The sequence below is a fragment of the Pseudomonas sp. L-22-4S-12 genome, assembly GCF_009799935.1.
In the GTDB taxonomy this organism is placed as follows: Bacteria; Pseudomonadota; Gammaproteobacteria; order Pseudomonadales; family Pseudomonadaceae; genus Aquipseudomonas.
In genome coordinates, this window is the sequence record NZ_WELL01000012.1 from 43,991 (window position 1) to 101,291 (window position 57,301).

The 57,301-nt window shown below is 65.9% G+C and carries 51 protein-coding genes (1 of these 51 only partly in view); 27 read left to right on the forward strand and 24 right to left on the reverse strand.

Annotation, left to right across the window (positions count from 1 at the left end; genetic code table 11):
* Positions 1-301: 301 nt before the first annotated feature.
* From F3I16_RS20080 to F3I16_RS20090, 3 genes are all read right to left on the reverse strand, one after another.
* Positions 302-1,822, reverse strand: coding sequence for an aldehyde dehydrogenase family protein (locus tag F3I16_RS20080; RefSeq protein ID WP_160495299.1), 1,521 nt, complete (start codon positions 1,820-1,822; stop codon positions 302-304).
* A gap of 492 nt (positions 1,823-2,314) precedes the next feature.
* Positions 2,315-3,865 carry a methyl-accepting chemotaxis protein gene (locus F3I16_RS20085; RefSeq protein WP_160495300.1) on the reverse strand — a complete coding sequence of 517 codons (1,551 nt, stop codon included), beginning with the start codon at positions 3,863-3,865 and terminating at the stop codon, positions 2,315-2,317.
* 467 nt (positions 3,866-4,332) lie between these two features.
* A complete protein-coding gene (locus F3I16_RS20090; RefSeq protein WP_160495301.1) occupies positions 4,333-6,111 on the reverse strand; it encodes a PQQ-dependent methanol/ethanol family dehydrogenase in 1,779 nt (592 codons plus the stop codon).
* 590 nt (positions 6,112-6,701) lie between these two features.
* Between F3I16_RS20090 and F3I16_RS20095 the strand changes: the two genes are divergently transcribed.
* The 3 genes from F3I16_RS20095 (at position 6,702) to F3I16_RS20105 (ending at position 9,646) form a co-directional block, all read left to right on the forward strand.
* A complete protein-coding gene (locus F3I16_RS20095; RefSeq protein ID WP_160495302.1) occupies positions 6,702-7,940 on the forward strand; it encodes an ABC transporter substrate-binding protein in 1,239 nt (412 codons plus the stop codon).
* Positions 7,941-8,312: 372 nt separating this feature from the next.
* Positions 8,313-9,200: a DUF6602 domain-containing protein gene (locus F3I16_RS20100; RefSeq protein ID WP_160495303.1), complete on the forward strand. Its 888-nt coding sequence runs from the start codon at positions 8,313-8,315 to the stop codon at positions 9,198-9,200.
* Between the two features lie 95 nt (positions 9,201-9,295).
* Positions 9,296-9,646 (forward strand): YceK/YidQ family lipoprotein, encoded by a 351-nt coding sequence (locus F3I16_RS20105; RefSeq protein WP_160495304.1) that lies wholly within the window; start codon positions 9,296-9,298, stop codon positions 9,644-9,646.
* A 149-nt stretch (positions 9,647-9,795) separates the two neighbouring features.
* Here F3I16_RS20105 and F3I16_RS20110 read toward each other — a convergent pair whose 3' ends face one another.
* From F3I16_RS20110 to pedF, 5 genes are all read right to left on the reverse strand, one after another.
* A complete protein-coding gene (locus F3I16_RS20110) occupies positions 9,796-10,731 on the reverse strand; it encodes a quinoprotein relay system zinc metallohydrolase 1 (RefSeq protein WP_160495305.1) in 936 nt (311 codons plus the stop codon).
* A gap of 52 nt (positions 10,732-10,783) precedes the next feature.
* Entirely contained in the window at positions 10,784-11,104 is a 321-nt protein-coding gene (locus F3I16_RS20115) for an EthD family reductase (RefSeq protein WP_160495306.1), read from the reverse strand.
* Between the two features lie 45 nt (positions 11,105-11,149).
* Positions 11,150-11,914, reverse strand: a complete 765-nt coding sequence (locus F3I16_RS20120) for a quinoprotein dehydrogenase-associated SoxYZ-like carrier (RefSeq protein WP_160495307.1) — start codon at positions 11,912-11,914, stop codon at positions 11,150-11,152.
* A gap of 213 nt (positions 11,915-12,127) precedes the next feature.
* Entirely contained in the window at positions 12,128-13,009 is an 882-nt protein-coding gene (locus F3I16_RS20125) for an ABC transporter substrate-binding protein (protein WP_160495308.1), read from the reverse strand.
* A 5-nt stretch (positions 13,010-13,014) separates the two neighbouring features.
* On the reverse strand, positions 13,015-13,452 hold the full coding sequence (pedF, locus tag F3I16_RS20130; protein WP_160495309.1) for a cytochrome c-550 PedF: 438 nt from the start codon (positions 13,450-13,452) through the stop codon (positions 13,015-13,017).
* Positions 13,453-13,767: 315 nt separating this feature from the next.
* Here pedF and exaA point away from each other — a divergent pair, with 315 nt between their 5' ends.
* Both exaA and F3I16_RS20140 read left to right on the forward strand, forming a co-directional pair.
* Positions 13,768-15,636: a quinoprotein ethanol dehydrogenase gene (gene exaA, locus F3I16_RS20135; RefSeq protein ID WP_160495310.1), complete on the forward strand. Its 1,869-nt coding sequence runs from the start codon at positions 13,768-13,770 to the stop codon at positions 15,634-15,636.
* A gap of 259 nt (positions 15,637-15,895) precedes the next feature.
* On the forward strand, positions 15,896-16,549 hold the full coding sequence (locus tag F3I16_RS20140; RefSeq protein WP_160495311.1) for a pentapeptide repeat-containing protein: 654 nt from the start codon (positions 15,896-15,898) through the stop codon (positions 16,547-16,549).
* A 539-nt stretch (positions 16,550-17,088) separates the two neighbouring features.
* Here F3I16_RS20140 and F3I16_RS20145 read toward each other — a convergent pair.
* The 4 genes from F3I16_RS20145 to F3I16_RS20160 all read right to left on the reverse strand — a co-directional run bounded on the left by F3I16_RS20145 (position 17,089) and on the right by F3I16_RS20160 (position 20,291).
* A complete protein-coding gene (locus tag F3I16_RS20145) occupies positions 17,089-17,553 on the reverse strand; it encodes a transposase (protein WP_160495312.1) in 465 nt (154 codons plus the stop codon).
* Between the two features lie 377 nt (positions 17,554-17,930).
* Complete coding sequence (locus tag F3I16_RS20150; RefSeq protein ID WP_160495313.1) at positions 17,931-18,581, reverse strand: response regulator transcription factor; 651 nt, start codon at positions 18,579-18,581, stop codon at positions 17,931-17,933.
* On the reverse strand, positions 18,578-19,840 hold the full coding sequence (locus tag F3I16_RS20155) for a histidine kinase (RefSeq protein WP_160495314.1): 1,263 nt from the start codon (positions 19,838-19,840) through the stop codon (positions 18,578-18,580). Before F3I16_RS20155 ends, F3I16_RS20150 begins: the two co-directional genes overlap by 4 nt.
* A 13-nt stretch (positions 19,841-19,853) precedes the next feature.
* Positions 19,854-20,291, reverse strand: a complete 438-nt coding sequence (locus tag F3I16_RS20160) for a copper-binding protein (RefSeq protein ID WP_160495315.1) — start codon at positions 20,289-20,291, stop codon at positions 19,854-19,856.
* A 201-nt stretch (positions 20,292-20,492) separates the two neighbouring features.
* Here F3I16_RS20160 and F3I16_RS20165 point away from each other — a divergent pair, with 201 nt between their 5' ends.
* The 8 genes from F3I16_RS20165 (at position 20,493) to F3I16_RS20200 (ending at position 27,150) form a co-directional block, all read left to right on the forward strand.
* Positions 20,493-21,689 carry an ABC transporter substrate-binding protein gene (locus tag F3I16_RS20165; RefSeq protein WP_160495316.1) on the forward strand — a complete coding sequence of 399 codons (1,197 nt, stop codon included), beginning with the start codon at positions 20,493-20,495 and terminating at the stop codon, positions 21,687-21,689.
* Entirely contained in the window at positions 21,686-21,964 is a 279-nt protein-coding gene (locus F3I16_RS20170) for a hypothetical protein (protein ID WP_160495317.1), read from the forward strand. Before F3I16_RS20165 ends, F3I16_RS20170 begins: the two co-directional genes overlap by 4 nt.
* A gap of 50 nt (positions 21,965-22,014) precedes the next feature.
* Positions 22,015-22,983 carry a YVTN family beta-propeller repeat protein gene (locus F3I16_RS20175; RefSeq protein ID WP_160495318.1) on the forward strand — a complete coding sequence of 323 codons (969 nt, stop codon included), beginning with the start codon at positions 22,015-22,017 and terminating at the stop codon, positions 22,981-22,983.
* Positions 22,980-23,711 (forward strand): ABC transporter ATP-binding protein, encoded by a 732-nt coding sequence (locus F3I16_RS20180; protein WP_160495319.1) that lies wholly within the window; start codon positions 22,980-22,982, stop codon positions 23,709-23,711. Before F3I16_RS20175 ends, F3I16_RS20180 begins: the two co-directional genes overlap by 4 nt.
* Positions 23,712-23,793: 82 nt before the next feature.
* Positions 23,794-24,591 carry an ABC transporter permease gene (locus F3I16_RS20185; protein ID WP_160495348.1) on the forward strand — a complete coding sequence of 266 codons (798 nt, stop codon included), beginning with the start codon at positions 23,794-23,796 and terminating at the stop codon, positions 24,589-24,591.
* A 434-nt stretch (positions 24,592-25,025) separates the two neighbouring features.
* On the forward strand, positions 25,026-25,583 hold the full coding sequence (locus F3I16_RS20190) for a PQQ-dependent catabolism-associated CXXCW motif protein (RefSeq protein WP_160495320.1): 558 nt from the start codon (positions 25,026-25,028) through the stop codon (positions 25,581-25,583).
* Between the two features lie 71 nt (positions 25,584-25,654).
* Positions 25,655-26,317, forward strand: coding sequence for a response regulator transcription factor (locus F3I16_RS20195; RefSeq protein WP_160490681.1), 663 nt, complete (start codon positions 25,655-25,657; stop codon positions 26,315-26,317).
* Positions 26,317-27,150: a DMT family transporter gene (locus F3I16_RS20200; RefSeq protein WP_160495321.1), complete on the forward strand. Its 834-nt coding sequence runs from the start codon at positions 26,317-26,319 to the stop codon at positions 27,148-27,150. Before F3I16_RS20195 ends, F3I16_RS20200 begins: the two co-directional genes overlap by 1 nt.
* A 144-nt stretch (positions 27,151-27,294) precedes the next feature.
* Here F3I16_RS20200 and nahK read toward each other — a convergent pair whose 3' ends face one another.
* The 7 genes from nahK to arsB form a co-directional block, all read right to left on the reverse strand.
* Positions 27,295-29,925 carry a hybrid sensor histidine kinase/response regulator NahK/ErcS' gene (gene nahK / locus F3I16_RS20205; RefSeq protein WP_160495322.1) on the reverse strand — a complete coding sequence of 877 codons (2,631 nt, stop codon included), beginning with the start codon at positions 29,923-29,925 and terminating at the stop codon, positions 27,295-27,297.
* Complete coding sequence (nosP, locus tag F3I16_RS20210) at positions 29,858-31,018, reverse strand: nitric oxide-sensing protein NosP (protein WP_160495323.1); 1,161 nt, start codon at positions 31,016-31,018, stop codon at positions 29,858-29,860. The genes nahK and nosP overlap by 68 nt, the downstream gene beginning before the upstream one ends.
* Positions 31,019-31,240: 222 nt before the next feature.
* Positions 31,241-31,642, reverse strand: coding sequence for a hypothetical protein (locus F3I16_RS20215; RefSeq protein WP_160495324.1), 402 nt, complete (start codon positions 31,640-31,642; stop codon positions 31,241-31,243).
* Between the two features lie 93 nt (positions 31,643-31,735).
* Positions 31,736-32,938, reverse strand: coding sequence for a porin (locus tag F3I16_RS20220; protein WP_160495325.1), 1,203 nt, complete (start codon positions 32,936-32,938; stop codon positions 31,736-31,738).
* 437 nt (positions 32,939-33,375) lie between these two features.
* Positions 33,376-35,790, reverse strand: a complete 2,415-nt coding sequence (pqqF, locus tag F3I16_RS20225; RefSeq protein WP_160495326.1) for a pyrroloquinoline quinone biosynthesis protein PqqF — start codon at positions 35,788-35,790, stop codon at positions 33,376-33,378.
* 178 nt (positions 35,791-35,968) lie between these two features.
* Positions 35,969-37,720, reverse strand: a complete 1,752-nt coding sequence (gene arsA, locus F3I16_RS20230) for an arsenical pump-driving ATPase (protein WP_160495327.1) — start codon at positions 37,718-37,720, stop codon at positions 35,969-35,971.
* Positions 37,721-37,729: 9 nt separating this feature from the next.
* Positions 37,730-38,809: an ACR3 family arsenite efflux transporter gene (arsB, locus tag F3I16_RS20235; protein ID WP_178116698.1), complete on the reverse strand. Its 1,080-nt coding sequence runs from the start codon at positions 38,807-38,809 to the stop codon at positions 37,730-37,732.
* A gap of 109 nt (positions 38,810-38,918) precedes the next feature.
* Between arsB and F3I16_RS20240 the strand changes: the two genes are divergently transcribed.
* The 8 genes from F3I16_RS20240 (at position 38,919) to F3I16_RS20275 (ending at position 49,261) form a co-directional block, all read left to right on the forward strand.
* Positions 38,919-39,701, forward strand: a complete 783-nt coding sequence (locus tag F3I16_RS20240; protein ID WP_160495328.1) for a metalloregulator ArsR/SmtB family transcription factor — start codon at positions 38,919-38,921, stop codon at positions 39,699-39,701.
* An 87-nt stretch (positions 39,702-39,788) separates the two neighbouring features.
* Positions 39,789-40,793, forward strand: a complete 1,005-nt coding sequence (locus F3I16_RS20245; RefSeq protein WP_160495329.1) for an ArsJ-associated glyceraldehyde-3-phosphate dehydrogenase — start codon at positions 39,789-39,791, stop codon at positions 40,791-40,793.
* 172 nt (positions 40,794-40,965) lie between these two features.
* Entirely contained in the window at positions 40,966-42,189 is a 1,224-nt protein-coding gene (gene arsJ / locus F3I16_RS20250; protein ID WP_160495330.1) for an organoarsenical effux MFS transporter ArsJ, read from the forward strand.
* 242 nt (positions 42,190-42,431) lie between these two features.
* On the forward strand, positions 42,432-43,346 hold the full coding sequence (locus tag F3I16_RS20255; protein WP_372239666.1) for a cation diffusion facilitator family transporter: 915 nt from the start codon (positions 42,432-42,434) through the stop codon (positions 43,344-43,346).
* Positions 43,343-46,210: a cation-translocating P-type ATPase gene (locus F3I16_RS20260; protein WP_160495331.1), complete on the forward strand. Its 2,868-nt coding sequence runs from the start codon at positions 43,343-43,345 to the stop codon at positions 46,208-46,210. Before F3I16_RS20255 ends, F3I16_RS20260 begins: the two co-directional genes overlap by 4 nt.
* A gap of 9 nt (positions 46,211-46,219) precedes the next feature.
* Positions 46,220-47,662, forward strand: coding sequence for a permease (locus F3I16_RS20265; protein WP_160495332.1), 1,443 nt, complete (start codon positions 46,220-46,222; stop codon positions 47,660-47,662).
* A gap of 22 nt (positions 47,663-47,684) precedes the next feature.
* A complete protein-coding gene (locus F3I16_RS20270) occupies positions 47,685-47,927 on the forward strand; it encodes a thioredoxin family protein (protein ID WP_160495333.1) in 243 nt (80 codons plus the stop codon).
* Positions 47,927-49,261, forward strand: coding sequence for a hypothetical protein (locus tag F3I16_RS20275; RefSeq protein WP_256670250.1), 1,335 nt, complete (start codon positions 47,927-47,929; stop codon positions 49,259-49,261). The genes F3I16_RS20270 and F3I16_RS20275 overlap by 1 nt, the downstream gene beginning before the upstream one ends.
* Before the next feature lie 59 nt (positions 49,262-49,320).
* Here the strand turns inward: F3I16_RS20275 and F3I16_RS21030 are convergent, their stop codons facing one another.
* Positions 49,321-49,569, reverse strand: coding sequence for a hypothetical protein (locus F3I16_RS21030; RefSeq protein WP_178116697.1), 249 nt, complete (start codon positions 49,567-49,569; stop codon positions 49,321-49,323).
* 87 nt (positions 49,570-49,656) lie between these two features.
* Between F3I16_RS21030 and dusA the strand changes: the two genes are divergently transcribed.
* Positions 49,657-50,667, forward strand: a complete 1,011-nt coding sequence (gene dusA / locus F3I16_RS20280; RefSeq protein WP_160495334.1) for a tRNA dihydrouridine(20/20a) synthase DusA — start codon at positions 49,657-49,659, stop codon at positions 50,665-50,667.
* 76 nt (positions 50,668-50,743) lie between these two features.
* Complete coding sequence (tal, locus tag F3I16_RS20285; protein WP_160495335.1) at positions 50,744-51,667, forward strand: transaldolase; 924 nt, start codon at positions 50,744-50,746, stop codon at positions 51,665-51,667.
* A 62-nt stretch (positions 51,668-51,729) separates the two neighbouring features.
* Here the strand turns inward: tal and rssC are convergent, their stop codons facing one another.
* The gene (rssC, locus tag F3I16_RS20290; RefSeq protein WP_160495336.1) at positions 51,730-52,224 is read right to left on the reverse strand and encodes an anti-sigma factor antagonist RssC; all 495 of its coding nucleotides are present in this window, start codon (positions 52,222-52,224) and stop codon (positions 51,730-51,732) included.
* Positions 52,221-53,405, reverse strand: coding sequence for a two-component system response regulator RssB (gene rssB, locus F3I16_RS20295; protein WP_160495337.1), 1,185 nt, complete (start codon positions 53,403-53,405; stop codon positions 52,221-52,223). The genes rssC and rssB overlap by 4 nt, the downstream gene beginning before the upstream one ends.
* 216 nt (positions 53,406-53,621) lie before the next feature.
* On the opposite strand from rssB, the gene F3I16_RS20300 reads away from it, so the two are divergent.
* A complete protein-coding gene (locus tag F3I16_RS20300) occupies positions 53,622-53,921 on the forward strand; it encodes a PilZ domain-containing protein (RefSeq protein WP_160495338.1) in 300 nt (99 codons plus the stop codon).
* Positions 53,922-53,980: 59 nt separating this feature from the next.
* On the opposite strand, the gene F3I16_RS20305 is transcribed toward F3I16_RS20300, so the two are convergent.
* A complete protein-coding gene (locus F3I16_RS20305) occupies positions 53,981-54,682 on the reverse strand; it encodes a VacJ family lipoprotein (RefSeq protein WP_160495339.1) in 702 nt (233 codons plus the stop codon).
* Positions 54,683-54,791: 109 nt separating this feature from the next.
* Between F3I16_RS20305 and F3I16_RS20310 the strand changes: the two genes are divergently transcribed.
* The 3 genes from F3I16_RS20310 (at position 54,792) to F3I16_RS20320 (ending at position 56,586) form a co-directional block, all read left to right on the forward strand.
* Positions 54,792-55,208: a thioesterase family protein gene (locus tag F3I16_RS20310; RefSeq protein WP_160495340.1), complete on the forward strand. Its 417-nt coding sequence runs from the start codon at positions 54,792-54,794 to the stop codon at positions 55,206-55,208.
* 67 nt (positions 55,209-55,275) lie between these two features.
* Positions 55,276-55,926, forward strand: coding sequence for an HAD family phosphatase (locus F3I16_RS20315; RefSeq protein WP_160495341.1), 651 nt, complete (start codon positions 55,276-55,278; stop codon positions 55,924-55,926).
* 396 nt (positions 55,927-56,322) lie between these two features.
* Positions 56,323-56,586: a DUF4404 family protein gene (locus F3I16_RS20320; protein WP_160081140.1), complete on the forward strand. Its 264-nt coding sequence runs from the start codon at positions 56,323-56,325 to the stop codon at positions 56,584-56,586.
* Between the two features lie 272 nt (positions 56,587-56,858).
* Here F3I16_RS20320 and queF read toward each other — a convergent pair whose 3' ends face one another.
* Positions 56,859-57,301 carry the 3' portion of an NADPH-dependent 7-cyano-7-deazaguanine reductase QueF gene (queF, locus tag F3I16_RS20325; protein ID WP_160495342.1) on the reverse strand. The gene runs 388 nt beyond the window's last position, so only the last 443 of its 831 coding nucleotides appear in the window; its start codon lies off the right edge, out of view; the stop codon is at positions 56,859-56,861.

Below are 57,301 nucleotides of genomic sequence, written 5' to 3' on the forward strand. Positions count from 1 at the left end.
TCCCACAAAGGCAGGTGCTTGGCGCAGGCATAAAAAAACGCGGCCTGGGCCGCGCATCGATAGGGATCTGCCACACCTGGGAGTAGGTAAGCAGCATGGGCAGAACGCACTCGCAAGCGCATCGATAAAAACGGCGGGGGCGTACGCAGCGCCACCCGCCAAGACACACCAGCCGCCGGCGGCGGAGCGTCCGCCGGCAGGTAGAAAGCGTAGGGTGCGCCGCGCGCACCACAAGGCCCGTGCGGGGCACATGGTGCACACGGCGCACCCTACGAAGCCCCGGCAGCCCGGGGCTGATTGCTTAGAAGAAGCCCAGCGGGTTGATGTCGTAGCTGACCAGCAGGTTCTTGGTCTGCTGGTAGTGGTCGAGCATCATCTTGTGGGTTTCGCGGCCGACGCCGGACTTCTTGTAGCCACCGAACGCGGCGTGCGCCGGGTACAGGTGGTAGCAGTTGGTCCACACGCGACCGGCCTTGATGCCGCGGCCCATGCGGTAGGCGCGGTTGATGTCGCGGGTCCACAGGCCGGCACCCAGGCCGAACTCGGTGTCGTTGGCAATCGCCAGGGCCTCGGCTTCGTCCTTGAAGGTGGTGACGCTGACCACCGGGCCGAAGATCTCTTCCTGGAACACGCGCATCTTGTTGTGGCCCTTGAGCAGGGTCGGCTGGATGTAGTAACCGGTGGCCAGGTTGCCTTCCAGGCGCTCGGCGCCGCCGCCGGTGAGGATCTGCGCGCCTTCCTGCTGGGCGATGTCCATGTAGCTCAGGATCTTGTCGAACTGCTGCTGCGAGGCCTGGGCGCCGACCATGGTCTCGGTGTCCAGCGGGTTGCCGCGCTTGATCTGCTTGATCTTCTTCATCACCTCGACCATGAAGGCGTCGTAGATCGACTCCTGCACCAGGGCGCGCGACGGACAGGTGCACACCTCGCCCTGGTTGAAGAAGGCCAGCACCAGGCCTTCGGCGGCCTTCTCGATGAAGGACGGCTCGGCGCGCATGATGTCTTCGAAGAAGATGTTCGGGCTCTTGCCGCCCAGCTCCACGGTGCTCGGGATGATGTTCTCGGCGGCGCACTTGAGGATGTGCGAGCCGACCGGGGTCGAGCCGGTGAAGGCGATCTTGGCGATGCGCTTGCTGGTGGCCAGGGCCTCACCGGCTTCGCGGCCGAAGCCTTGCACCACATTGAGCACGCCCGGCGGCAGCAGGTCGCCGATGACCTCCAGCAGCACGGTGATCGACAGCGGGGTCTGCTCGGCCGGCTTGAGCACGATGCAGTTGCCGGCGGCCAGGGCCGGGGCCAGCTTCCAGGCGCCCATCAGCAGCGGGAAGTTCCACGGGATGATCTGCCCGACCACGCCCAGCGGCTCGTGGAAGTGGTAGGCGGCGGTGTGTTCGTTGATCTCGGCGGTGCTGCCTTCCTGGGCGCGGATGCAGCCGGCGTAGTAGCGGAAGTGGTCGGCGGACAGCGGTACGTCGGCGTTCAGGGTTTCGCGTACGGCCTTGCCGTTGTCCCAGGTTTCGGCGACGGCCAGCAGCTCCAGGTTGGCCTCGATGCGGTCGGCGATCTTCAGCAGGATCAGGGCACGGTCCTGCACCGAGGTCTTGCCCCAGGCGTCGGCGGCGGCATGGGCGGCGTCCAGGGCGCGCTCGATGTCTTCGGCACCGGAACGGGGGAACTCGGCGATCACTTCACCGGTGACCGGCGAGGTGTTGGTGAAATACTCGCCCTTGACCGGCGCCACGAACTCGCCGCCGATGTAATTACCGTAACGCGGCTTGAAGGTAACGATGGAGCCAGCGGAGCCAGGGTTTGCGTAGATCATGATCGAGGCCTCTGTTTTTGTAAGCGCCTGCACCGGGACGTGGTGCAGGACATGGATTGATCATAGACACCCTGCGCAAAGCGTCGGTATGCGCCCATGGCATAGATGGGCTAGTTCCTTGGTAGTAGATGCCGCGCGAGGCTCTGGCATGGGCGCAAGGGGGCCATGCAGCAGAAAAATGGCGTAGGAGCGGCTTTAGCCGCGAAGACAGACGGCGCCGAGCGGCCCCAAGGCGTCGCGGCCAAGGCCCCTCCTACAGCGGCATGTGCCAGCCCGAGCCATGCAGCGGCAGGCAACCTCTTGCGGGAGGGCCTCGACGACACCGCGCCCTCCAAAAGCATCGCGGCTGAAGCCGCTCCCACAAAAGACGGGAGCCCCGCCTGAACGATGAAGCGCCCCGAAACCTCGCCGTAGGAGCGGCTTCAGCCGCGAAACCAGGCAACGCCGAAGCGCCCCAGGAGCATCACGACCAAGCCCCTCCACCAGCAACGGTCAGCGCCGCGCCGCCTCCGGCCGGTAGCCCAGGCGCAGGCCGCCCCAATGCCGGCCGCGGATCTGGATCGGCACCGACAGGTCATGCATCAGCTCGCCAGTGTCGCGGGTGTAGGTCTGCAGCAGCAACGGTTGCTGGTGGCTGCCGCAGCGGCGGCCGGTGCGGTCGTTGAACAGGCGCTTGCTGCGGCAATGCAGGCGGTCGTGCTGCGGGTCGCCGGTGGGCGCCTGGCTGAACGCCTGGTTGTGGGTCGGCACATAGCCTTCCGGGGTGCAGGCGATGGCGAACACCAGGCCCTCGTGCTGGCTCAGCAGCGGCTCCTGGATGCCCGGCAGCACGCTGTCGGCATAGCGGTCGAAGGCCGTGGTGAAGCGCTGCGGGTCGCTGCCCGGCTGCGGCTTGTAGTGGCGGTCGAACAGCGCGCCTTCGCTGATCTGGCCGTTGGCCAGGTCCGCCTCGAAGCGTTCGGCGATGCGCTGGGCGCCCTCGCGCGCCAGGTTGTAGACGCGCTGGTGGTAATCATCCAGGCCGACCTCGGCCAGCCGCTCGCTGATCGCCTCGGCCTGGCCCTCCAGGGCGCTGGCCGCCACGCTCAGGCGCTCGGTCTGCTCGTCGCTGGCGGCCAGGTCCTCGCGCAGTTGCTCGACGGCGTGGAACAGCTCGTCCAGCGCCAGGCGGTTGTCCCGCGCGCCGCTGGCGATGGTCTGCATCTGCCCCTCCACGCCCAGCGCCAGGCTGGCGATGCCGTCCAGCTGCTCGCCGGCCTGCACCACCAGCTGCACGCCGCCATCGAGGTCGGCGGACAGCTGGCGGATCTGCTCGACCGCGGCCGAGGTGTCCTGCTGGATGTCGCGCACCATCAGGCCGACTTCCTCGGTGGCGCTGGCGGTACGCGCGGCCAGGCCGCGCACCTCGTCGGCGACCACGGCAAAGCCACGGCCGTGCTCGCCGGCGCGCGCCGCCTCGATGGCGGCGTTGAGCGCCAGCAGGTTGGTCTGGCTGGCGATGGACTGGATCACCTGGGTGACCCGCTGGATTTCCTCGCTGCGCTGGTTGAGCCGCTCGATCAGCTCGCGGCTGCTGCTGGCGCGCTGGCTCAACTGGTGCATGCAGGTGATCGCCTGCTGCAGGCCGGAACGCCCGCTGTCGCTGTTCTGCCGTACCGTGCTGGAGGCCTCCAGGCCCTGCTGGCTGAGTTCGGCGGTGGCGTTCTCGGTGACGATCATCTGCTCGGCGCTGCTGACGATGCGCGCGGCGGCATCGAGCATCGACTCCAGCTTCTGCGCCAGGCGCTGCACGGCAAAGCTGACCCCGGCGGCGGACAGCGCATTGTGGCTGGTGGCCTGGGACAGGTCGCGGGTCAGCCCGGGCAGGTCGGCCTGTTCGGCGACCGGCTCGGCCACCGGCGCACGGCGCAACAGCGGCAGCCAGAACAGCAGGCAGAGCAGCCCGAGCGCCAGCCACAGCGGCCAGCTGAACCACGCCCCCAGCAGCACCGCAGCGCTCTGCAACAAGGGGATCAACCAGGGGCGAAACGAGCGTGCGTGCATACCTGACCTCGTACTGACTGCAGACTGGAAGGGGGCGCCGCACAGGCTTTGCGACACGCCCCGTCACTAGATGGCGAGACCTGCATTGGTGCACGGCAGCCGGCCGGGCACCATAGAACCTTGGTGGTAGAAGCCCGCCGTGCGGATTGGCCATTGGGAGGAGATGCACGCCATGCGCTCCCCTGTGGGAGCGGCTTCAGCCGCGACAGGTCGGCAGCACCGAGCTGCCTGCAAAAAGCGTCGCGGCCAAGGCCCCTCTTACAAAGCCACCCGCCCCACCCCGCCCCTGTGGGAGCGGATTTATCCGCGATAGCCAGGCCACTCCGAGCCGCCCTCATCGCGAATAAATTCGCTCCCACAGAAAAGTGCCCGGTCCAAAAGCAAAAACCCGGGGCCGACACTGTCGGCTCCGGGTTGTGCTTTACCGCATCACCCTCCCCCTGGCGGGTTCGGGTCAACGGCTGCGCTTACTTCTTGGCCACCAGGTCCTTGGGCAGCTTGAAGGTCCAGATCATGCCGCCCTGGTCGAGGTTCTTGATCCGCTTGGCCACTTCGCCGCCCCACAGCGGCACTGCGCCGCCCCAGCCGGACAGCACGGTGACGTACTGCTCGCCGTCCATTTCCCAGGTCACGGGCGAGGCGATCACGCCGGAGCCGGTGTTGAACTCATAGAGTTTCTTGCCGGTCTTGGCGTCGAAGGCCATCAGGTAGCCTTCCGGGTTGCCGGTGAACACCAGGTTGCCCTTGGTCGCCAGCACCCCGCCCCACAGCGGCGCGTAGTTCTTGTAGCGCCAGACTTCCTTGCCGGTCTTCGGGTCGATGGCGCGCAGCACGCCGATGTAATCCTCGTTCAGCGGCTTGATGGTGAAGCCGGCGCCCAGGTAGGCCGCGCCCTTCTTGTAGGACACGCCCTCGTTCCACATGTCCATGCCCCACTCGTTGGACGGCACGTAGAACAGCCCGGTGTCCTGGCTGTAGGCCATCGGCATCCAGTTCTTGCCGCCGAGGAAGGACGGCGCGACGAATACCGAGCTGCCCTTCTTCGCGTCACCCGGCGCGCCCGGACGGTGGGCCTCGTCGTAGATCGGCCGGCCGGTCTTGTCCAGGCCCTTGGCCCAGGTGATCTTGTCGACGAAGGGGAAGCCGCGGATGAAGTCGCCGTTGGTGCGGTCCAGCACGTAGAAGAAGCCGTTACGGTCGGCGGTGGCCGCTGCCTTCACGGTCTTGCCGCCGGCCTGGTAGTCGAACGACACCAGTTCGTTGACGCCGTCGTAGTCCCAGCCGTCGTGCGGGGTGGTCTGGAAGTGCCACTTGATCGAGCCGTCTTCCGGGTTCAGCGCCAGGCGCGAGGAGGAGAACAGGTTGTCGCCCGGGCGCAGGTGCGAGTTCCACGGCGACGGGTTGCCGGTGCCGAAGAACAGCGAGTCGGTGGTCGGGTCGTAGAAGCCGCCCAGCCACGGCGCCGCGCCGCCGGTCTTCCACAGGTCGCCCGGCCAGGTCTTGCCCGGCGCGCCGCCGGAGATGCCGTTCTCCACCGGCTTGCCGTCCTTGTAGACGAAGCCCATGTGGCCTTCCACGGTCGGCCGGGTCCACAGCAGCTCGCCGTTGGTGGGGTTGTAGGCTTCGATCTTGCCGACCACGCCGAACTCGCCACCGGCCACGCCGGTGATCAGCTTGCCCTTGGCGATCAGCGGCGCCGCGGAGATGGAGTAACCGGCCTTGTAGTCGGCCACGGTCTTCTTCCACACCACCTTGCCGGTGTCCTTGTTCAGGGCCACCAGCTTGGCGTCGAGGGTGCCGAAGATCACCAGGTCGCCGTACAGGGCCACACCGCGGTTGATCACGTCGCAGCACGGCATGATGCCGTCCGGCAGGCGGGCGTCGTACTGCCAGAGCTTCTTGCCGGTGCGCGCATCGGCGGCGAATACTCGCGAGTAGGAGGCGGTGACGTACATCACGCCGTCCTTGATCAGCGGCTGGGCCTGCTGGCCGCGCTGCTTCTCGCCACCGAAGGACAACGCCCAGACCGGCCGCAGTTCCTTGACGTTGTTGCTGTTCAAGGTATCCAGAGTGCTGTAGCGCTGGCCCTGCTGGTTGATGCCGTTGACCACCACCTGGTCGTTACGCTTGCCACTGGCGCTGATGTCTTCATCAGTCACGCCGGCCTGCGCCGTCAGGCTGGCCAGGGTGACCGCGGCAAACAGCGCCGTGCGGACGAAGGGTTGGGTGAGACCGTTGTGCTTCATTGCGGCTACCTCTGCGGGCTTGTTGTTGTGTCCGGGAAAATTTCCCGGTCTGCGGCGAATTCTTGGTTTGCCGCGCCCGCCCAACAATTGACCGCAGTGCCGAATTCCCTAGTTCCTTGGTAGCAATACCCGCCCCGCACACCTGTTGTGGGAGCGGATTTATCCGCGATAGCCAAGCCACTCCGAGCCGCCCCCGTCGCGAATAAATTTGCTCCCACATACACAGCCACAACCATCCCCAAACCGACCCGCCCAGCACCATCCCCGTGGGAGCGGATTCATCCGCGATAGCCAGGCCACTCCGAGCCGCCCCCATCGCGAATAAATTCGCTCCCACACACAGCCACAGCCACCCCCGCACCTACCCGCCCCACCCAGCCTCTGTGGGAGCGGATTCATCCGCGATAGCCAGACCACGCCGAGCCGCCCCCATCGCGAATAATTTCGCTCCCACACACAATCACAACCCCCACGCCATCCCCGGCAGGAGGGGCCCCAACCTAAGTCGCACGCACATGGGCACAAGGGCGCATGGCCGCGCCGCCGCCGGCGCCGTACAACAGCCGCTCCTGCCCACAAGGAGTGCCGCCATGCACCGCCTGCTCACCGGCCTGCTGCTCGCCGGCCTGTTCACCCTGCCCGCCTACGCTGCCGACAGCGTGAAGATCGGCCTCAACTACCCGCGCACCGGCAACTACAAGGACGAAGGCCTGGAACTGCGCCGCGGCGCCCTGCTCGCCGTCGACGCCATCAACCGCGAAGGCGGCGTGCTCGGCCGCCCGCTGGAGCTGCTCAGCGAAAACACCGCCTCGCGCGCCGAACAGGCCCGCGCCAACGTCGACCGCTTCGCCAGCCAGGGCGCGCGCATGGTCTTCGGCGGCGCCACCAGCGAAGAAGCCATCGCCGCCGGCCAGCGTGCCCGCGAGCGCGGCCTGCTGTATTTCGCCACCTTGAGCTACGCCAACGAAGTCACCGGCCAGGCCGGCCACCGCTACCTGTTCCGCGAATCCAACAGCGCCCTGATGAGCGCCCGCGTGCTCGGCGAATACCTGTCCTGGCACATGCCGCGCCGCAGTTACCACTACGTGATCCTCGACGACGCCTGGGGCCGCAGCATGGAAAGCGCCCTGCGTCAGGCCACCGGCAGCACCGACCGCGCCCGCCACGGCCGCACCGCCCTGCCCACCGGCCTGGTGCGCCGCGACCAGTACCGCGACGCCCTGCTCAAGGCCGCCAAGAGCGAGGCCGACGTGCTGGTGCTGGTCCTGCTCGGCGAGAACCTGCAGCGCAGCATGCGCCTGGTGCACAACATGGGCCTGAAGCAGCGCATGCAGGTGATAGTGCCCAACCTGACCAAGAGCGTGGTGCAGCAGGCCGGCCCGCTGGTGATGGAAGATGTGATCGGCACCGAAGCATGGACCTGGGACCTGCCCAAGCAGGACAACAACCCGCAAGGCCAGGCCTTCGTCGAACGCTACATCGCCGAATACCAGGAGTACCCCGGCAGCACCACCGCCTCCGCCTACTCCATCGTCCGCCAGTGGGCCGACGCCGTGCGGCGCAGCAACAGCCTGGACAGCGAAACCCTGATCAAGGCCCTCGAAGACCACAGCTACAGCCTGCTCAAGGATCCGCAGCAATGGCGCGCCTTCGACCACCAGAACGTGCAGAGCATCCTCGCCGTGCGCGTGCGCAGCCGCAGCGATGTGATGGCCGACCCGTTCAAGCAGGACTACTTCGAGATCATCCACCGCATGGCCGGCGACCAGGCCGCCCCCAGCCTGGACGACTGGCAACAGGAACGCGGCGAAAGCCTCACCCTGCAATAACCCCCGCCTCCCCGGCGCGGCCACCGTATCTCGGTGCGCCGCACGCACCACCCCACACCGAACCGCCCCGGTGCGCACGGCGCACCCTACGCAGAGCCAGAGCGCCTGGGTCTGGACAGGCTGCTGGCAACTGGCTAGCGTGCGGCTCAACGCACTGTTCTTTTGTGCAAAGGGACTTGCCGTTATTACTGTTGCCTGACGCTCTGTGTGCTGTCACGTTTGTTGCGACAATGCTCGGGCAAGGCAAGGGCCTGGCAAACGACAAGGAAGGTTATTCGACATAAATGCCGCTGAAAATCACGTCATCTATGTCGCCTATTTATAGCTAGGCATCAGAAGGCCTCGATTCGGTGTTCCTAAAACAGGAGACGTATGAACGACTTGTATGAACTACTTCGCGAGGAAGCGTTGCAACTCTCCAGTGAGTTCCGCAAAGCATCTATTCAGGGGAAAGGAACATCACAAGAAATTGCTGAGTTTCGAGAGAACGCCGTTCAAACATTCCTCGCTCGCTACTTTCCCTTCCCTCATCGCATCGCAAAAGGCAAGGTTCGCGATTCATTCGGTAACATCGCAGCCTCAATCGACTGCGTAATCTGTGCTCCGAACCATCCGTACACGGTTAGTGCCCGGGACAAGTTTAGCCTCCTCTTGGCAGAAGGAGTCGACTCCGTAGTTGAAGTAAAGCCAAATATCGCTGACAAAGCAGAACTCCATCGCGCGCTTGAGCAGGGTCTTACCGTAAAGAAGCTTCGGCGTACAACCACCTCACTTCCTAACGAATACCACCCCCTTTCCGAGTGGGCGAAGCGGGTGCCTTTCGGCGTCTTCTCGATGCAGTGCAAAGCTTCGCCAATCGAAACGGGGTTTGAGATTCTCGAGTTCTACTCAGAACGCAATATCGACCCTATCGATCAAGCCGACTTTGTGGTCGTTAACGACGTTTGTGTATTTTCAAACTTTATAGATCAATCGCTAAATTCTTGGAATACAGCTGGGTTTCCTAACCAAACCGGATGGTTCTACGAAGGTTGGGGCAAAGACAGCTTGGTTGGCTTTCTGCTGAGGCTGCATGGAGTAGCGCACGCTGGCATGAAGCTGCAAGAAGACGTCTTGCCGAGGTATTTAACTCCTCAAGCCGAGGCCAGATTCAAAGTGGTTGATCTTGCCTTCAAATACAGGCTCTACAAACAGTTACTGAGTCAACCAAACTTCGACTCCAGCGGTATACAGAACATTCTGCGAGGTTTGACGAACTGATGCCTAACCCTTCCATCGAGAGGACTCGCCCCAGCAAGCCGGGTCGACCCTCTCATGTCAAACGTTATCCCAACTTATATTGAAAGTACCTCAATATGCCCTCCCCACTGCGCACACTCTTTCTCGCCACCCTCGCCTTCACTCTGACCGGCTGCGGCACCTTTCTCGGCCGGGCCGGTGAGGCCAGCCAGGGTGACTATTACAAGGGGGTGGAAGCGGACATGGTCTTGCTCGGCGCCACCAGCGGCAGCGGCGAGGCCGAGGGCGCCACGGTGATGTGCTACCTGATGGTGGTTTGCCCGCTGGTTACCCTGGTGTCGGTGCCGGTGGATGCGGCGCTGGATACGCTGTTGCTGCCGGTGGATGTGCTGGCGGCGGGGGATGAAGAGGCGGGAAGCGCGGCGGCAAAAGCCGCGGATGCGCCGGCGGATGGGAGCGTTGAGTGAGGGAGTAGCGTGGTGCGGAGCATGGAAGCTTCGCGGCTGAAGCCGCTCCTACGGGGTGAGGCTACGGAGGCTTGCCTGCTGGGTTTGGGCGGGCGCTGACCTCGTCGTAGGAGCGGCTTCAGCCGCGCCCCCCCGCCCGAGCCGCCCCGCTACTCCTGCTGGTCCACCCTGCCCAAGCCCTGCTGCTCATAGCGCGGATACAGGTGGCTGACGCTGCGGATCAGCTCGTAGCGGCTCAGGCTGACCGCGGCGAAGCGCTCGGGGATCGGCGTGCGCAGCAACTCGTTCATGTCCGCGCCCTGGGCCGCGCCGTCGCGCATCACCTGATCGAGCCAGCCGAGGTAGTCGCGCATCTGCACGAAGGGTTGCTTGTCCGTCGCCACCGGGCCGTGGCCGGGGACTATGACCCTCCAGGGCAGCGCCTGCAGCGTGGCGATATCCGCCAGCCATACGTCCAGGCCGGGGCTGTTGGGGGTGGTCAGGGCGCGCTGGTAGAACACCAGGTCGCCGGCGAACAGCACGCCGGTGCTCTCGTCGAGGATGGCCAGGTCGGCGCCGGTGTGGCCGCTCAGGGCCAGCAGGCGCAGGCGGTGGCCGCCGACTTCGAGGGTGCCGGCCTCGACGGTCTGGTTGGGCAGTACCACTTCGGTGCCGCGCATCCAGTCGCCGACCAGGCGGTACATGTTCTCGGCCATGGCGTTGCCCTGCTGCTCCAGCAACTGGCGGGTGCCGGCCAGGGCGGCGATGGGCACGTCGGCGAAGGCCTGGTTGCCCAGCACGTGGTCCGGGTGGTGGTGGGTCAGCAGTAGCAGCTTGACCGGCTTGCCGCTGGTGGCGGCGATGGCCTGGCGCAGGGCCTCGCCGTAGCGTTTGGACGGGCCGCTGTCGATCACCACCACGCCGTCGTCGGTCTCGATGAAGGCGATGTTGACGATGTTGGCGCCGTTGTCCTGGGCGAAGTTGGCGGTGCTGCCCTGCAGCAGCCAGGTGCCGGCGGCGATCTGCCTGGGCTGCAGCTGGTAGGCGAGTTCGGCGTGGGCGCTGGCGCTGCCCAGCAGCGCGAGTAACAGGATAAAGAGGCGCATGGTCGTCATCTCTCGGGCGGAACGCGGCGGGTCGGGACGTACGCTGCGTCGTTCAACAGGCGCTTTCGCGCACTTCGCTGATCTGCACCAGGGGCTGGGCATCGGTGAAGTTGGCCAGGTCGGCCATGATCCGTTCGGCATGCGGCGCGAAGCTGCGCTGGAAGGCCTCCAGGCTGGCGAAGAACAGGTGGCCGACGGCGACATAGGGAGCCGGGCGGCCCGGCTCGCCGCCGGCCAGGCCCTGGTCCACGGCGATGCCCTGGCAGGCCTCGCCCAGGCATTCGCGCACCAGCAGCATGTGCGGGCCGCAGTAGTAGCCGAAGTCGAACTGCACGCCGCTGTGGTTGGGGTAGAGCACGCTGACCTTGATCATGTCTGGCTTCCTTGGCTGTCGGGTGGGCGGTGCGCGCGGCGCACCCTAGGGGTTGGCCGTGGGCTGCAAATCGGCCTGGAATTCGTTGCCGTTGTTGTCGTGCAGCCACAGCTGGGTGCTGGGGTGGCCGCGCACTTCGAGGGTCAGGGTCGGGTTCTCGCTGACCGCCGGGAACAGGTCGAAGCGCGCCAGCACCTCGCCGTTGCTGGCGCGCAGTTCGGCGCGGTCGAGGTAGAACTCGGGCACGCCGCCAACCAGGCCGTTGTCCATGGGGTGCGAAACCTGCAGGCGCAGGCGCTGGTTGGCGCCACGGGCGAAGCTGCCGCCGAGCACCTGGCCGAGGCGGTCTTCCCAGCCGGGCTGGGCGCGCACCACGCTGGGTGCGGTGCAGCCGCCGCCGGCGGCATCGATCCAGGCCGAGCCGACATGCCACACGCCGTCTTCGCCGAGCAGCGCGGCGCGGATCGGCGTGGCCTGTTCGACGCGGATGCGGATGGCCAGCAGCGGCACGATCTCGGCGCTGGGGTAGAGGGTGAACACCTGCGGGATGGGGTTGAGTTCGGCCCACAGCAGCATGCGGCTGAAGCGTCCGGGCAAGGCGCGGGCGTCGACTTCCACCGGCACCTGGCGCGAGTCCTCGGCGAACGGCGGCACGCTGACCCGGACCCGCTCATCGAAGACGAACGGCGCGCCGCCGAGCAGGCGGCTGTGGTGGAAGTCCCACATCACCGAGGGCAGCGGATCACCCTCGACGGCCACCGCCAGCAGCGGCAGGCCGGCCAGGCCGAGGAGCAGGGAGCGTCTGTGCATCGTGCCTCCGTTCAATCCATTGGGTGTGGCGTGTTGCAGGAGAGGCCCGGGCCGTGAACGGCGGGCTGCTCCTGGGTAGTTCTCATCGCGGATGAATCCGCTCCCACAAAAACAAGCGCATCGCTTTACCTGTGGGAGCGGATTCATCCGCGATGGCCAGGCAACCCGATGCGGCTCAGGTCGCGGCCAAGGCCCCTGCTACAGCAAAGCCGTTCACTCGACGTCCTGGTACAGCCCCGGCAGTTCGTAGCGCAGGCCGTAGCGGGCGTAGAGCTTTTCCATCGCGCCGCCGCGGATCATTTCGTCGAGCTGCTGGTCCACCGCGTGGGCCAGCTGGCGGTTGCTTTCGTGCACGGCCATGCCGATATCCCAGGCCGGTTGGCCGAGGTTGGGGTAGGTGTTGTCGGCGTTGTGCAGTTGCGGGTCGACGGTTTCATGCTGCAGCCAGTCGAGTTCGCCGCGCAGGGCCATCACCGCGTCGACCTTGGCGCCGCGCATGGCCTCGAAGGCCTCGCGGGTGTTGGCGTAGTGTTCGGTCATGCCGCTGAGGCGGCCGCCGAGCACCGAGGTCAGGTAGAAGGACGGCACGCTGTCCACCTCGACGCCGACCTTGTGGTACTGGAACAGACCGATGGTGTCGAGTTGCGGCAGCCGGCGGCTGTCGTGCACCACCTGCCAGCGCTCGCGCTGGTAGGGGCCGAACATCACCACCTGCTCGTTGGCCAGCTCGCCGACGTCGTTGCGCCGATTGGAGAACTCGCGGTCATAGGGCACCCGCAGCATCAGGTCGGCCATCACGCCGGGGCGCATGTAGTGGCCCTTCCAGATGACGTTGCGCAGGTCGTCGTCGAGCTTCTCGCCCGGCGTGACCCACAGCAGCTCGAGCTGCAGGCCCTGCCCCTTGGCCAGGTTCTGCGCCAGGTCGACGTCCACGCCTTGGGCCTTGCCGCCCTGCAGGAAGCTGTAGGGCGGGAAGTTCTCGTACACGGCGACCTTGAGCACGCCCGAATCGAGCATGTCGTCAAAGCTGCGCACCTGAGCCTGGGCCTGCGTGCAGAGCAGGGCCAGGCCACACAGCAAAGCGAGCAGGCGCATGGCGGTTACTCTTCGACTTTGAGGCTTTCCAGGTAGCTACGGATGGCCCACAGGCCTTCCTGGCTGATGAACTCGGCCATCTTCGGCATGTACACCGCGCCGTCGCGCACGGCACCGTTGATCACCCGCTCCTTGAACCACTCGTCACCCTCGATGCCGGCTTCCAGGTAGCGCAGGTCCGGGGCGATGCCACCGGAGATGGCTTCCAGGCCGTGGCAGCGGGCGCAGTTCTGGGTGTAGGCCGAGCTGCCGATTTCCACCGCCAGCTTGTGGTTGGCGTAGGGCTCGCGGTAGGGATTCTCGTCAACCCATTCCTTGCCCAGGGGCTCCAGGCCTTCGGTATTGACCGCCTGCGGGGTGACATCGCCGTGGGCCAGGGCGAAGGCGGAGACGCTCAGGCCAGCCCAGGCGATCAGGACGCGGAATGCGTTGTTGTTGTTCATGACTTCCAACCTCTTCGAGTTGCTGTGCAAGGCAGGCGCCCGGATCGAGTGCCGTGGCCAAATGGTAGGAATGCACAAGCCGGCGAAGAATGCTGCTTAGGTGGCCATCCTCTACTCCCTTGGTAGTAGCGCCATAGACCGCCTGGCGCGCCTCTTTTGCAGCGGGTCGAAGTCATGCCCCGCCTGGGAATATTTCCCGCATTCGGTGGGAGCTTTTCCGTGTCGGCGGCGGGCACCGCGCTCCCACTATGGCTCGCACCGGGCAACCGTACCGACGGCCTGCCTCGTGCTCACCAACCAACGGGAACCACAACCATGACAACAAGACAGTTACCCAGCGCGGCCAAGCCTCTGGCCCTTGCCCTGCACAGCCTGATCCTCGGCGTGGCCCTGGCCGGCTCCGGCGCGGCCCAGGCCAAGAACGTGACCTGGGACGATATCGCCAACGACCACCTGACCACCGGCGATGTGCTGCAGTACGGCCTGGGCACCAACGCCCAGCGCTGGAGCCCGCTGGCCCAGGTGAACGCGGACAACGTGTTCAAGCTGACCCCGGCCTGGTCGTTCTCCTTCGGCGACGAGAAGCAGCGCGGCCAGGAGTCCCAGGCCATCGTGCGCGACGGGGTGATCTACGTCACCGGCTCCTACTCGCGGGTCTTCGCCCTCGACGCCAAGACCGGCAAGCGCCTGTGGACCTACAACCACCGCCTGCCCGATGACATCCGCCCGTGCTGCGACGTGGTCAACCGCGGCGCCGCCATCTATGGCGACAAGATCTACGTCGGCACCCTCGACGCCAGCATCGTGGCGTTGAACAAGGACACCGGCAAAGTGGTGTGGAAGAAGAAGTTCGGCGACCACAGCGCCGGCTACACCATGACCGGCGCACCGACCCTGATCAAGGACAAGACCAGCGGCAAGACCCTGCTGATCCACGGCAGCTCCGGCGACGAGTTCGGCGTGGTCGGCCAGCTGTTCGCCCGCGACCCGGACACCGGCGAGGAAGTGTGGATGCGCCCCTTCGTCGAGGGCCACATGGGCCGCCTCAACGGCAAGGACAGCACCCCCACCGGCGATATCAAGGCGCCGTCCTGGCCGGATGATCCGAACTCGCCGACCGGCAAGAAGGAGGCCTGGAGCCATGGCGGCGGCGCCCCGTGGCAAAGCGCCAGCTTCGACCCGGAAAGCAACACCATCATCGTCGGCGCCGGCAACCCGGCACCCTGGAACGGCTGGGCACGCACCGCCGAGGGTGGCGAGCCAAAGGACTACGACAGCCTGTACACCTCCGGCCAGGTCGGCGTCGACCCGAGCACCGGCGAGGTGAAGTGGTTCTACCAGCACACGCCGAACGATGCCTGGGACTTCTCCGGCAACAACGAACTGGTGCTGTTCGACTACCAGGGCAAGGACGGCAAGACCGTCAAGGCCACCGCCCACGCCGACCGCAACGGTTTCTTCTATGTGGTCGACCGCAACAACGGCAAGCTGCAGAACGCCTTCACCTTCGTCGACAACGTCACCTGGGCCAGCCACATCGACCTGAAGACCGGCCGCCCGGTGGAAAACCCCAACCAGCGCCCGCCGCTGCCGGAGCCGGGCGAGAAGCACGGCAAGCCGGTGGAAGTCTCGCCGCCCTTCCTCGGCGGCAAGAACTGGAACCCCATGGCCTACAGCCAGGACACCGGGCTGTTCTACGTGCCGGCCAACCACTGGAAGGAGGACTACTGGACCGAGGAAGTCAGCTACAAGAAGGGCTCCGCCTACCTGGGCCAGGGCTTCCGCATCAAGCGCATGTATGACGACCACGTCGGCATCCTGCGCGCGCTGAACCCGACCACCGGCAAGGTGGTGTGGCAACACAAGGAGAAACTGCCGCTGTGGGCCGGCGTGCTGGCGACCAAGGGCAACCTGGTGTTCACCGGCACCGGCGACGGCTTCTTCAAGGCCTTCGACGCCAAGAACGGCAAGGAGCTGTGGAGCTTCCAGACCGGCAGCGGAATCATCTCCCCGCCGATCACCTGGGAGCAGGACGGCGAGCAGTACATCGGCGTGACCGTCGGCTACGGCGGCGCCGTGCCGCTGTGGGGCGGCGAGATGGCCGAACTGACCAAGCCGGTGGCCCAGGGTGGTTCGTTCTGGGTGTTCAAGCTGCCGAGCTGGGACAAGACCGCCAGCCGCTAAGGCGAGTGGCTGTTCAAGGTCTCGTGAGTGCGCTTGCAGCCTTGGCTCAGGGGTGGAAACGCTGCACGGTTTTCCACCCTTGGGTGCGCCGTGCGCACACAAGGGCCGGGCAATGCGACGCCCCCGCGCGAGACGTTGAACAGGTTGTGTCTGCCGGGTGCCTCTGCCCCCGGCCTTGCCACCCGGCGCTGCGCCTCTGCCCACAGCGCCGCTCTTGCGCCGCGTGACCCGGCACGCGGCACACCCTGGAGAACCCGTGATGAACTACCTGCACCTGATCCTGCCGACCGCCCTGCTGCTGGCCGGCAGCTACGCCCTCGCCGAAGATGACGACGGCGTACCGATCCTCAACGGCTGCCGCCTCGAAGCCCGCAGCCAGTGCCCGGGCGCCGACCTGCGCAATGCCGACCTGAGCAACCTCGACCTGCGCAAGATCAACCTGGCCGGCGCCGACCTGCGCGGCGCCACCCTGCGCCACACCCAGCTGGACCTGGCCAACCTGGAAAAAGCCCAGCTGCAGGGCGCCAACCTCAGCCGCGCCAGCCTGCAACAGAGCAACCTGCGCCTGGCCGACCTGAGCGGCGCACGGCTGGTTTCCATCAATGCCTGGAGCCTGTACGGCCAGGCCGCGCAATTCCACGGCGCCGACCTGCGCGGCGCCAACCTGCAGTTCGCCCGCCTGTCCGGGGCCAAGCTGCACAACGCCAACCTGCAGGCCGCCGACCTGGAAATGGCCTGGCTGAGCAAGGCCGACCTCAAGGGCGCCGACCTCAGCGACGCCAACCTGCAGGAAAGCAAGCTCGGCGACGCCAACCTAGAAAACGCCACCCTGAGCGGCGCCCGCCGCCACTACGCGACCTTCCAAGGCACCAACATGGCAGGCTGCCGCGACTGCCCGGTGGATTGGGAATAAGAACCGCCGATCCCCTGGCCAATTCCCCACCCTACCTCGCCTTCGACCTCTACCTCGCCCTCGCCCTCGCCCTCGCCCGTAGGAGCGGCTTCAGCCGCGAACACCCTCAGGCAGCACCAAAGCTTCGCGGCTAAAGCCGCTCCTACGAGAGCACCAGCCACCCGCCACACCGCACGCCACCGCAACCCCGCCGTAGGAGCGGCTTCAGCCGCGAACGCGCTCAGGCAGCACCAAAGCTTCGCGGCTAAAGCCGCTCCTACGAAAGCACCAGCCCACCCGCCACACCGCACGCCACCGCAACCCCGCCGTAGGAGCGGCTTCAGCCGCGAACGCGCTCAGGCAGCACCAAAGCTTCGCGGCTAAAGCCGCTCCTACGAAAGCACCAGCCCACCCGCCACACCGCACGCCACCGCAACCCCGCCGTAGGAGCGGCTTCAGCCGCGAACGCCCTCAAGCAACACGAGAGCTTCGCGGCTAAAGTCGCTCCTACGAGAAAGCAGCCAACCCACCACACCGCGCCCCAGCCAGATCTCGCCGGGCTACACCCACACCGCATCCCACAACGGGTAATCGCCAACCCGCTCAACCAAACCGGCCCGCAGCGGGTTGGCCACCACGTAGCGCGCCATTGCTTGCAGGTCCTCTTCCTCACGCAACGCCCGGTCGTGGTAGCCGTGTTGCCACAGCGGCCCACGCCTGCCGAGCCGGGCATTGATGCTGCGCGCGCTGCCGCCCTTGAGCCGTTGCATCAACTCGTCCAGCGAACCACGTTGCAGGCGCACCAGCCAGTGCAGGTGATCGGGCATCACCACCCAGGCCAGGGATTCCACCCGCCCCTCTTGCTGCGCGGCACGCAGTTGCGCCACCAGCAGGCGGGCCAGGTGGACGTCGTGGAACAGCGGTTGGCGTTCGAGCAGTGTGGCGGTGAGCAGGTAGATGCGCCCCGCCTCGGAGCAGCGGCCGATGCGCAGACGATGGGCGAGTGCTCGCGTGGGACGGGGCATTCCGTTGCCTCCAGGGTGATGAGCCTGGCAGGGAGCATAGAGCCTGCACCCTGGGCGCGAGAGGCAAAGGTGAGAATTGCCAAGGGCTTCGCGGCTGAAGCCGCTCCTACGAAAGCACCAGCCCAGCCACCACACCGCACACCACCTCAACCCCGCCGTAGGAACCGCACGCCAGCCACCCCGCGTACCGTAGGAGCGGCTTCAGCCGCGAACACTCTCAGGCAGCAGCAAAGCTTCGCGGCTAAAGCCGCTCCTACGAAAGCACCAGCCCACCCGCCACACCGCACGCCACCTCAACCACGCCGTAGGAACCGCACGCCAGCCGCCCCGCGTACCGTAGGAGCAGCCAGCCCCGACACCGCCTGGCTCAGCCCCAGCTAGGCGCTCTCCTGCCCCACCCGGATCACTCCGGTATCGATCGCCAGGTGCACCAGCTCGGCCTGGGAGCGGGCCTGCAGCTTGTGCTTGAGCAGGGTCATGTGGTTGGACACGGTCTTGGCGCTGATGCACAGCTTCTCGGCGATCTGCCGGGTGGGCAGGCCGCGGGCGAGCATGACGAAGATCTCGAACTCGCGCTGGGTCATCTCGGCCAGGCGCGGGTCATGGCCTTCGCCGACGTGTGGATGGCAGGCCAGCTGGGTGGCCAGCGGCTGTTCGATGTAGGCGTGCCCGGCCATGATCCGCCGCACTGCATCGACCAGCACATCGGGCGCCGAATTCTTGGTCAGGTAGCCGGCCGCGCCGGCCTCCAGGGCCTGGCGTACCAGCGGCAGCTCGTCGTGCATGCTGAAGAACAGCACGCGCAGTTGCGGCAGGCGCTGACGCAGGCGGCGGGTGGTTTCCAGGCCGCTGATGCCGGGCAGGCCGATGTCCATGATGACCAAGCCGGGAATGTTTTCCTGTACCCGTTGCAGTGCTTCCTCGCCGCTGCACGCCTCGCTCACCTGCACCTGCGGCAGCAGCGCCCGCAACAGGCTGGCGTAGCCCTGGCGAACCACGGCGTGATCGTCGACCAGGAGGATCTTCATGGCTGCACCTCGCGCAGGGGAATGTTCAGGTACAGCGCCCAGCCGGCGCCACGCCGGTTGAGCACGCGCAGGCGCCCGCCGAGGCAACGCGCGCGCTCGTACATCGAGCGCAGGCCGACCCCGCTGTGCTGCGCCGGTTGCCCGCAGCCGTTATCCCGCACCAGCAGGCGCAGACGCCCGCCGCGGCTCTGCAGGCGGATGCGCACGACGCTGGCCTGGGCATGCCGGGCCACGTTGGTCAGCGCCTCCTGCAGCAGGCGGTAGAGGTGGGCCTTGTCTGCCAGCGCCAGGGACGGCAGGTCGCTGGCGATCTGCAGCTGGCAATCAATGCCCTGGCTCTGCTGCCACTGCGCGCCCAGTTGCTGCAGGGCCTCGGGCAGCGCCAGGTGCTCCAGCATCACCGGGTAGAGATCGCGCACCAGGCGGCGGAAGCCGTCCTGCAGGTGTTCGCAGTCGCGCTCCAGGCGCCACAGGGTGTCCTGGCGACTCTGCGGGTTGTCCTGCAGCACGCGCAGCAGGCAGACCTGGGCGCGAATGCCGGTGAGGTACTGGCCGAGGTCGTCGTGCAGGGTCTGGGCGAGGATGGTGCGCTCGCGCTCCTGCAGGTCGAGCAGCGCCTGGGTCAGCTCGGCGTTCTGCACCTCGGCCCGTTGCAGGGCGCTGGCCATCTGGTTGAACTGCCCGGCCAGCAGGCGCGCCTCGGGCAGGCCGTGGCCCGGCAGACGCGCCGAGAGCTGGCCGTGGGAGACCTGATCGAAGGCCACGATCATCTGCTCGACCACCCGCAGGCCGCCACGCACCGCCCAGCGGATCGCCAGCAGGCTGATCAGCAGCGCCAGGGCGAACAGCACCAGCAGTTGCAGCAAGGATTCGCGCACCTCGGCGATTTCATCGCGCGGGTCCACCGCCAGGTACAGGCGCCGGCCATCGCCCAGGCGCAGCTCGTGGCCGCTCGGCTCGGCCTGAGGATACAGCCAGCGCTGCAACCAGCCATCGACGCCGGTGCTGGGCGCCGGCGCGGCCTGCCCGGCGCGCAGCCACTCCACCCGCACATGGCGCAGGCTGCTAGTCAGGCGCTGCTGCAGGGTGGCCGGATCGCTGCGCGCCTCGTCACGCAGGTAGTCGACCAGGGTCTGCGCGGCTCGCAGCTCGCGCTGCACATCGGCCTCGGCCTGGCGCAGCAGCACGGCCATGCACACCAGGCTGACCAGGGCGAAGAACAGGCCGACCAGCAGGTTGATGCGCCACAGGGCGGACATGCGCAGGCTCCGCCTACTTGACGATGAACCAGCCCTGCATGCCCTTGCCTTCCAGGCCCTTGGCGTAGAAGCGGAACTTGCCCGGCTTGATCGGCACGAAGAAGATCTCGGCCTCGCCGGCGTCCTCGAACTCCAGCTCGTTGAGGGTCACCGCCTTGATCTCCACGCCGCCGGCCTCGACCTTGCGCAGGTAGATGCTCTGGGCGAATTCCGGCGCCTGCACGGCGTATTCCTTCTGCCCGTTGGAGATCACCTTGAGCTGGTAGGCCTTGCCGGTTTCCAGCTGGTACTCGGTCTGGCTCATGCTGTAGTCGCTGGCCTCCGAGCCCAGCACCAGATCGGCCAGGGGCTGGGTGCGGCGGGTCAGGTCGCCGGCGGCGAAGACCTTGTCGAAGCCGATCAGGCTGGTGATCAGCAGGAGGTTGAGCAGCAGGGCTTTGAGTGGAGTCACGACACACCTCATCTTGTTGTTATGGCGGTTCGACACGCGCGACGCCCTATCCGGGGCAATCACCAGCGCGTGGCGCCATGCTAGTGGCGGCGCGGGTACAACCCTCTACTACCTTGGTACCGGCAGACTGGTACTTTCTGCATATTTCCCGGGCGACCGGGGCTTCCTATGCTGGCGCAAACCCCAGCAGGAGGTTCCGCCATGCCGTTCTATGCCGCCTACTCGCTGCTCTACCTGCTCGCCCTGGCCTGCGCCAGCCTGGTGGCCACCGACCTGCAGGCCGCCGAAAGCCAACTGCAGGTGCGCATCGGCTACCTGGAGTACCAGCCGCCGCGCGGGCCGCTGCTGTCCAACGTGATCCCCGAGCCGCTGGATGCCGGCCTGCGCGGCGCCGAGCTGGCGATCGCCGACAGCAACAGCACCGGGCGCTTCCTCAAGCAGCAGTTCAGCCTGCAGGCCGTGCAGGCGCCCAGCGCCGACGAGCTGCTGAGCGCCGCCAGGCAGCAGCACGCCGCCGGCATCCGCCTGTTCGTGGTCAACGCCCCGGCCGCCAGCCTGCGCGCCATCAGCCAGGCGCTGCCGGACAGCCTGCTGTTCAACGCCGGCAGCGCCGACGACGAGCTGCGCACCGACAACTGCCCGAGCAACGTGCTGCACAGCCTGCCCAGCCGCGCCATGCTCGCCGACGCCCTGGCCCAGTTCCTCGCCGTACGGCGCTGGAGCCGCTGGCTGCTGATCGTCGGCCAGACCGACGACGATCAGGCCTACGCCGCCGCCCTGCGCCGCGCGGCCAAGCGCTTCGGCGCGAAGATCGTCGCCGAGAAGCCCTGGACCTTCGACAACGACCAGCGCCGCAGTGCCAGCGCCGAGATGCCGCTGTTCACCCAGACCGCCGAGTACGACGTGGTGCTGGTGGCCGACGAGCGCGGCGACTTCGGCGAATACCTGCCCTACAACACCTGGTACCCGCGCCCGGTGGCCGGCACCCAGGGCCTGACCCCGGTGGGCTGGCACAAGACCGTGGAAACCTTCGGCGCCGCCCAGCTGCAGAAACGCTTCGAGGCCCTGGCCGGGCGCTGGATGAACAGCCGCGACTTCGCCGCCTGGATGGGCGTGCGCAGCATCGCCGCCGGCGTCAGCAAGCTGCGCCATGCCGACCCGGCCGCCCTGCGCCAGCTGGCCCTGAGCGGCGAGCTGCCGCTGGACGGCTTCAAGGGCCGCAAGCTCAGCTACCGGCCGTGGGACGGCCAGCTGCGCCAACCGATCGAACTGGTGCAACCGCGCGCGCTGATCAGCAGCTCGCCGCAGGAAGGCTTCCTGCACCCGCACAACGAAATGGACAGCCTCGGCTACGACGAAGCGGAAAGCCGCTGCCGCCTGGCCGGAGCCGCACGGTGAAACTGCTGCTGGCCGCCGTGCTGCCGGCCGTGCTCGGCGGCGGCGTGGCGTTCAGCGTGCCGCCGAACGATCCGGCGCTGCGCAGCGCCCTGCTGCTCGGCAGCCAGCGCGCGCCCTGCCTGTACGCCCGGCTGGCCGCCGAGCGCGGCGAGAACACCCGCGAACGCCTGAGCGAATGCGCCAGCCGATGGCACGACCGTCAGGCCGCGCAGCTGCTGGCCAGGCAGGACGCCGCCAGTGCCGAGCCCGCTGCTGTTACGCGAACCTCGCCCTAGAGTGCGCCGCGCGCACCCATCCACAACCATTACAAGAAAGGACCACCGCCATGCACCGCACCCTGCTCGCCAGCCTGTTCACCGCGCCGCTGCTGCTCGCCAGCCCGGTGCAGGCCGCCACCGCCTACGTGTCCAACGAGAAGGACGACAGCATCAGCGTGATCGACCTGGACAGCATGAGCGTCACCGCCACCCTGCCGGTCGGCCAGCGCCCGCGCGGCCTGGCCCTGTCCCACGACCGCAGCCTGCTGTACATCTGCGCCAGCGACTCGGACACCGTGCAGGTGATGGACCTGGCGACCCGGCAGATCATCAAGAACCTGCCCTCCGGCGCCGACCCCGAGCAGTTCGCCCTGCACCCCAACGACAAGTGGCTGTACATCTCCAACGAGGACGATGCCCTGGTCACCGTGGTCGACACCCAGAACAGCCAGGTGCTCGGCCAGATCGACGTCGGCGTCGAGCCCGAAGGCATGGCCGTCAGCCCGGACGGCAAGTGGGCGGTCAACACCAGCGAAACCACCAACATGCTGCACTGGATCGACACCGCCACCCAGCAGCTGGTCGACAACACCCTGGTCGACCAGCGCCCGCGCCACGTCGAGTTCAGCGACGACGGCAAGCGCCTGTGGGCCTCGGCCGAGATCGGCGGCACAGTGACGGTGATCGACGTCGCCAGCCGCCAGCCGCTCAAGGTGCTGACGTTCAAGATCAAGGGCGTGCACCCGGACAAGGTGCAGCCGGTCGGGGTCAAGCTCAGCCCGGACGGCAAGTACGCCTTCGTCGCCCTCGGCCCGGCCAACCATGTGGCGGTGGTCGACGCCCAAAGCTACGAGGTGCTCGACTACCTGCTGGTCGGCAAGCGCGTCTGGCACCTGGAATTCACCCCGGACCATAAGCAGCTGCTGACCACCAACGGCATCAGCAGCGACGTCTCGGTGATCGACGTGGACAGCCTCAAGGTGGTCAAGTCGATCAAGGTCGGCCGCTACCCCTGGGGCGTGGTGGTGACCCCGTGAATAGCTTGGAGGTGGAAGGCCTGGGCTTCGCCTATGGCCAGCGCCGGGCCCTGGGCGAGGTGAGCTTCGCCTGCCCGGCCGGGCAGTTCAGCGCCCTGCTCGGCCCCAACGGCGCCGGCAAGTCGACCCTGATTGCCCTGCTCACCTGCCTCTACCGTCTGCAGCAGGGCCAGGTCCGCGTCGGCGGCCACGACCTGCGCCAGCAGCCGCGCCAGGCCCTGGCCCAGCTCGGCGTGGTGTTCCAGCAGAGCACCCTGGACCTGGATCTGAGCGTGCAGCAGAACCTGCACTACCACGCCGCCCTGCACGGCATGCCGCGCAAGCTGGCCAGCCAGCGCATCGCCGCCGAACTGGAGCGCCAGCAGCTCGGCGAGCGCCGCGACGACAAGGTGCGCCTGCTCAACGGCGGCCATCGGCGGCGGGTGGAAATCGCCCGCGCCCTGCTCCATCGGCCGCGCCTGCTGCTGCTCGACGAGGCCAGCGTCGGTCTCGACCCGGCCAGCCGCCTGGCGCTCAACCAGCACGTGCGCCAGCTGTGCCGCGACGAGGGCCTGGCGGTGCTGTGGACCACCCACCTGCTGGACGAGGTGCAAGGCAGCGACGAGTTGCTGATCCTCAACCGCGGCCAGCTGATCGCCCAGGGCCGCGCCGACAAGCTCAGCGCCGAACATGGCCAGGGCAGCCTGGCGACGACCTTCAGCCGCCTGACCGCGGCCGAGGTGGCGTGATGAATGCCGCCGCGCGCACCAAGCAGGCCCCCGCAGCGCATCGCCCCCTCTCCACCTCTGCCATTCCGGAGCCCCGCCCATGATCACCGTCTACTGGGCCTGCCTGCGCGGCGTGGTGCTGCGCGAATGGCTGCGTTTCATCCAGCAACGCTCGCGCTTTCTCAGCGCCCTGGTGCGCCCGCTGCTGTGGCTCCTGGTGTTCGCCGCCGGCTTTCGCGCCGCGCTGGGCATCTCGATCATCGAGCCGTACGACACCTACGTCACCTACGAGACCTACATAGTCCCCGGCCTGGCCTGCATGATTTTGCTGTTCAACGGCATGCAGGGCTCGCTGTCGATGGTCTACGACCGCGAGATGGGCAGCATGCGCGTGCTGCTGACCAGCCCGCTGCCGCGCGCCTTCCTGCTGGCGGCCAAGCTGCTGGCCACCGCGCTGGTGTCGCTGCTGCAGGTCTACGCCTTCCTCGCCATCGCCTGGCTGTACGGCGTGCAGCCGCCGGCCCTGGGCCTGCTCGCCGCGCTGCCGGCGCTGCTGCTGGCGGCGCTGCTGCTCAGCGCCCTGGGCCTGCTGCTGTCCAACGGCATCCGCCAGCTGGAGAACTTCGCCGGGGTGATGAATTTCGTCATCTTCCCGCTGTTCTTCCTCTCCTCGGCGCTCTACCCACTGTGGAAGATGCGCGAGGCCAGCGAGTGGCTGTACTGGCTGTGTGCGGTCAATCCGTTCAGCCACGCCGTGGAGCTGGTGCGCTATGCCCTCTACGAGCGCTTCAACCTGCTGGCGGCGGCCATCTGCCTGGGCCTGACCCTGCTCTGCGCGCTGCTCGCGGTGCTCACCTTCAACCCCCAGCACGCCGCCCTGCGCCGCAGCCCAGGTGCCTGATACTACGCATGCCTGGTGGGAGCGGATTTCGCCGCGATGGAGCTTGCGGAGCGCCTGAGGAGCATCGCGAATAAATTCGCTCCCACAGATACCCCAGGCACCGTAGGTTGGTGTTGAGCGCAGCGAAGCCCAACGATTCGGTGTGGCGGGATGAGTTGGGCTTCGTCGCAGGCTCCTCAACCCAACCTACGACGCAGGTCAAGCAGATAGCGCTGCGTCAGGCCAACCTCGTTGTGGGAGCGGTTTTAACCGCGATGGCGGACTCTGGCAAAGCATCGCGGCCGAAGCCGCTCCCACAGGAAAAACCTGCCGTGGCAGAGCCCGCCCAACTGCAAACCAGTACTTTGGTAGCGGTTTTCCTGTCCAACGTAGCATTCCCAGGCACCGGCCCGTATGGCTCTAATGGCTTAATAAAATCGACCCGGGAGCCAGCCATGCGGAAGTCGATCACCCGCTCCATGCACCACCTGGTGCTTGTCCTCTGCCTGCTGCCCGGCCTCGCCGCGGCGGCCGAACCGGCGCTGTTCACTGCCGACGGCTACCGCCAGACGCAGTACCGCAGCCCCACGCCCGCACACGCCGAGGGCGCCACCACCCTGGACACCGCCGCCCTGCAGCGCCTGCTGCGCGAGCAGCCGCAGACTGCGCTGATCGACGTGTTCCGCCAGCAGTGGCTGAACCAGCGTTTCATCGCCGACCAGCCGCCGCACGCCAACCTGCCCGGCAGCCTGTGGCTGGCCAACACCGGCGACGGCGAGCTGGCGCCGCTGTGGCAGGACTACTTCGAGCAGCACCTGGCGCGCCTCGACCGGCAGCACCCGGGCCGCGCCCTGGTGTTCTACTGCAAATCCGACTGCTGGCTGTCGTGGAACGCGATCAAACGCGCCCGCGCGCTGGGCTATGCACCGCTCTACTGGTACCGTGACGGTATCGATGCCTGGCAACAGGCCGGCTTGCCGCTGCAACCCGCCGAGCCCGCGCCACTGCCCTGAACGCGCTGCCAGCGTTCTGCCGACTGCACCTTGCGTGACTGCCTCACCATATAAAAAGAGGGCTAAAGGCCATGTACAAGATCCTGATTGCGGATGACCACCCGCTGTTCCGCGAAGCCATCCACAACGTCATTCGCGATGGCTTCCCGGATAGCGAGATCATGGAAACCGCCGACCTCGACAGCGCCCTGGAATTGACCCAGGTGCACGACGACCTCGACCTGATCCTGCTCGACCTGAACATGCCCGGCATGCACGGCCTCGGCGGGCTGATCAACCTGCGCAACGAGGCGCCGACCATCCCGGTGGTGATCGTCTCGGCCGAGCAGGACAAGCAGATCGTGCTGCAGGCCATCACCTACGGCGCGGTCGGCTTCATCACCAAGTCCTCGCCGCGCGCGCAGATGACCGAGGCCATCGAGCAGATTCTCAACGGCAACGTCTACCTGCCCTCGGACATCATCCGCACGCAGAAGAGCAGCACCCGCCGCGCCCACAGCGAGCCGAGCATCCCGCCGGAACTGCTGCAGGCACTGACCCGCAAGCAGCTGCTGGTACTGGAACGGATGACCAAGGGCGAGTCGAACAAGCAGATCGCCTACAACCTCGACATCGCCGAAACCACGGTCAAGGCCCATGTCTCGGCAATCCTGCGCAAGCTCAACGTGCACAACCGGGTGCAGGCCATCCTCAGCGCCGGTGACATCGACTTCGCCGCCTACCTGCGCCGCTGATGCGGCGCGTCGCCCTGCTCACGGCGCTGGCCATGCTGGCTTTCGCCGGCAACTCGCTGCTGTGCCGCGCCGCCCTGCGCGACAGCAGTATCGATGCCAGCAGCTTCACCGCCTTGCGCCTGGGCTCCGGTGCGCTGGTGCTGTGCCTGCTGGTGCTGCTGCGCGGCCAGGGCCGCCTGCAGGGTGACTGGCGCTCGGCGCTGGCGCTGTTCGGCTACGCCGCCGGTTTCTCCTTCGCCTACCTCGATCTGGATGCCGGCAGCGGCGCACTGCTGCTGTTCGGCGCGGTGCAGGCCAGCATGCTCAGCTACGGCTGGCTGCGCGGCGAACGCCTGCGGCCGCTGCAGGGCCTCGGCCTGGCCAGCGCCGTCGGCGGCCTGCTGCTGTTGCTGCTGCCCGGCGCCAGCGCCCCGCCACTGCACGCAGCCCTGCTGATGCTGCTGGCCGGTATCTCCTGGGCCCTCTACTCGCTGCTCGGCCGCGGCAACAGTGACCCGCTGGCCGCCACCGCCGGCAACTTCCTGCGCAGCCTGCCGGCGCTGCTGCCGCTGGCGCTGCTGTACCGGGAGCAGCTGCAGTGGGACAACCTCGGCGCACTCTATGCAGTGCTCTCCGGCGCCCTCGCCTCGGGCATCGGCTACGCCATCTGGTACGCCGCCCTGCCCCACCTGCGCGCCCTGCAGGCCGCCAGCGTGCAGCTCAGCGTACCGATCATCGCCGCCGTCGCCGGCAGCCTGCTGCTGGGGGAACAGCTCAGCGTGCGCTTGATGGTGGCGGCGGTGGCGGTACTCGGCGGGATTGCCCTGATTCTGCTGGTCAAGGCCAAGGCCTGAGCCTAGGCGTACCGCAAGCATTGGTGTCGCCTACTCTGCACGCGGTTCTTGTAGGAGCGGATTTATCCGCAATGGGATTCAGCTTAAAAGCTTCGCGGCTAAAGCCGCTCCTACGGTGCAGCACCTGGTTCCGACTCCGCCACCCTAGCGCCGCTGCAACAGCAGGTGACTCAGGCTGGTCTTCAGCTTCATCGGCTTCACCGGCTTGTGCAGCAGGGTATGCCCCAGCTCGCGCAGGGTCTGCTTGAGTTCGTTGCTGTAGTTGGCGGTGAGCATCAGCGCCGGCAGCGGTTCGCCGCGGCGGGCGTTGATTTCGGTGATGGCCTGCACGCCGTCGCGACCGTCGTCGAGGTGGTAGTCGGCGATCAGGATGTCGGCGCCGGCATGGTAGTTGTCGACCTGGCGCGCCAGGTCGTCTTCCGATAGGGCGGTAACCACCCGGCAACCCCAGCCTTCGAGCAGGGTGCGCATGCCGGCGCAGATCGCCGCGTCGTTATCCAGCACCCAGATGCGCGCCCCGCGCAGGCATTCGACGGCCATCGGCAGGGCTTCCGGCTTCTGCTGCAGCACGCTGACCCGGCGGGTCAGCGGCACTTCGATGGCGAACAGCGAGCCATGCCCCAGGCGCGAGCTGACCCTTACGCGGTGGCCGAGCATGCGCACGATCTTGTCGACGATCGCCAGGCCCAGGCCGAGGCCGCGGTCCTGATGGCGCTGGCCCTCGCCGCGCTTGAATTCCTGGAAGACCTCCTGCAGCTTGTCCTCGGCAATGCCCACGCCGGTGTCCCACACCTCGATCGACAGGCTCTGCCCGCGCCGCCGGCAGCCAAGCAGGATGCTTCCTTTGGCCGTGTAGCGGATGGCGTTGGTCAGCAGGTTGCGCAGGATCCGCGCGAGCAGCTGGATGTCGCTACGCACGCAGGCCGAGCTGGGCACGAACTGCAGGGTCAGGCCTTCGCTGGCGGCCAGCTGGCGGAACTCGGCGGCGAGGTTTTCCAGCAGGTCGCCGACGGCGAAGCTGCTGATGTCCGGCTTGATCACCCCGGCGTCCAGCTTGGAGATGTCGACCAGGGTGCCGAGCAGGTTCTCCACGTCCTGCAGCGAGTTGCTGACGTTGCGGATCAGGCCGTGGCTGGCCTCGGCGTGGCGCTGTTCGAGCAGCGCGCTGGTGAACAGCCGTGCGGCGTTCAGCGGTTGCAGCAGATCGTGGCTGACCGCGGCGAGGAACTTGGTCTTCGACAGGTTGGCCTGCTCGGCCTCCTGCTTGGCCTCGCGCAGGCGCGACTCGACCCGGCTGCGCTCGTCGATCTCGCCGACCAGCTGACGATTGAGGCTGGTCAGCTCGGCGGTGCGCTCGCGCACCCGCAGTTCGAGGTTCTGGTAGGCCTGGTGCAGCGCCTCGGCGGTGCGCCGGCGCTCGGTGATGTCGCGGATCAGCACGAAGATGCCGACCACCTCGCCGCTGGCCAGGCGGTTGGGCACGTAGGAGCGCAGCATGTAGCGCTGCTGGCCGGCGAAGTTGGTCTCGGCCATCTCGAAGGTCACGCTCTCGCCGGACAGCGCGCGCTCGACGTAGGGCGCCAGCTGCCGCCAGTGCTCCTCGCTGTGGATGTCGCGCAGGCTCTGGCCAAGCATGCCGGCGTGCGGCCAGTGGTACCACTCCTCGTAGACCTTGTTGGTGAACTCGTAGACCAGGTCGGCATTCAGGTAGGCGATCAACGCCGGCACATGGTCGGTGATCAGGCGGATCCAGCGCTCGCTCTCGCTCAGCGCCTGGGCCTGGCGGAAGCGCTCGGTGATGTCGGTGAAGGTGTTGACGAAGCCGCCGGTGGGCAGCGGATGGGTGCGCACTTCGAGCATGCGCCCGTCGAACAGGCGCTGCTCGCATTCGTGCAGCGGCGCGCCGGCGGCATCGCGGCTGTCCGGGGTGAGCAGCGGCAGCTCGCTCTCGCCCATGATCTCGGCGAACGGCCGGTGCGCCTCGATCGGCGCCAGGCCGCAGAGTTCCAGGAAGCGGTGGTTCCACAGTTCCAGGATGCCCTCGGCGTTGACCATGGCCACGCCCTGGGACAGGTTGTCGACGGCGCGCTGCAGCAGGCGCGACTTCTGCGCCAGGGCCTGTTCGCGGCGCTGGGTCTCGCTCTGCTTGAGTTCGGTGATGTCGGTGTAGAGGATCACCAGCCCGCCCTCGCGGGTCGGCCGTTCGCTGACCTGCACCCAGCGCCCGTTCATCAGGCGGTACAGGGTGTGGCCGTCGCCGCGGCCGCGCTGCTCTTCGACTATCAGCCCGGTGCTGCCCGCCAGGCGCTTGATTTCCGCCAGGCGCATGCCGGCGCCGATGCGCGCCCGCGTGCGCGACCAGAACTCCTTGAAGCGGCTGTTGAACAGGACGATGCGCTGGTCCTTGTCGAACAGCACGAAGGCGTCGGAGATGCTCTCGATGGCATCGATCAGGTGCTGGTGGGCGGTTTCCGCGCGCAGCCGCGCATCGCTGAGCAGGCGGTTGCTGGAGGTCAGTTCGGTGAGCGCCTGGTTCAGCGCATCGGTGCGTTCGCGCACCTGCTCGGCCAGCACCACCGAGTGCTGGAAGGCGGCATAGCCGTCGGAGCGCAGCGAGTGGCCGGACTCGACCCGCTCGATCAGCGCCGCGTTGATCGTGCGCAGGCGCGCGTTCTCTGCCTCCAGCTCGGCAACCCGGGCTTCCAGCTCAGTCCTGGCTATGGTCGGGGCGTCCGATGGCGACCCCGGTGAAGGTCTGGTTGATGTGCATGCCATTGAACTGTTCCCCGTAGGTGTTGAAACCGATCACCCGCTGTTCGCGCAGGAATTCGGAAACTGCCGGCATCTGGCTGCCGCCGGAGAGTTCCAGGCGGCGTAGCACGCAGTCGCAGCCGATGGTCAGCAGCGGCGCGCCGAGACGCCCGCGCAGGCGCTGGAACTGTCGCTGCAGGTTGGGCAGCAGCGGCCCCGGCGTCATCGCGGTGAGGACGATGCCGTTCTCCACCGCGCAGTAGAAGGTCAGGCTGCCGTCGGCGTTCACCTGCTGGATCGAGCGGATGTAGTACTGCTCCTTGATCCGCACGGCCAGTGGGTGGGCGGCGAAGGTGCGCATGTCCAGCTCGGCCAGCGGCACGCCGATCAGCCGCGCGTACTCATCGGCGGCCGGCGCGGCGTTGAGCTCCAGCACCCGGCGCGACTCGGAGTCGGCGCGGGTGACCACCAGTTTTTCCGCCCGCGGCTCGATGTGGTGGCTGGTGAACACCTCGAAATCCAGCCAGGTGTTGACCAGCACCACTACCGCCGCACCGCTGTGGAACTGGCCGTCGTAGTAGACGTGGGTGCGGGTCAGGTGGTTGTCGTCGCCGGCCGAGCCGCCGAAGTGCGGGATGCTGCCGAGCGCCGCGCTGAGGGCGGCGAGTACCACTTCCTCGCGGCTGGACAGGCCGTCGAGCAGGGTCAGGGCGAAGCTGTGGTCGGTGATCGGTGCCAGGGCGTTGCCGCGGCAGTCGCGCACCAGGCGCTCGACCAGCTGCTGGGCATCGATCAGGTTGAAGCGGTCCATCTCGTCGATCAGCGCGCTGGCGATGGAGAAGCTGCGGTGGTCGAAGCCGATGGCGCTGACGCAGCCCTGGCTGTAACCCTCGCTGGTGATCTCGCCGGCGGTGGTGCAGCCGACCATGCGCAGGCCGCCGAAATAGGCCTGCAGGGCCGGGCCGAGGGCCTCCAGGTCGTACTCGGCGGAACAGAAGAACAGCACGAAGCCCAGGTGCGGGTGCAGCAGCTGGCACGCCAGTTCCTGCGCCACCTGCTCCGCCTCGCGGGCGTGCGACACGGCGGTGACCACGCCCTCGGTTTGCTCATGCCGCATCAGGCCAACCCCATACACATAGTCGCTATGGGGTCATTCTAGGAAGCTGCCCGGCCCAGCCCCATGCTACTTGGGTAGCGAAGGGACTAGTCCGAAAGTAGCGGCGCCGGCCTGATCACTTCGAGCACAGGTGCTTGTGCGTGGTAGCGGCTTTAGCCGCGAAGCTTTTCAGCCGACCGCCATCGCGGCTAAAGCCGCTCCCACACAAGCGCAGCGGGCCGATCAGATATGCGTCACCACCGGCCAGCACAGCAGCACCAGGGCCAGCATGCCGCTGTAGAAGCCGATTTCCAGGGTTTCACTGAGCGGCTGGATACGCCGGATGGCGCCGTAGAGGTGCACGGCGATCATCAGCACGGCAACCGCCGCGAGCATTTCGAAGACGACGTTCATGGCTTCTCCCGTCAGCGCCGCACGCAGCATCAGCGCTTCCACGATCAGAATGAAGGCGCCGAGGCAGCGCCCGAAGTAGATGGCCAGGTGAGTTTCCCCCGGAATCCTCCAGCCCATCAGCCGCGCCCACAGCAGCGGCACGCAGAAGATCGGCAGGGCGAAGACCAGGGTGGTGGCGATGCACAGCCAAAGCAGGAAGTCCTGGCTGTAAGCGTTCCAGAGTCCGATCACGGTTGTTGCTCCTTGCTGTCAGCCCGCTTGGCAGCGGGCAGAAAAAAGGCGGGCCTGCTTGCGCATGACCCGCCCTGTTCGCTGGTTACCGGCTTACCAGCTCAGCACCGCACCCACGGCAAAGGTGTCGGTGTCTTCGCCCAGGCCGGAACCTTCTTCGGCGTCGATCTCGTACTGGTTGTACTCGGCGACCAGCTTGAGGTTGTCGTTGATGGTGCGGAAGTAGGCGATGCCGCGGGTCTCGTAGTCGGCGGCGGTGCCCAGGCCGTTGCCGTCGTCCTCGGTCTTGCCGTAGGACAGGGCGAAACGGTTCTTGCCGCTGGTGTAGGAGCCCTGCAGCAGGTAGCCGTCGCTGTCGATCTCGCGCAGGGTGGCTTCACCGGCGTTGTTGGTGAAGAACGGGTTGATGCCTTCGGCCTGGAAGCCGGAGCCGGTCAGCGACAGGCCGCCGATCTTGGCCTGCACGCCGTAACCCACGCCCTGGGAGGTGACGCTGTCGACCTCGTCGTTGGTGTTGTCGGAGGTCTGGTAGCCGCCGTTGATCCAGGAGTAGATCTGCGCCCCGCCGAGGTCGAACTGGTAACTGACTTCCGACTCGAAGCGCGGGTTTTCCTGGTAGGCCTTGTCGTCCAGGCCGTTGCTGGTGTCCTGGTCGATCTGGTTGGAGTCGATCGGGTCCATGATGCCCACCGCCACGCGCAGGCCTTCGGCCAGACCGTTATTGCGGTAGGTGATCTGCGAGGTGGGGAACGGGTACGGGTAGCCGGTGCCGATGTTGCCGAAGGACACGCCGCCGCCATCGACCAGGCCGAGGGTGTCGCTGACGTTGCCGAAGCCGGCCAGCAGTTCGTCGAGGAAGATGTTGGAACGGGAGAACAGGCCGAAGTCCTTGCCGATCAGCACTTCACCCCACTCCGGGTTGGCCACGGTGCCGTAGAACTGACGCACGTCGATGGCGGTGTCGGTGCCGTTCTGCTCGCCGTCGTTGATGGTCACCCAGAAGGACGAGCGGCCGCCCAGCTTGAGGTCGTCGACCTGCTTGCCGAAGTTGAAGCCGATCCAGTTCGGCAAGAAGCCCATCTTCACCCGCGACTGGCGACGGTCGAACACATCGTCCTCGCGGTCCACGTCGCTGTTGACGTAGAAGGCGTTGATGTAGCCGTCGGTGGCGAAGGTGGTGTCATCCTTGTCGTACAGCATGATCTCGGCAGTGGCTTGCTGGGCCATACCGCAGGCCAGCACGCTGGCGATGGCAAGGGGCAGGAGCTTGAGGTTGGCGATCTTTTTGTTGTGCATGGCGCTCTCCGGGGAGTGGGACGACTGAGCGGTCAGCCGCGTCGGAGGGATTATTCGGAGCGGCCCCGGCGCGCCATACGCTGCCTTGGGCGTGAATCGCCGCTGCTTTGCACCCGCGCCGCAGGTCGTGCGCAGGCGCAGGGCGAAAGCCCTAGTCCGCAGGCAGCAGAAGGTCGTAAGCCACAGGAGAGGCACCCGCTACTTGCGCAGGAGATGCGCGCAGGCACAGGCCATGCCGCAATGGCGAAGGGGAATGTGCAAGGGAAAGACAGGCCGCAAAAAGCACCCGGCTTTATTTGGGGCATGCGCAGCACAGGCCAGCGCGCTTTTGTGGGAGCGGCTTTAGCCGCGATGGCGGGCACCTCAAGCGCATCGCGGCTAAAGCCGCTCCCACAGAAAGCCCAAGCAGACTTCGGGGATGGCCTGGCAAACCTGACTCAGACGCCGGGTTGCGCCACGTTGCTCAGCACCAGCCAGGGCTGAGTGGCGAGCAGCGCCGCCAGCCGCGCACCCAGCTCGGCCGGGCTCAGCTGCTGCACGGCAAGATCCAGGCGCGCCTCCAGTTGCCCGGCCAGCCAGGCCTGGCAGCTGGCCTCCAGCACCTCGTCCAGATTGGCGCCGGGACTCTGCAGCTGTTCCAGGGTCAGCGCGAGCAGCGCCTGCCAGTCGGCCGCGGGAAACGTCGCCAGGCGTTGCGCCTGCTGGGCGATAAAATCCTGCAACGCCTGCCAGATGGCCGGTGCCGAGGCGGTTGCCGACTGCACGGCAAACAGCAACCCGGCCTGGCCGGCGAACTGCCGGTAGCCGCAGAACAAGGCATAGCCCAGCGCCTGCTCATCGCGCAGGCGCTGCTGAAAGGCCGCCGGCAGGCATTGCCCGAGCACACGCCAGGCCGCCTGCCCGAGCGCTTCGGCCGGCTCCGGGACGAACAGCAGCAGCGCGCATTCACTGCTCGGCAATCTCACCTGCTGCCAGCGCGGCGCCCTCGCGACGACGGCCTGGCGCGCGGACTCGGCGCCCAGGTGCAGCCCGGCCTGGGCGCAAACCGCCGCCAGCTGCCCGGCCAGACTCGGCGCATGGCTGAGCAGCAGGCCCGCCGCCGTATCCGGCAGCGCCCCACCCTCGCCCGCCGCCGCACCGTGCAGATGCTCCGGCAAACGCTGCAGCAACTGGCGCAGGGCAATCCCGCCCAGCGGCTCTGACCCGGAATTTGCTGCCGTCGGCCAGGGCTGGCGCAGCAGCGCCAGGGACTCGGCCAGCACAACCGGCAGAACGCCGGCCGGCCCCAGCAGCCGCAGGCCCAGCGCCGTGCCGCACGGCTGCAATACGAGGCGCAGCCCGGCCCGCCAGGCCTGGCGCTGCAAGGGCTGCAGGCGCTTCTGCAACTGGCGCAGGCCGCTCGCACCCGGCGCCGCAGCGGGCCACAGCAGGCACAGCCCGGCCAGCTGCGGCGCCGACCAGCCGGGTGGCTGGCTGGCGCCCGTCCAGACGGATGCCGGCAACGCGGCCGGCGCGGACAGCTCCGCCGGCCACAGGGCATCGGTAAACACAGGGTGCAACGGCGGGCAGAGCGGGGCGCGCTCCTCGGCCAGGGCCAGGGGGAAGCCCGTGGTCACGCTCAGTGGCAGCGGCCGCGCATCGAGCAACAGCGCCAGGCAGCGCTGGGCGCGCCAGGCTTCGCCCAGCGCCTGCAGGCTGCGCCGCGCGCTGTCGAGATCATCGAGGGGCTGTTCCAGCAGCTGCCGGGCCTGCTCCAGCGGGCTCAGCAGCGGCCAGCGCTGGCGGCGGATCGCCCGCCAGCGCTGCAGCGCCGCCGCGTCCACCAGCCGTGGGGCGAAACGCAGCAGCCAGTCGCCCAGCAACTGGCGGATCTGCCCACGGCGCGCCTCGCCGCCCGGCAACAAATGGCAGTCGAACAGCAACAGGGCCTGCTCGCCCTGCACATGCACCAGGCGCATCTGCACTGCACTGCACAGCCCGGTAGCCTGCAACTCGCCGAGCAGGCTGCCGGGAGCGTTGTGCGCCAGGGCCAGTTGCAGCAGCTCCAGCAACAGCGGCACGCCGCGCCCCTGCTGCTCCAGGCCCACTACCAGCTGATAACGCGGCGCGCTGTCGGGCAGGCTCAGGTGCAGCTCGCGGGTACAGCCCAGCTGCAACGTCACGGGGGTTGGCTGGCGCAATGCCTGGCGCCCCGCCGCCAGGCGCTGCAGCAACGGCTCCAGCGCCGGCAGGCCAGAGGCTGGCGGCTGGCGACTGACCAGCACCAGGCGGATAAAGCCACGGCCATAGATGGCCTGTTGATAGTCGCGCAGGGCCTGCTGGAAGGCCTGCTGCTCCAGCGGCAGGCTGGCACGATGGCCGGCATGGAAGCCGGCCGCAGCATGGCCGGGATTGAGCGCCCGGGCAATGACGGCCTCCACCAGGGTCTCGGGATCGGCGCCACGCAGCCGGAACTCGGCCTCCAGCACCTCACGCTCGGCCTGCTGCGCGGCGGGTTCCAGCAGCGGCTGCAGCAACTGGTCGACCAGGCGCGCACAGGCGCCGGGCAAGGCCGCTTCGGGCAACTGGAAGTGGAACAGGGTACGCGTGCCCAGGGTGCTGGCATTGACCTGCCCGGCGTGGCGCTGGACGAAGCCCATCAGCCCGTCGTCGCCGGCGAAGCCCTGGCTGCCGCGAAATACCAGGTGTTCGAGAAAATGCGCCAGGCCCGGATAGGCCGCCGGCTCGGCATGGCTGCCGCCGTCCAACTCCAGCGCCAGGGCCGCCTGCAGACTATCCGGGGCGTGCAGCCAGAGCAGCTCGAGCCCAGGGCCGAACTCTTGGCGATGCAGCTGTTGCCCGGGCGCCAGCACGCGGATACCCCTGTCAGTGTTGCGTAGCCGCTAGCCTCCTACGCACGCCAGCCGCCGGCAATAGTGCTTTGGGAGCAATTACGGGCTGGAACACTGCGCGGCCTATTCCGCTCGGCCCGATGCACTATGGCCTTCAAGCAGAAAGGCCCGCTAATGCGGGCCTTGGCGTTGCCGCGGACTACTTGCCGAGTGCCAGCAAACGCTCAACCCCTACCGGATCCTCGGGCATCAGCGCAATCACCGCATAGCGCTGGGCGTGCTCGTGCGCCACACGCTCAATCTCCCTCAGCTCATTGGCTGCCCGCTTGCGCAGCAGAGGTGATGCGGTTTTTGCGGCGGCGATGCTGTTGTTGATCACCCATGCCCAGGGCTCGATGCCGGCACGCCGCAGATCAGCTTGCAGGCTCGCGGCCTCCAGCACCGGCGTGGTTTCAGCCAGGGTCACCAGCAGCACCTTGGTCTGTTTCGGGTCCTGGAGCTGCATCATCGGGGTGGAGAAACGCATGTTGCTGCCCGCCATCTGCCGGGCGATGTCGCGGTGATAAGCCCCAGTGGCATCCAGCAGCAGCAAGGTGTGCCCCGTCGGGGCTGTGTCCATTACCACGAACTTTTTGCCGGCTTCACGGATGATTCGCGAGAAGGCCTGGAATACGGCGATCTCCTCGGTGCAGGGTGAACGCAGATCCTCGGCCAGCAGCGCCCGAGCCTGCTCATCCAGGCCCGCGCCCTTGGTTTGCATGACGTGATCGCGATAACGCTGCGTCTCTGCATGCGGATCGATTCGGCTTAGCGTCAGATGCTCAAGCGTGCCATCCAGTGTCTCGGCAAGGTGCGCGGCAGGGTCAGAGGTAGTCAGGTGCACGGGCAAGCCACGGCGGGCCAATTCGACGGCAACTGCCGCGGCGAGGGTCGTTTTCCCCACGCCCCCCTTACCCATCACCATGATCAGGCCATGACCGCTCTCGGCGATCTCGTCGATCAGGTGTTTGAGTCGCGGCGCGTCCAGTTCCATCGCTGCACTGGACGGCGCCGGTTGGCCGGCCTCGTCCTCGACCAAAAGCTGTCGCAGGGCATCCAGCCCCACCAGGTTGAAGGCCTTCAAGGGCAGCAGATCGAGCGGCAGTGTGCGCAGCGCTGGTGGCATGGCAGCGATTGCAGCCTGTTCACGCTTATAGACGGCGGCGGCCAGGGCATCCCGCTGCGCCTCACTCGCCGGCAGCACGCCGTTGATCACCAGGTACTGCTCCTGCAAGCCGATGGCTGCCAGTTCCTCACGGGTACGGGCCGCCTCGCGCAGGGTGGCTGCCTGCGCCCTGGCAACCAGAACCAGCCGGGTCTTGGCAGGATCAGCAAGTGCTTCTACTGCCTCGCGGTACTGGTCACGCTGTTTGTCCAAACCGGCCAGCGGGCCAAGGCAGGATGCATCACCTTGCCCCGCCTCCAGGAATCCACTCCAGGCACCCGGCAGTTGCAGCAGCCGAATCGTGTGTCCAGTCGGCGCCGTATCGAAAATAATGTGGTCGAAGCGGGCCTTCAGATCGGCATCGACCAGCAGCGAGGTGAACTCGTCGAAGGCGGCAATCTCGGTCGTGCAGGCCCCCGACAGCTGCTCCTCCATGCCCTTGACCACGTCATCCGGCATGACACCTCTCGCCGGGCCGACAATGCGATCCCGATAGGCCTGGGCGGCGCCCTGTGGGTCGATCTCCAGGGCCGCCAGGTTTTCTACCGCAGGCACGGCGGTGATCTGGTTGCCGATCGCCAGACCGAATACCTGCCCCACATTGGAGGCCGGATCGGTACTGACCAGCAGCACGCGCTTGCCCTGACGGGTCAGTTCCAGGGCTGTCGCGCAGGCAATGGAGGTCTTTCCGACCCCGCCCTTGCCGGTGAAGAACAGGAAGCGTGGTGCATTGTCGATAAAGCGCATGCTGACCCCTTAGCGATTGTCGAGGCCGCTCTCGTACCAGTTGCGTGTGCTGTTGACCATGCGTACCAGCCAGAGCATCACGGGCACCTCGATCAGCACGCCGACTACTGTTGCCAGGGCGGCGCCCGAGTTGAATCCGTACAAGACAATGGCCACGGCTACGGCCAGCTCGAAGAAGTTCGAAGCTCCGATCATGGTGGCCGGGCCGGCCACGTCGTGACGTACCTTGAGGGTATGGCAGAGCCAGTAACCCAATGCGGCGATGAACAGGGTCTGCACCAGCAGGGGAATCGCAATGATGGCGATGATCAGGGGTTGCGCGACTATGGACTCGCCCTGGAAGGAGAACAGCAAGATCAGGGTCGCCAGCAGAGCCAGAATGGAGAACGGCGAGATCTTCGCCAGGGCCTGCTGAAAGTAGGCCTCGCCGCGCTTCATCAAGCGGGCTCGCAGGAACTGGGCGATGGCCAGCGGGATGACGATGTACATCACCACGGAAAGCAGCAGGGTGTCCCAGGGCACTGGGATCGAGGAGACGCCCAGCAGCAGCGCCACGATGGGGGCGAAGGCGAACACCATCACCAGGTCATTGAGGGCCACCTGGGTCAGGGTGAAGTTGGCATTGCCCTTACACAGGTTGCTCCAGACAAACACCATCGCCGTGCAGGGCGCGGCACCGAGCAGGATCAAACCGGCCATGTAGCTATCCAGCTCCTCGGCGGGCAGCCAGGGCGCAAACACCTGCTTGATGAAGAACCAGCCAATCAGCGCCATGGAAAACGGCTTGACCGCCCAGTTGACGAACAGGGTGACGAACATGCCGTTCTTCTGTTGGCGCACTTCGCTGATAGCGCCGAAGTCGATCTTCATCAGCATCGGAATGATCATCACCCAGATCAGCAGGCCGACCGGGATATTGACCTTCGCCACTTCCAGGGCGCCGACGGTTTGGGCGGCGGCGGGGACGAGCAAGCCCAGCACTGTGCCCACCACGATGCAGAGGAAAACCCACAGGGTCAGGTAGCGCTCGAACACGCCGAGCGGAGCCCCGGCGGCCTGCTTCATGGCGACTTCACACGCATTGCTCATCGTTGCTGCCTCTCCTGATTCGCTTGGCCCGTGGCGCCAATAATATTCACTTTACCGAATATTCGGAAAACAATATATTCGCCCACATGCATCTTTGCCAGAGATCAACATGAGCCGGAAAAAGCGTGTCCTGTTCCTCTGTGTCGCCAACTCCGCTCGCTCACAGATGGCCGAAGCCCTGCTGCGCCATACCGCCCCGGAGCATTTCGAAGCCTACAGCGCCGGTTCCGCCCCCACCGAGGTGGATAGCCGCGCACGCGAGGCGCTGGAGCAGCTTGGCATTGCCACTGACGGTCTGTTCAGCAAGTCCATCGAGCAGGTCGCTGGCGAGCCCTTCGACTATGTGATCACCCTGTGTGACAAGTCCGCCCTGGAGTGCCTGGCGCTGCCTGGCGCCGGCGAGTACATCGCCTGGAACTTCGCAGACCCGGCGGCAAGCGCCCAGAAAGACGCCTACCGCAAGACCCTGCATGAGATCCATGAACGGATAAAGATGTTCGTGCTGATCAAGAGCAAGCCGACTCAAGAGCCCGCCGGCGATCACCCGATGTCGCCAACCGAGGTCTTCAAATGCCTGGCTGACGAGACCCGGACGCGCATCGCCTTGCTGGTCACCCTGGAACAGGAACTGTGTGTCTGCGAACTGACCTCGGCACTGGAAGAGGCGCAACCCAAGATCTCCCGCCACCTGGCCCTGCTGCGCGGCTGCGGCCTGCTGGAGGATCGGCGCAATGGCCAATGGGTGTACTACCGCCTGCACCCGCAGCTGCCGGAATGGGTGACCGATATCCTCAAGCAAACCCTGGACTGCAATGCAGAGTGGCTGCGCCAGGACGTGCAGCGCCTCTGGCAAATGCGTGATCGCCCCGGGCGCAAGCCGGCCTGCGACTGAATGCAGGGCCATGCAATAGCCCACTCACCTCGACTGGATTCCCCAGTCCGGTGCCACCCACTAATTCCAGCAGCGAAGACGAAGAACATGGCTATCAAGATTGGCATCAACGGTTTCGGTCGCATCGGTCGCCTGGCGCTGCGCGCCTCCTGGGACTGGCCCGAGTTCGAATTTATCCGCATCAACGATCCGGCCGGCGACGCCGCCACCCATGCGCACCTGATCAACTTCGACTCGGTACACGGTCGCTGGCACCACGAAGCCGGCAGTGAGGGCGATTGCGTGGTGATCGGCGGCAAGCGCATCCAGGTGACCGCCAACAAGGCGATTGCCGACACTGACTGGTCGGACTGCGATCTGGTGATCGAAGCCAGCGGCAAGATGAAGACCGTGGCGGTATTGCAGGCCTACCTCGATCAAGGCGTGAAGCGCGTGGTGGTTTGCGCGCCCGTGAAGGAGCAAGGCGCGCTGAACGTGGTGATGGGCGTCAATCAACAGCTGTTCGATCCGGCGCAGCACCGCATCGTTACCGCTGCCTCCTGTACCACCAATTGCCTGGCTCCGGTGGTCAAGGTGATCCACGAGAACCTCGGCATCCGCCATGGCTCGATCACCACCATTCACGATCTGACCAACACCCAGAGCATCCTCGACACCCCGCACAAGGATCTGCGCCGTGCACGCGCCAGCGGCATGAGCCTGATCCCGACCACCACCGGTTCGGCCACCGCCATTGCCGAGATTTTCCCCGAGCTGCGCGGCAAGCTGAACGGCCACGCCGTGCGTGTGCCGCTGGCCAACGCCTCGTTGACCGACTGCGTGTTCGAGGTCGAACGGGCCACCACGGTGGAGGAAGTCAACCAACTGCTGAAGGCGGCGGCCGCCAACCAACTGAAAGGCATCCTCGGCTACGAGGAACGCCCGCTGGTGTCCATCGATTACCGCACCGATCCGCGTTCCTCGATCATCGATGCGCTGTCGACCATGGTCATCAATGGCACCCAGGTGAAGCTGTATGCCTGGTACGACAACGAGTGGGGCTATGCCAACCGCACCGTGGAGTTGGCCAGGCTGGTCGGTCTGGCCGTTTGATCAACCAAGGCAACCGCAGGCTGTTGGGCTTCACCGCCTTGCGGTTCAACCCAACCTACTGGCCCCTGGTCATCTCGTAGGTTGCGGTTGAGCGTAGCGAAGCCCAACACGGTCGCTCACCTATGCAACTGGCGGAAGACCGGCGGCTAATCAGGCCAACAAGGAAACAAGCATGAAGGCGTTGTCAGCCCTGGCCCCGGAGGTCAAACAGTACCTGCTGGTGACCGGCAATTACTGGGCATTCACCCTCACCGATGGCGCCTTGCGCATGCTGGTGGTGTTGCACTTCCACAGCCTCGGCTACTCGCCGCTGCAGATTGCAGCGCTGTTCCTGTTCTACGAGATCTTCGGCGTAGTCACCAACCTGGTCGGCGGCTACCTCGGCGCTCGGCTGGGCCTCAATCGCACCATGAACATCGGCTTGGCCATGCAGGTGGTCGCACTGCTGATGCTCACCGTGCCCGCTGCCTGGCTGACCGTGCCCTGGGTCATGGGCGCGCAGGCGCTGTCGGGGATCGCCAAAGACCTCAACAAGATGTCGGCCAAGAGCTCCATCAAGCTGCTGGTGCCCGATGCCCGGCAGGGCACGCTGTACCAGTGGGTGGCGATCCTCACCGGCTCGAAGAACGCGCTCAAGGGCGTGGGCTTCTTCCTCGGCGGCGCCCTGCTGGCCGTGCTCGGTTTTGCCGGCGCGGTATTGGCCATGGCCGCCGTGCTGGCAGTGATCTGGCTCTCCAGCCTGTTCCTGCTGAAGAAGGATCTGGGCAAGGCCAAAGCCAAGCCCAAGTTCAGGGACATCCTCTCCAAGAGCCGGGCGATCAACATCCTCTCCGCCGCCCGCCTGTTCCTCTTTGGCGCCCGCGATGTCTGGTTCGTGGTCGCCCTGCCGGTGTACCTGAGCACGGTTTTCGGCTGGGACTTCTGGATGGTCGGCGGCTTTCTGGCCAGCTGGATCATCGGCTACGGCATCGTGCAGTCCTTCGCGCCCGCTCTCACCGGCAAGCGCAGCGGGCATGTGCCCGATGGCCGTGCGGCCTTCCTCTGGGCGGCGCTGCTGGCCGGTATTCCCGCCGCCATTGCCCTGGGCCTGGATAGCGACTGGCCCAAGCAGGCGCTGCTGGTGGGCGGGCTGCTGATCTTCGGCGGCGTGTTTGCCATCAACTCGTCGCTGCACAGCTACCTGATCGTCAGCTACGCCAAGGAAGACGGCGTGTCGCTGGATGTCGGCTTCTACTACATGTCCAACGCGCTAGGCCGGCTGGTCGGGACACTGTTGTCCGGCTGGGTCTTCCAGCAATACGGGCTGCAAGCCTGCCTGTGGGTCTCCAGCGCCTTCGTCGTGCTGGCCGCGCTGATATCCATCGGCCTGCCCAGGCATCAGCAGCTGGCGAGCTAAGAACCTGTTTACGATCTTTTGGACTAGAGCCAGACAAGGCAAAAACAGCCGAGGAAGCGGAGTTTACGAGCTGTAAATGAGCATTCCGAGGCTGTTTTTAACGCCGTATGGCCGACGGCCAGGAGATCGTAAACAGGTTCTAAGCGCGTGGGTGGTTCTCGACTGGAGCCTTGATCTAGCACATGGGAATAGGCACCAAGTCCCTCTAAGCTCGACAGCAGGTGACAGAGGGTGGAAAGCAGGTGATAACGCACAGCCATGAGCATGACGGGCACAGCCATCCCCCTACCGATGCCCGGCAATACGACCGGGCCTTTGCCATCGGCATCGCTCTCAATCTCGGCTTCGTTCTCGTCGAGGCCTTCTATGGCTGGCAGGTAAACTCGCTGGCCTTACTGGCGGATGCGGGACACAACCTGAGCGATGTGGCCGGCCTGATCCTGGCGTGGGTAGCCCTGATTGCCTCGCGCCTGCATGCCAACGAGCGGCATACCTACGGTTGGCGCAAGGGCTCGATCCTCGCCAGCTTCCTCAATGCCATCATTCTGCTGCTGGCGATGGGCTCGCTGGGCTGGGAGTCCATCCAGCGCCTGCAACACCCCGAGCCCATGGTGGGTGAAACCGTCATATTGGTCGCCGGCATTGGGGTGGTGATCAACGCAGTCACCGCCTGGCTGTTTATGTCTGGCAGCCGCACCGACCTCAATCTGCGCGGAGCATTCCTGCACATGGCGGCCGATGCCCTGGTATCGGTGGGTGTCGTGCTGGCTGGGTTGCTCTACCTCTGGCAAGGCTGGCAGTGGATCGATCCGGTTCTCAGCTTGCTGATTGCAGCGGTGATCGTCCTCGGCACCTGGTCGTTGTTCCGCCAGTCGTTGCACCTGATGTTTGACGGCGTTCCCGAACAGGTCGATCTGCCAGCGGTGCGTGAATACCTGCTGGGGTTGCCGGGTGTCTGCGACGCGCATGACTTGCACGTCTGGGCCATGAGCAGCGCAGAGATTGCGCTCACTGCCCACCTGTCGGTTGGCGGTGATACCGACCGAGACGCGCTGTTGCGCACGGCCACCCAGGGCCTGCATGAGCGGTTTGCCATCGATCACGCGACGATCCAGCTGGAGCACGACAGCGGCTGCCAACTGAGCTGCTCCCGATGAAGCGCGAAACGAGTCCTGGCGCTCAGGTATCCACACCGGCGTATTTGCTGGATATCGAGCGGCTGGCCGAGCAACTAAAGGCCGACATTCGTCTTGGGCTAACCAGTGCTGAGGCGAAGGCTCGTCTGACTCGCGATGGGCCGAACGAGCTGGTGACGCAAGCGGCCATCCCCGCCTGGAAGCACTTTCTGGCGCAGTTCCAAGATCCGCTGGTCTATCTGCTGCTCGCCGCCGTGGCGATAACCCTGGGCATCTGGCTGCTTGGCGACCGCAGCGACTGGCCCATCGATGCCCTGGTCATCGTCACGATCATGCTGATCAATGCCCTGCTCGGGTTCTTGCAGGAGGCCCGCTCGCAACGGGCCGCAGCGGCCCTGGCGAAACTCACCGAGACCACCTCCGCGGTTATCCGCGATGGCGCCCTGGCACGCATCCCCAGCAGCCAACTGGTCACGGGCGATCTGTTGGTGCTGGCCGAAGGGGATTCGGTGGGCGCCGACGCCCGCCTGGTCGAGGCGAATGCCCTGCGTGTGCTGGAGGCGTCGCTGACCGGCGAGAGCGAAGCGGTGTCCAAGCATGCTTTACCTTTGCCGGTACAAGTGCCCCTGGCAGAGCGCGCCAACATGGTGTTCAAGGGCACCGCCATTGCCGAGGGCAGCGGGCTCGGTCTGGTGACGGCGGTGGGCATGACGACCGAGGTGGGGGCTATCGCTCACCTGCTGGACAGCACTCCCGATGACGCCACTCCGCTGCAAAAAGAGGTACGGCAAATTGGCCGCATGCTCGGCATCGGCGTGGTGGTCATCGCCGCCGTGGTGGTAGCGACAGTGCTGCTGCTGACGGACATTCGGAGTGCGGCGGATGTGGTCGCCGTGCTGATGCTGGGCGTATCCCTGGCTGTCGCCGCCGTCCCGGAGGGCTTGCCGGCGATCCTGTCACTGGTGCTGGCCATGGGCGTACAACGCATGGCCGGCAACAAGGCGATCATCAAGAAGCTGTCTTCGGTCGAGACGCTGGGCTCCGCCTCGGTGATCTGTTCGGACAAGACCGGCACCCTGACCCGCTCCGAGATGACCATCCAGCGGACCATGACGGCCTCCGGCAACGCGAGTGTCAGCGGTGTCGGCTACGCGCCCGAAGGACAGGTCCAGCATGCCGACAAGGCCCTGTGCTGTGGTCCGGTGCACAGTGAGCATGTTTTGCTCCTGCGTGGCGGCAGCCTGGCCGGCAATGCCGAGCTGCAACAGCTGGAAGATGGCACCTGGGTCATCCAGGGCGACCCCACGGAAGCGGCCTTCCTGGTGGCCGAGCGCAAGCTGGATGCTCCCGCACGCAGCAAGGAGCGCTTCGAGCGAGTTGGCGAAATTCCCTTCACGTCCGAACGCAAGATGATGTCGGCGCTGGTCATCGACCATGAGCAGGACGGTGAGCGCCTGCTGATCAGCAAGGGCGCTCCCGATGTGTTGCTCGGGCACTGCACGCGCGTTCAGGTCGGCATGGATGTCGTGCCGCTGACGGACGACATCCGTGCCCGAGCCCTGGCCGATGTGGATGAGCTCTCCGGAGCGGCGCTGCGCACGCTCGCGGTGGCCTATCGACCGCTGCTGGCGGATGAGCTGGTGACCGCCGGCCCTGCCCTGGAGAATCAGCTGATATTCATTGGCACGGTCGGGATCATCGACCCACCACGCGAGGAGGTGGCCCCGGCAATTGCCGATGCCCACCGGGCCGGTATCCGCATCATCATGATCACCGGAGATCACCCCCGCACCGCCGCGCGCATCGCCGAGGATCTGGGCATCATCGAGGCGGGCGCCGGTGCCCTGACCGGAGCCGACATCGACCAGCTGGATGATGCCGGTCTGGCTGAAGCCGTGAAGCGAACCTCGGTGTATGCACGGGTAGCGCCTGCGCACAAGCTGAGGATCGTCGATGCGCTGCAGGCTCAGGGCCATGTGGTGGCGATGACCGGGGATGGGGTCAACGATGCCCCGGCCCTGAAGTCCGCCGACATCGGCATTGCCATGGGAATTACCGGAACCGAGGTGACCAAGCAGGCCGGCAAGATGATCCTGGCGGATGACAACTTCGCCACCATCGTCGTCGCCGTGCGTGAGGGACGCGCCATTCTGGACAACATCCGCAAGTTTCTGCGCTACCTGCTGTCCTCGAACATGGGCGAAGTGCTGACGGTCTTCCTCGCGGTGATCGGCGCCAGCCTGATCGGTCTGGTCGATGCCAATGGCGCAATAGTTCTGCCGTTACTGGCCACCCAGATTCTCTGGATCAACCTGATTACCGATGCAGCCCCTGCGCTGGCCATGGGCATCGACCCGCAGAGCGACGATGTGATGGCCAGGCGTCCGCGCCGCCCGACTGATCGGGTCATCGATGCGCGCATGTGGCGTGGCGTGATGCAAAATGGTCTGGTCATGGCGCTGGCCAGCCTGGCGACCTTTGACTGGTTGCTGCCGGGCGGCCTGCTACCGGGCAGCGCCTCACTAGAATCGGCGCGAACCGCCGCGTTCACCGTGCTGGTTCTGGCGCAGCTGTTCAATGCGTTGAATGCACGCTCCGAATCGGCCAGTGCCTTCCGGGGGATCTTCGACAATCTCTGGCTGTGGGTCGCTATTGCCCTGGGCATTGGCTTGCAAGTGGCGGTTGTCCATTGGCAGCCGCTCAACCGGGCTTTCAGCACTGTCCCCCTGACCATCGAACAATGGCTGATCTGCCTGGCTATGGGCAGCCTGGTGCTGTGGTTCAGCGAACTGCGCAAGGTTTTCCTACGTGCTATAGACCGACGTCAAAACCCGCCAAAGCCCATTCACTATCATGGACACGAGCCGTCTAATGCCAAGGACTGAGGACTCCCCATGGAACTCGTACTCCAGCTACTCAACGGTGGTGCCGGCAGCCTGGCCTCCTACCTGGCGGCCCACGTGCTGCTCTGCCTGTTGCCGGCGTTCTTCATCGCTGGCGCCATGGCAGCCCTCATTCCCAAAGCCAGCATCACCCACTGGCTGGGCCGCCATGCGCCGGTCTACGTGTCCTATCCGGCGGCGGCGCTGGCGGGATCTCTGATCGCCGTCTGTTCGTGCACCATCGTGCCGCTGTTCGCGGGCGTCTATCGCAAAGGTGCGGGTATCGGCCCGGCGATCACCTTTCTGTTCTTTGCGCCGGCCGGCAACATCATGGCTCTGGCCTATACCGGCAACATCCTGGGGGCGGACTTTGCCATCGCCCGCTTGATCCTCTGCCTGGTGTTCGGCATCGGCATCGGCTTGCTGATGGCCACTCTGTTCTGGAAGGACGACCAGAGCCACGACGCCCGGTCCGATGCCCTGTTCGCCGACAGGGCCAGCGTTTCCCGGCCGGCATTGGGCGTATTGCTGTCTTTGGTGGCCCTGCTGATTGCCGGCACCCTGAAGCTCTGGCCACTGAGCGCAGACCTATTCAGCCTCAGCATCCCGCTGTCCTGGGCCCAGACCTGGCAGGATCGTCTGTTTGCCTGGGTGCCATTCGACGCCAGCAAGGGCGAGGAGGGTGTCAGCTTCCAGGGCTCCACACTCATCGCCCTGCTGCTGATGATCGCCGCCACGGCCAAGCGCGGCCTGGATAACATCACCGAAGGAGCCAGTGGCTGGACGTGGCTTGCGCTGGGTCTGGCCGCCAGCACCTTGCTGATCGCCTCGCTACGCCTGACGCCAGGGCCCGGCATCTTGACCTTTACCTTCACTGGTCGCGTATTGGCCGTTGCACTGACCATGCTCTCCACCTGGCATTTTGCCCGCCAGCTGCCCGCCGAGGATTGGCAGGGCTGGCTGTGGGAAGCCTGGCGCTTCGTCAAGCAGATATTCGTGGTGCTGGTGGTGGGCGTATTCATTGTCGGCATGGTGCGCCAGGTCATTCAGCCCGAGTGGATTGAAACCCTCGCCGGCAGCAACTCGGTGCTGGCCAATGCCGTGGCTGTTGGCTTCGGCGTATTCATGTACTTCCCAACCCTGGTGGAGGTGCCGGTGGCCAAGATGTTCCTGGATCTGGGCATGCACCCGGGGCCGCTCCTGGCCTACCTGATGGCCGATCCCGAGCTGAGCCTGCAGAGCATGCTGATGGTGGCCGCCGTGATTGGCCGCAAGAAGACCGCCGCCTACGTCGGGCTGGTCGGCTCATTCAGCATCGTCGCCGGCCTGCTGTTCGGTGCCTGGGTCGATGGCACCGGCTGGCTGACCCTGGGTACCGGGATGGCTGCCTGGCTGCTCGTAGTGGCCGGTCTCTATCTGTTGATCCGCCGTCAACGCACACAAACCGCAAGCTGACCAACACACGAAGGAGCTGCATATGCTGAACGTCAAAATCCTCGGTTCGGGCTGCGCCAACTGCAAGAGACTGGAAGCGGTTGCTCGCGAAGCCGCGCAGAGCCTGAACATCCAGGCCGAGTTCGAAAAAGTCACCGACATGAGCAAGATCATGGCCTACGACATCCTCGCCACGCCTGCGCTGGTAATCGACGAGAAGGTGGTCAGCAGCGGCAGGATTCCGACCGTTGCGGATATCCAGGCCTGGCTCTCGGCGGCGCAGTGATGGCTCGAATCAAGACCATGACGTCCCGGACGCCAGCATCGCTTCCATATGCAATCCCCGGGGCCTCCGCCATTGAGGCTCTGAACAACAAGTGTTTTTGCATCAGCCTCAGTGAGCAGGCGCTGCGTTCGGCGCTGGCGTCGGAAATCGGCCAGCCAGGGTTGCTGGAACTGATACGCGAGCGTTGCCCCTATCTGTTTGCCGCGTTACCGGTGTTTGTCTCCGCAGATCACCTGACGCGCATGGGCGATTTGATTCGGGCCATTGAGTCCGTCATTGCTCTGCCGGCCTATCGCGAACAGGTTCTGGCCACGGCGCCGGCCATTGCCCGACATGACCCAGGCGGCGCCCGAGGCGCCTTCTTTGGCTACGACTTTCATGTGGCCGATGACAGTTTCGGCTTGATAGAAATCAACACCAATGCTGGCGGCGCGATGCTCAACGCCGTGCTGGCCAGGGCGCAACGGGCCTGCTGCCCGGCGATGGATAGCCTGCTGCCTGCGCCAATCCTGGCGAGTACGCTGGAAGCCAATATCGTGGCGATGTTCCGTCACGAATTGTCGCTCAGTGGCCGTCAGCAGCCACTGCGCACAATCGCCATCGTCGATGAGGCACCTGCACAGCAGTACCTGTACCCCGAGTTCCTGTTGTTCCAGCAACTGTTTGAGCGGCACGGCCTGCAAGCAGTGATCGTCGATCCGACTGAATTGAGCTTGCGTGACAACCGGCTGTGGCACGCTGATCTGGCCATTGACCTGGTCTACAACAGGCTGACCGATTTCTACTTGGCGTCCCCATCCTGCGACACCTTGCGCGAGGCCTATCTGTCGAACGCAACGGTGCTTACCCCCCATCCGCAGGCGCACGCCCTGTATGCCGATAAACGCAACCTGGCCCTGCTCAGCAATGCCGACAGCCTTCAGGCACTGGGCGTGGCCCCGAGCATTCAGGCTATTTTGCTGGCCGGCATTCCGCGCACGGAAATAGTCACGGCTGAAAATGCGCAGCGCTTATGGAGTGAACGGCGCACGCGGTTCTTCAAGCCCATCGCGGGGTTCGGCAGCCGCGCCGCGTACCGAGGGGACAAGCTCACCAAACGTGTCTGGCAGGACATTCTTGCCGGCGAGTATGTGGCGCAGGCACTGGTGCTACCCGGTGAGCGGGTGATCTCGGCTGACGCGCCTGCGCAGGCACTAAAGTTCGACCTGCGCGACTACGTGTACGACGGCACGGTGCAATGGGTGGCGGCACGTCTCTATCAAGGGCAGACCACTAACTTTCGAACCCCAGGTGGCGGTTTCGCCCCCGTCTACGAGTGGCCAGTGTCGCTCTAGCTAGAGCTCAACCCAATAGCCTCGTCAGTTACTGGTCGGAAACGTCACCATGCCCCTGATCAAGCGCCATGCAGCGTCAGCCAGATCAGCAGCAGTGCTTTGATTTCTTTCCATGACCGGCAAAAGACGACCAGCGGTGCCGCTTCGCCGCCCTTCACTGGCGCAGGACCCATGCACTGCCGGTCAAACGTCTGAGCTTCCTGATAGACTTGCGCGCCACCACCCATGATCCGGATCTGGGCCGTGTACCCGAAGGTTCCGTCTTTCCTTTTTCCGCTTCCCGATCGTCGCCATCCGACTTGGGGCATGATTTTTTGAGGCTGGTAAATTTTTCCAGTGGATCTTCAAAAGCAAGCGAAAACAGGTAAGAACAGCCGCAAATCAGACAGACCAAGATGCACACAGAATCAGCTTCAAAGCCAGTAACCACGCGGCATGAGCCTTCCCGCCGCTTCTCCGTGGCGCCGATGATGGACTGGACAGACCGCCACTGCCGCTTCTTCCTGCGCCAGCTGTCCAGCCAGGCCCTGCTGTATACCGAGATGGTCACCACCGGCGCCCTGCTGCACGGCGAGGCCGAGCGTTTCCTGCGCTACAACGCCTGCGAGCACCCGCTGGCCCTGCAGCTCGGCGGCAGCAACCCGGCGGAGCTGGCGGCCTGCGCCAGGCTGGCCGAGGAACATGGCTACGACGAGGTCAACCTGAACGTCGGCTGCCCCAGCGACCGGGTGCAGAACAACATGATCGGCGCCTGCCTGATGGGCCATCCGCAGCTGGTGGCCGACTGCGTCAAGGCCATGCAGGACGCGGTATCCATCCCGGTCACGGTCAAGCACCGCATCGGCATCAACGGCCGCGACAGCTATGCCGAGCTGTGCGACTTCGTCGGTACGGTGCGCGATGCTGGCTGCACCAGCTTCACCGTGCATGCGCGCATCGCCATCCTCGAAGGCCTGTCGCCCAAGGAAAACCGCGAAGTGCCGCCGCTGCGCTATGAGGTCGCAGCGCAGCTCAAGCAGGACTTCCCGGCGCTTGAGATCATCCTCAATGGCGGGATCAAGACCCTGGAGGAATGCCAGCAGCACCTGCAGACCTTCGACGGCGTGATGCTCGGCCGCGAGGCCTATCACAACCCCTACCTGCTGGCCCAGGTCGACCAGCTGCTGTTCGGCCAGCAAGGCCCGGTAATCAGCCGCGCCGAGGCGCTGGCGCGCATGCGCCCGTACATCGAGCAGCACATCGCCGAGGGCGGCGTGATGCACCACATCACCCGCCATGTGCTGGGCCTGGCCCAGGGTTTCCCCGGCGCGCGGCGCTTCCGCCAACTGCTGTCGGTGGACGTGCACAAGGTCAAGGACCCGCTGGCCCTGCTCGACCAGGCCGGCGAGCTGCTCGCCGGCCGCTGAAACCTGCAAGCCAGACCGTTGAGCGGCACTCGCCGCTCGGGTAAGGTCATGACACTTGCAACGACAGGGTTTCGTCATGACTTCCAAGCTGGACCAACTCAAGCAGTACACCACCGTGGTCGCCGACACAGGCGACCTCGACGCGATCAGCCGGCTCAAGCCGGTGGACGCCACCACCAACCCCTCCCTGCTACTCAAGGCCGCCGCCCTGCCGCGCTACGCCCACCTGCTGGATGAAGCGGTCGCCGGCTGCCAGGGCGACCTGGGCCTGGCCTGCGACCGCTTCGGCGTGGCGGTCGGCCAGGAGATCCTCAAGGTGATTCCGGGGCGGATCTCCACCGAGGTGGACGCGCGCCTGTCCTTCGACACCCAAGCCACCCTGCGCCGCGCCGAGCGCATCATCGGTCTGTACGAGCAGGCCGGGATCGGCCGCGAGCGCGTGCTGATCAAGATCGCCTCCACCTGGGAAGGCATCCGCGCCGCCGAGCAGCTGGAACAGGCCGGTATCCAGTGCAACCTGACCCTGCTGTTCTCCTTTGCCCAGGCGGTGGCCTGCGCCGATGCCGGCGCGTTCCTCATCTCGCCCTTCGTCGGGCGCATCTACGACTGGTACAAGAAGGCCGAAGGCCGCGACTTCGTCGGCGCCGAAGATCCGGGCGTGCAGTCGGTGACGCGCATCTACCAGTACTACAAGGCCAATGGCTACCAGACCGTGGTGATGGGCGCGAGCTTCCGCAATCTGGGCCAGATCGAGCAACTGGCCGGCTGTGATCGCCTGACCATCAGCCCGGACCTGCTGCAGCAACTGAGCGACGACCAGGGCGAGCTGCCGCGCCTGCTCAGCGCGAGCGCCGGCGAACCGCGCCAGGTGCTGGACGAGAGCGCCTTCCGCTGGGCCCTCAACGAAGACGCCATGGCCACCGAGAAGCTGGCCGAGGGCATCCGCCTGTTCGCCCGCGACCAGGAGAAGCTCGAGGCACTGCTCGCCGCGCGCACCTGATTCCCGGACAAAGAAAAAGGGCGATACCTTTGCGGGTATCGCCCTTTTTTGTAGCCGTGGACTCAGCTGCGTTCCAGCGCGTTGACCAGATCGTGGAAGGCTTCGCGGTTGGACTCGTTGAGGCCCATGAGGATGCGATGGGCTTCCAGCACCTTGGCCTTGACCACTTCTTCCGAATGATCCTGCGACGGCAGGTCATCCAGGCACTCCGGGCACGGGATCGGTTTATCGACGATGTTGAACACCTGATCGAAGCCCATCGACTGCAGCAAACGGGTGATGTCCGGATGGGTGGTGACCAGGGTCGGCAACAGGCCGATCTTCTGTCGCGACAGGATCGAGAGCTTGGCCAGCAACCCCAGGGTCGTGCTGTCGATGCTGCGGGTTTCCGTCAGATCGATGACGATCGCCGAGAAATTCAGCGCCGTGAAGATTTTTTCGATTGTGGAGTCCAGCGCCGAACACAGGGTCAGGCGGATCTCGCCGACAAACTTCAGGACGAAGGTACCATCCTGCTCGGCAAACTGGATTCGACCGGGGCTATTCCCAGGATTCATGCAAGGTTCCTGCTCAACACCAGCAAGGCGATATCATCGGGCATCTCGCCCAGATTGGCCAGCCCGAAGACCTGACGCAGGCCATCGAGCGTGCCGCCCGCCGAGCACACCAGTTGTGGCAGCACGGTTTCCTTGTCTTTGAGTGTCTCGCCGGGCAAAAGGTCCAGGATGCCGTCGGACAGCAGGGTCAGGCTGAACGCCTCCGGCAGGTCCATTTCCAGGTCGGAATACACCGCTTCCTCGAACAGCCCGACAGGCAGGCCGCGGCCTTCCAGGTAACGCGCCTGGCCGTCGCTGTACAGCACCGGCAGCGGCAGGTGCCCGCCGATGCTGTAGGTCAGCTTGCCGCTCTGCTCGTCGATCACCCCGCCGAGCATGGTCACGTGCTTGCCCAGCTTGCAGTTGATCAGGCCGCGGTTGATGTGCCCCAGCACATCGGAGGGTTTGAACTCGGGCAATACCCCACCCCGGCGCGACTCGTACAGCAGGCGCGTGGTCATGAACTTGAGCAGCACGGTGACGAAGGCCGACGAGGCGCCATGCCCGGAAACATCGGCCAGATAGAAGACGATGCGGCGCTCGTCGACACGGAAGTAGTCGACGAAATCGCCGGACAGATACAGCGACGGAATGATGTGGTGGGCGAAATTCAGCCCGTCGGCCTGCCAGGGGGTTACCGGCAGCATGTTCATCTGCACCTGGCGCCCGGCGTTCTGGTCTTCCTCCAGCAGGTGCAGGCTGGCCTGCAGCTCGCGGTTGGCGGTTTCCAGCTTCTCGCGGTAGCGCTGGTTCTCGACGCGCAGGTGCGCGCGATCCAGGGCCCGATGCACCGAGTGCTCGAGCACCGCGAGGTCTTCCAGCGGCTTGATCAGGTAGTCGGCGGCGCCCAGGCGCAGGGCCTCGACCGCATCGCTCATGACCCCCGCACCGGAGACCACGACCACCGGCACTTCGGTGTCGAGCGCGTTGATCCGGCGGATCAGTTCGAGGCCGTCCACCTGGGGCATGCGCAGGTCGCAGATGACCAGGTCCGGACGTTGCAGCTCGAACACTTCCAGCCCCTGCAGCCCATTGCTAGCCTGCAGGACGCTGAAACCGCTGTCTTCGAGGTAGGCGGCGAGGCTGGCGCGGACCACCTCGTCATCATCAATAATCAGCAGCTTGGCGCTGGGATTGTGCATGCGTTATCCAGGCAAAGGACGCCGGAGGGGGAAGTTGACGATTAGCGCGCGGCGATTTCCGCAACACCTGTGCACGGTCATTTCACGGCGCAGACGGTACTACCATCCGCGGGGTGATTCAAGCTGGCGCCGATTGTCGTTCTGCGACTTTACACCTCAAATCGACGAGGGTTATAAGTGCCAGGAGGAGCACCCCAAAACAAGAGGACAGGGTCCATGAGCCAAAGCGATCGTGCCTACAGTGAAAAACGCGATTTCATCCGCATGCGCCTGGAGGCACCAGTCACGCTGCATCTCGAAGGCCGCAGCATTCCCGCCCTGTGCCTCGACCTGTCGAGCACCGGCATGCAACTGGAAGCCGAGTGCGCGCTGAGCCTGGGGCAGATGGTCAAGGTGCACATCGCCTCCGACCACAACGAGCTCAAGGGCCTGGATGCCGAAGGCGAGGTGATGCGCATCATCGACCTGGGCGGCGGGCGCCAGTCCATCGGACTGGCCATCCTGTCGATGACCTGAGTAACAGTCAGACATGAAAAAGGCGGCCGAGGCCGCCTTTTTCATGTCTGTGCAGACGATCAGAAATCGTCCACCACCTCGCCGTCCTGCACGCGGAACTCGCGGTTCTGCAGGTAGGCGTTGCGGATGAAGATGTACTTGTCGCCGCTGACCATCTTTTCCGCCGAGAGCAGGCTGGCGCGCGCGTCGACCACATTCACCCCGCGGGTGACGTTGCGGGTCGGCACATGGTCGATGTAGGGGTACATGCCCAGGTAGCTGTCGGGGATCTTGGCCGGGGCGTCGCGCAGGCTGCTCGGGCCGAGGAACGGGATCACCAGGTACGGGCCGCTGCCCAGGCCCCAGGCGCCGAGGGTCTGGCCGAAGTCTTCGTCGCTGCGCTGCAGGCCCATCTCGGTGGCCACGTCGAAGAAACCGAGCACGCCGAAGGTGGTGTTGAAGATCAGGCGGCCGGTATCCACGCCCGCGTCATGCACCTTGCCCTGCAGCAGGTTGTTGGCCAGGTTGCCGACGTCGCCGATATTGCCGAACACGTTGTGTACGCCGTCCTCGAGGAACTGCGGGGTGACCTTCTGGTAGCCCTGCGCCAGCGGCTTCAGGGCGTAGGTGTCGAGGGTATCGTTGAAGCGGAAGACCGGCCGGTTGAAGGCCTCCCACGGGTCGTCCTCGGAGGCCTGCGCCAGTGCCGGCAGCAGAACCAGGGTGGCACAGACACACAGGCGACCCAGGCGGTCGATCCAGCTTGCAGCGGCTACGCGCATTTGCAGTCTCTCCTTGGCATTAGTAGTGTGGCGGCCCGCAGCCAGCCTTCAATGTGGCGCAGTATAAACAGCAGTGCCGGTTTAAGGCAGCAGCAAAGTGGACGAAAGCATGGCGGAAAAGCAGCTCCTGCATACAGCCCATATCCCGGTTCGCTGGGGCGACATGGACAACTACGGCCACGTCAACAACACCGTCTACCTGGAGTACGTCCAGGAAGCGCGCGTGGAGTGGTTCGCCCTTGTCGGCATCGCCATCGACCACGCGCCGCAGGGGCCGGTGGTGCTGCAGACCCTGCACACCTACCTCAAGCCGGTGGTGCATCCGGCCACCGTGGTGATCGAGCTGTACGCCGGCGCGGTCGGGCGCAGCAGCCTGGTGGTCGAGCACCGCCTGAGTACCCGCGAAGACCCGCACAGCTGCTACGGCGAAGGCCATTGCAAGCTGGTCTGGATCGACCATGCCAGCAACGCCTCGGTGCCGGTGCCGGACAGCCTGCGCCGCGTCATGGGCGCCCCGCCCGCCTGAAACCCGCTGTCATCGGATCGTCACTGAACCGGCCTAGGCTGCCGGCATATCCTCGGGGACCTTCGCCATGCCCGGCTCGCCTGCTGTGCCCGCCTTCAATGCCCTGCTGCTGGGCCTCTCCGGCTGCCTGGTGGACTTTGGCGCGCGCACCCTGCCGGTCGCCCGCGCCCACTGCCTGGATGACAGCGAGCTGTTGCCGGCACTGCTGGCCAGCGCCGCGGAATATGCCGAACGCTTGCCCGGAGTCGACGAACTGCTCAACCAACTGCAGCGCCAGCAGCTGCCCTGCGCCTGGCTGGACGAGCTGCCCGCCGCGGCCAGTGCGCGCCTAGCCCGGGCACTACCGAGCTGGCTGCCGGCGGCGCAGGTCGGCGCGGCACGCCCCTGGCCGGCGCCGGACAGCATCTGGCAGGCCCTCGCCGGCCTGCAGGTCGACAACCTGCACGGCTGCGTGCTGATCGCCAGCGAGCCGCGCCTGCTGCAGGCCGGGTTGAATGCCGGACTGTGGTGCATCGGCCTGGCCACCTGCGGCTCGCTGTGCGGCCTGGCCCTCGGCGACTGGCAGGCGCTGCCCGGCCCCGAGCGCGACAAGTTGCGCGTCGCGGCGACCCTGCAGCTCTATCGCCTCGGCGCCCACTCGGTGATCGACCACCCCGGAGAAATCCCCGCCTGCCTGCAGGACCTGGCCATGCGCCGGCAGAAAGGCGAAAAACCCTGAAAGACAAATCCCCCGGCCATTTGACCCGGATCAGGCAAGAGCGCCGCGGCTGGATTAACCTTCACGCAAAGGGACGAACCTTTGCCACGTGGCCAGGGTCTGTTCCCGTTTCATTCACGGCCGCGACGGAGCCCGTTTTTGCGCGGAGCTAGGCGCGAGACGCGAGGTTTGGTGGTCCAAATGAGCCGTCGAGTAACGACGTCCCGCGCAAAAATGGGCCCGTCCCTGCGGGTTGCGCGTAAAATTGCGCCATGCGTCGTTGCGGGACTTGCCAAGGGAATGACCATTGCCTGCGTCCCACGCCTAGCCTGGCGCGATTTTGCGCAGCAACGCGGTTCGCGAACGAAACGGGAACAGACCCTTGGGTCCACTTTGTAGTCTTGAAGGAGAGCAACCATGCCCGAACGCCTGCAGCAACATCTTCAGCAACTGCGCGAAGAGCTGGCCACCGATATCCCGCTGGACGCCGACGACCGCGCCGCCCTGCTCGAACTGATGCAGGAGATCGACCTGAAACTGGCCAAGGAGCTGGCCAGCGCTCCGGACGCCAGCCTGGTCGACGGGGTCAACCTGGCCGTGGAGCGCTTCGAAACCCAGCACCCGACCCTGGCCGGCACCCTGCGCAATATCCTGCAGAGCCTGGCCAACATGGGCATCTAGGCCACGCTCCACGTAGGAGCGGCTTCAGCCGCAAACCACGGCCCATAAAAAGCCCGCATCTGCGGGCTTTTTCGTTAGCTATGTAGCTGTTACGCGTTGCCACGCCGCGCTGCTGTTTGGCTCAAGCGCCCGCGGTGGCTGCTCTGGCTGTTCGTGGGAGCGAATTCATTCGCGATCAGGGCCTACGCCGAACTGCCTGTCTATCGCGGATAAATCCGCTCCCACTCAAGCTCGATGGCCTGTGCAACACGGAACGGGTACATAGCCTTTCGTTACTGGCGCACCAGCCGCCGGTTGTCCGGGCTGATCGGCGCCGTGCTGCGATAGGGATTGATATCCAGCCCGCCGCGGCGCACGTAACGCGCATACACGGTCAGCCGCTGCGGCTGAAGCAGGCGCTGCAGGTCGAGGAACACCCGCTCCACGCACTGCTCATGGAAGTCCTGGTGCTGGCGGAAGCTCACCACGTAGGCCAGCAGGCTGGCGGCATCCAGGCGCGGGCCTTGGTAGTCGACCACCAGGGTGCCCCAGTCGGGCTGGCCGGTGACCGGGCAGTTGGACTTGAGCAGGTGGCTATACAGGGTTTCCTCGACGATCTCGCCGGCGGTGCAGCGCAGCAACTCTGGGCGCGGATGGGCGTAGTCGCTGACCGCAATTTCCAAGTCGTCGATGCAGCGCCCCGGCAGCACGGCCACACCCTCGGCGGCCACCGCAT

Coding starts and splice junctions, on each gene's coding strand:
- F3I16_RS20260 (WP_160495331.1), top strand. CDS start 43,343: ATGAAGCGCGAAACGAGTCCTGGCGCTCAGGTATCCACACCGGCGTAT.
- F3I16_RS20140 (WP_160495311.1), top strand. CDS start 15,896: ATGAACTACCTGCACCTGATCCTGCCGACCGCCCTGCTGCTGGCCGGC.
- F3I16_RS20320 (WP_160081140.1), top strand. CDS start 56,323: ATGCCCGAACGCCTGCAGCAACATCTTCAGCAACTGCGCGAAGAGCTG.
- F3I16_RS20125 (WP_160495308.1), bottom strand. CDS start 13,009: ATGCGCCTGCTCGCTTTGCTGTGTGGCCTGGCCCTGCTCTGCACGCAG.
- F3I16_RS20200 (WP_160495321.1), top strand. CDS start 26,317: ATGCGGCGCGTCGCCCTGCTCACGGCGCTGGCCATGCTGGCTTTCGCC.
- F3I16_RS20145 (WP_160495312.1), bottom strand. CDS start 17,553: ATGCCCCGTCCCACGCGAGCACTCGCCCATCGTCTGCGCATCGGCCGC.
- F3I16_RS20300 (WP_160495338.1), top strand. CDS start 53,622: ATGAGCCAAAGCGATCGTGCCTACAGTGAAAAACGCGATTTCATCCGC.
- nosP (WP_160495323.1), bottom strand. CDS start 31,018: ATGCGGCATGAGCAAACCGAGGGCGTGGTCACCGCCGTGTCGCACGCC.
- F3I16_RS20315 (WP_160495341.1), top strand. CDS start 55,276: ATGCCCGGCTCGCCTGCTGTGCCCGCCTTCAATGCCCTGCTGCTGGGC.
- exaA (WP_160495310.1), top strand. CDS start 13,768: ATGACAACAAGACAGTTACCCAGCGCGGCCAAGCCTCTGGCCCTTGCC.
- nahK (WP_160495322.1), bottom strand. CDS start 29,925: ATGGCATGCACATCAACCAGACCTTCACCGGGGTCGCCATCGGACGCC.
- F3I16_RS20120 (WP_160495307.1), bottom strand. CDS start 11,914: ATGCACAGACGCTCCCTGCTCCTCGGCCTGGCCGGCCTGCCGCTGCTG.
- arsJ (WP_160495330.1), top strand. CDS start 40,966: ATGAAGGCGTTGTCAGCCCTGGCCCCGGAGGTCAAACAGTACCTGCTG.
- F3I16_RS20085 (WP_160495300.1), bottom strand. CDS start 3,865: ATGCACGCACGCTCGTTTCGCCCCTGGTTGATCCCCTTGTTGCAGAGC.
- F3I16_RS20265 (WP_160495332.1), top strand. CDS start 46,220: ATGGAACTCGTACTCCAGCTACTCAACGGTGGTGCCGGCAGCCTGGCC.
- F3I16_RS20310 (WP_160495340.1), top strand. CDS start 54,792: ATGGCGGAAAAGCAGCTCCTGCATACAGCCCATATCCCGGTTCGCTGG.
- F3I16_RS20115 (WP_160495306.1), bottom strand. CDS start 11,104: ATGATCAAGGTCAGCGTGCTCTACCCCAACCACAGCGGCGTGCAGTTC.
- rssB (WP_160495337.1), bottom strand. CDS start 53,405: ATGCACAATCCCAGCGCCAAGCTGCTGATTATTGATGATGACGAGGTG.
- F3I16_RS20110 (WP_160495305.1), bottom strand. CDS start 10,731: ATGCGCCTCTTTATCCTGTTACTCGCGCTGCTGGGCAGCGCCAGCGCC.
- F3I16_RS20270 (WP_160495333.1), top strand. CDS start 47,685: ATGCTGAACGTCAAAATCCTCGGTTCGGGCTGCGCCAACTGCAAGAGA.
- arsA (WP_160495327.1), bottom strand. CDS start 37,720: ATGCGCTTTATCGACAATGCACCACGCTTCCTGTTCTTCACCGGCAAG.
- F3I16_RS20175 (WP_160495318.1), top strand. CDS start 22,015: ATGCACCGCACCCTGCTCGCCAGCCTGTTCACCGCGCCGCTGCTGCTC.
- tal (WP_160495335.1), top strand. CDS start 50,744: ATGACTTCCAAGCTGGACCAACTCAAGCAGTACACCACCGTGGTCGCC.
- F3I16_RS20080 (WP_160495299.1), bottom strand. CDS start 1,822: ATGATCTACGCAAACCCTGGCTCCGCTGGCTCCATCGTTACCTTCAAG.
- pedF (WP_160495309.1), bottom strand. CDS start 13,452: ATGAACAACAACAACGCATTCCGCGTCCTGATCGCCTGGGCTGGCCTG.
- F3I16_RS20150 (WP_160495313.1), bottom strand. CDS start 18,581: ATGAAGATCCTCCTGGTCGACGATCACGCCGTGGTTCGCCAGGGCTAC.
- arsB (WP_178116698.1), bottom strand. CDS start 38,809: ATGAGCAATGCGTGTGAAGTCGCCATGAAGCAGGCCGCCGGGGCTCCG.
- F3I16_RS20220 (WP_160495325.1), bottom strand. CDS start 32,938: ATGCACAACAAAAAGATCGCCAACCTCAAGCTCCTGCCCCTTGCCATC.
- F3I16_RS20240 (WP_160495328.1), top strand. CDS start 38,919: ATGAGCCGGAAAAAGCGTGTCCTGTTCCTCTGTGTCGCCAACTCCGCT.
- F3I16_RS20275 (WP_256670250.1), top strand. CDS start 47,927: ATGGCTCGAATCAAGACCATGACGTCCCGGACGCCAGCATCGCTTCCA.
- F3I16_RS20245 (WP_160495329.1), top strand. CDS start 39,789: ATGGCTATCAAGATTGGCATCAACGGTTTCGGTCGCATCGGTCGCCTG.
- dusA (WP_160495334.1), top strand. CDS start 49,657: ATGCACACAGAATCAGCTTCAAAGCCAGTAACCACGCGGCATGAGCCT.
- F3I16_RS20190 (WP_160495320.1), top strand. CDS start 25,026: ATGCGGAAGTCGATCACCCGCTCCATGCACCACCTGGTGCTTGTCCTC.
- F3I16_RS21030 (WP_178116697.1), bottom strand. CDS start 49,569: ATGCCCCAAGTCGGATGGCGACGATCGGGAAGCGGAAAAAGGAAAGAC.
- rssC (WP_160495336.1), bottom strand. CDS start 52,224: ATGAATCCTGGGAATAGCCCCGGTCGAATCCAGTTTGCCGAGCAGGAT.
- F3I16_RS20095 (WP_160495302.1), top strand. CDS start 6,702: ATGCACCGCCTGCTCACCGGCCTGCTGCTCGCCGGCCTGTTCACCCTG.
- F3I16_RS20100 (WP_160495303.1), top strand. CDS start 8,313: ATGAACGACTTGTATGAACTACTTCGCGAGGAAGCGTTGCAACTCTCC.
- F3I16_RS20105 (WP_160495304.1), top strand. CDS start 9,296: ATGCCCTCCCCACTGCGCACACTCTTTCTCGCCACCCTCGCCTTCACT.
- F3I16_RS20195 (WP_160490681.1), top strand. CDS start 25,655: ATGTACAAGATCCTGATTGCGGATGACCACCCGCTGTTCCGCGAAGCC.
- F3I16_RS20155 (WP_160495314.1), bottom strand. CDS start 19,840: ATGTCCGCCCTGTGGCGCATCAACCTGCTGGTCGGCCTGTTCTTCGCC.
- F3I16_RS20165 (WP_160495316.1), top strand. CDS start 20,493: ATGCCGTTCTATGCCGCCTACTCGCTGCTCTACCTGCTCGCCCTGGCC.
- F3I16_RS20090 (WP_160495301.1), bottom strand. CDS start 6,111: ATGAAGCACAACGGTCTCACCCAACCCTTCGTCCGCACGGCGCTGTTT.
- F3I16_RS20305 (WP_160495339.1), bottom strand. CDS start 54,682: ATGCGCGTAGCCGCTGCAAGCTGGATCGACCGCCTGGGTCGCCTGTGT.